The sequence below is a fragment of the Janthinobacterium lividum genome (genome assembly GCF_034424625.1).
Lineage (GTDB): Bacteria > Pseudomonadota > Gammaproteobacteria > Burkholderiales > Burkholderiaceae_D > Janthinobacterium > Janthinobacterium lividum.
This window is the reverse complement of sequence record NZ_CP139977.1, coordinates 346,030-403,700: the sequence shown is the minus strand read 5'-3', so window position 1 is coordinate 403,700 and position 57,671 is coordinate 346,030. Positions and strand designations below refer to the sequence as shown.

Sequence of the window (57,671 nt, the reverse complement as noted above, 5' to 3'; positions counted from 1 at the left end):
AGCGCGATTCATCGGTTTTTTGTCTTTCATGAGCTATGGATCAGGAGTGTCTATGCTTCATGTGGAGATTCAGTTTGATCTTGCCCCCGTACGCCGAGCCACGAAGTCTCGAAATCATGAAATACATCATCCACAAGAGGAATCCGCATGCGGAAGTCCTGAACTGGTTTTGCGCCTGCAGAGTTACCGGCTGAGGGGAAAATATCAGCACAGCCTTTGCCGATGGGCTACGGGACTACAGTCGTCCCAAATCTCTTGTGGCGATCTGCCACCGGTCATATGCAAAGAAGGAGTTCGGTGTAGGGAAGGGGCTGTCGATCTCAAAAATACAACCACTTTAGTAGAGGTGCTCAATTCTTGGCTCAGAAACTTAAAAAAATAGTTGACCTACGAGAATGATCGTTCTACTATATTGAGAACGATCATTCTACATCTTACGCCACATGGATACTTCCCAAGACTCGCCCCTTAACGCCCGCCTGTTGGCAAGCACGGAGAAGCTCATTTACTCCGGGGGCATTCACGCGACTGGCATGGACGCGATAGTCAGAGAGTCGGGTGTGGCTCGGCGCAGTATTTACAAGCTTTACCCAAACAAAGAGGAGCTGGTGGCAGCGGCCCTGCAGGGGAGGGACGAGCGGTGGATGTCGTGGTTTATTGAGGAAACTTCGCGGGCCAGTACGCCTATCGGGCGGCTGGAGTCGGTGTTTCTCGCTCTCCGGCAGTGGTTTGACGCTGCTGACTTCCACGGATGTGCCTTCATCAATGCGGCGGGTGAGTTGGGCGTTACGAACCCCGAAATTGGGGCCGTTTCTGCGCGGCATAAAGAGCGTCTGCTTTCCTACCTTCGTGAGCTGACCAATGAGTCAGGTCTGGCGAATCCTGATGAAGTCGCAACCTATTTTCTAATCCTAATCGACGGCGCGACAGCAGTTGCCATGGTCACTGGCGATGCTAGTGCCGCCGATAGTGCAGGCAGGGCGGCAGCCCTGCTTTTATCAACCCTGCCGCGACAGGCAGGATCTAGTTCACCTAACCGTTAAGGTCATATCATGTCATCCAGTACTGAAATTCGTCCGCCCCTTCCGCCATTCACCCGCGAGTCAGCGATTGAAAAGGTCCGCCTCGCTGAAGATGGATGGAACAGCCGCGATGCGGCAAAGGTTTCCCTGGCCTATAGCCTGGATACCAAGTGGCGCAATCGCGCTGAATTCGCCAATGGCCGCGACGAAGCGCGAGCCTTCCTTGATCGCAAGTGGTCCAAGGAATTGGAATATCGTCTCATCAAGGAGCTGTGGGCGTTTACAGGGAACCGCATTGGTGTGCGCTATGCCTATGAATGGTGCGATGACTCCGGCAACTGGTTCCGTTCCTATGGGAATGAGAATTGGGAATTCAATGAAGATGGGCTGATGGCCAACCGTTACGCCTGCGTCAACGATCTCCCCATTAAGGAATCCGAGCGCTTGTTCCACTGGCCGTTGGGACGCCGCCCCGACGATCATCCGAGCCTGTCCGACCTGGGTCTGTAACTAGACTTCGCGCGGGGCGGTCGCGGTTTGCGCCACGGCCGCCCGTTGCAGCGGCACGGATTATGTCACGCGAAGGCGGCTCGTCCGGACCATGCACGATCCGTTGCGCCTGTGTTCCCCTTTAAACTCCCCGTGTAATGCACGGTAACTAGACTGGGCTTGCCATCTGATCTGTGCCGGTGCCCTTTCTCCGCGTAGGCTGGTGGCGGTCAAGCGAATGCACCGCCTCCGCGAGCTTCACCTTCTTGCTAGATTCTTCTCCCGCCTTCGGCTCCGTCTTTGGCTACGGCGCGAGCTGGCTCTGCCGACCACCTTGGGTCGGGTCAGAATAATAGACAAGCTGTCTTAGGCGGTTGAGTACCCGGCAGCCGGAATAGTTTCGTAAGGGAACGGCGGCCAGCGGCCCGGCAAAGGTTTAGTTTATGTCGGGGATGGGGGGAGTGACGGCCGCGGATAGTTTCGGGCCGCCACGTCCATTCAGTTGGCGCGGTGTGTGCTGCGTTGAAGCGCCAGACGCATGGTTCGGTTTTCGCGTGCGGGGATTGCCATCGTCTCTTATCAAATGAACGCCGGTTCCGACCAGGATGGCGGGGCCATCAGCCAAAATGGCAGGGTGCCTGAGCAATTTATACAACAAGGGAAACAAATGATCAGTGCACATGAGAAACAAAAAACGCTCAGTGTCGCCGCCCGGCTTGGGCTGAGCTTTGCCCTGGTGCTGGCGATGATGCTGGTGCTGACGGTGGTGAGCATCCGTAAGGTAAATTCGATCGAAGGCAGCCTCACGACGGTGAGCGAGGACAATAACGTCAAGCAACGCTATGCCATCAACTTTCGTGGCAGCGTCCATGACCGCGCTATCGCCCTGCGCGACCTGACCCTGGTAGGCGATACCGAGGTCAAGGATGTCGTATTGCTGATCGACCGCCTCGACGCCGACTACCAGCAGTCGGCCAAGCCCCTCGATGAGATCTTCTCCGCCCATGGAGTACATGCACCCAATACGAAGGAGCGCGAGGCCCTGGCCCGGATCAAGGCGGTAGAAGCCCGCAGTGTGCCGCTGGCCGCGCGCATCATGGCTTTGCGCGCCAGCGGTGACGCCGATGGCGCGCGCCGGGTCATGCTGGCCGAGGCCAAGCCGGCCTTTATCGAATGGCTGGCGACGGTCAATGCGTTCATCGATCTGCAGGAAAGCATGAGTCAGGCCGAATCGGCCAAGGCACGTTCGACGGCACGCGGCTTCCAGACCTTCATGCTGGTGCTGCTGGCGATCGCCATGGTGGCCGGCGCGGTCCTGGCCATGCTGATCACCCGCAGCATCGGCCGCGCCCTGGGTGCCGAGCCTGACGAAGTCAAGCAGCTGGCATTGGCGGTCGATCGCGGCGAGCTGTATCACACCGTGACGCTGCGGCGGGTCGAGTCCGGCAAGCATCAGAGCATCATGGCCGCGCTCGCCGAGATGAGCGGCAATCTGCGCAGTACCGTGACCGAGGTACGGGATGCCGCCTCCGGTGTCGCCACCATCAGCGCCCAGATCGCCGCCGCCAATGGCGACCTGTCGGCCCGTACGGAAGACCAGGCCGCCTCCCTGGAAGAGACCGCCTCGGCCATGGAACAGCTGACCGCCACCGTCAAGCAGAATGACGGCCATGCACACGAGGCCAACCAACTGGCCCACAACGCCTCGGACATCGCCAAAGAAGGCGGTGCCATCGTGGACGAAGTGGTGCACACCATGGCAGCAATCAATACCTCCTCCCGCAAAATCGTCGACATCATCGGCGTGATCGACGGCATAGCCTTCCAGACCAACATCCTGGCCCTGAATGCCGCCGTGGAAGCGGCACGCGCCGGAGAGCAGGGGCGCGGCTTCGCGGTGGTGGCCACCGAGGTACGCAACCTGGCCCAGCGTAGCGCCGCAGCGGCCAAGGAGGTCAAACAGCTCATTGATGCCTCGGTGGACAACGTGGAGGCAGGCACGCGCCTGGTCGAACGCGCCGGCGAGACCATGGAGCAGATCGTGGCCAGCGTGCGGCAGGTCACCGATGTGATGGGCGAGATTTCCTCGGCCAGCCGTGAACAAAGCCTGGGTATCGAAGAGGTGCACAAGGCCATCGCGCTGATGGACCAGGTCACACAACAGAACGCCACCCTGGTGGAACAAGCCAGCGCCGCCGTGGGTAGTCTGCAAGACCAGGCCCGGCACCTGACGCACGCCGTAGGGGTGTTCCAGTTGGGCAGGCCCTCTCCGGCGGCACAGGTCATGGACCTTGCCCTCTCTCTCGAAGATGCCACTGTGCAAATCGCGGAACCGGCCTCGCCGCCCCCGCTGCGCCTGGTCAACGTCGGCAAGCGTGCCCGTGGCTAACGACAGGATGGCCCTGACGGCCCGGCCCGGCGATGAACCGCAGCGCCTGGCCGCGCTGCATGCCCTGCACTTGCTCGACACGGGCACCTCCGAAGACCTGGACAACATCACTCGCCTGTGCCACTCCCTGTTCGAGGTCAGCGGTGCCTACATCTCGCTCATCGACGCTCGGCAACAGTGGATCAAGTCGCAAAGTGGCCCTGATATGTGCGCGGCCTCGCGTGAGCTGTCCTTCTGCGACCATACCGTCAGCCAGCGCGCCCTGATGCTGGTTGAGGACGCTGCCGCCGATGCACGCTTCGCCGACAACCCGCTGGTCGCAGGCCCCCCGTACATCCGCTTCTACGCGGGGGCGCCGCTGCTCACGCCCGAAGGCCACGCCATCGGCGCCCTGTGCGTGACCGATACCCGGCGCCGAAGCTTTGACGCTGCCCAGCGCCGGCAACTGCAACAACTGGCCGCGTTGGCCATGTCGCCGCTGCTGCTGCGACGTGCCATCGGACGGGTCGATTCCCTGACCGCCATGCCCAACAAGTACCAGCTGCGCGAGGATCTGGCGTCGCTGGTGCCGGTCGATGCGTCGGCGCAGGGCGCGTCGACGAGCCTTCGCTCGCTCGCCTACATCGACATGCCCGACGCCACTACTTCCTTCGAGATCGCTAGCGTACTGGGCCCGCGCATCCACGACGAGTTGATCCGCAACGTCGGCCAACGCCTGCAGATTTTGCTCAGGGGCGAGGCCGACGTGTATCACATCAGTGATGGCCGCTTCGCGCTGCTCTCGCATGCAGGCAGGGGCGATACGCTGGGCCTGCATCTGCGCGGCCTGACGGCGGCACTGGAAGAGCCGGTGGAGAGTATGGCAGTTCCCCTGAACCTGCCCAGCTATGGTGGCATTGTCCGCGTGGAACCGACCCACGACAGCCTGCGCGATGCACCGCGCAAGGCAGTGGCTGCGCTGCACGAGGCGCTGGCACGGCGCCAGCGCTGGTCCGACTATGATGCCGAAGCCGATGTGCTGCACCAGCGGCGTTTCCGCTTGCTCAATGACATTCAGGATGCGCTGCTGCCTAATCAAGCGGACGGGCGCGGCCTGACATTGGACTTCCAGCCCAAACTGGACTTGCGCAGCAACCGCTATCACGGCGGAGAAGCGCTACTGCGCTGGCGGCATCACGAGCTGGGGCCGATTTCGCCGGCGGAATTCATCCCGCTGGTCGAGCGCACCGCCCTGATTCGGCCCGTGTCGGCATGGGTCGTCGCGGCGGCTCTGCGGCAGATGGCGGCATGGAAGGACGAGGGCTTGCCGGTCAAGCTCGCCATCAACCTGGCGGCGCCCAATTTCGAGGAGGCGGACCTGATCAAACGTCTTGAAGCGGCTTGCCGGGAAACCGGGATCGAGCCGTCCATGGTGGAGATCGAGTGCACCGAGGGCTTGTGGATGCATAGCCCGGCGGTGCTCAACTTGCTGCACGAGATCCGTGCGCTGGGCATGGGACTGGCCCTGGATGACTTCGGTACTGGCTACAGCAATTTCGCCTACCTGCAGCAAGTTCCGGCCTCGGTGGTGAAAATCGACCAGTCGCTGATCCGCCACCTCGACACCAGCCCGCGCGACCGGCGCATCGCACAGTCGCTGATTGCTCTAGCTAAGGAGCTGGAGTACCACATCGTAGCCGAAGGCGTCGAAACAGCGGAAACCTTGGCGCTGCTACGCGAGTGGGGCGTGGATGAAGCACAGGGTTACTACATGGCCAAGCCACTAACCGCCGAGGCCTTTGCAGTGCATCTACGGGCAACGTTCGATCACCTGTAGCTCTCGGGCGCAGACGAGGAGTGCGAAGATATTCTTAGAACGTGTTCACGATCTCCTGATCAGCATCGCCAGGAACGTCAAGTGGATGAACTGCAAGCGGGTGTTGAGCCATCGTTCGCAGTTTTTCCATAGTCGTCTGTTTTTCTCCAGCTAGGCAAAGCTGCGCTCTACCACCCAGCGCTTGGGGATCGACGAACAGCTCGTGCACGCGGCTACGCAATGCCATGCGCTCAACATCAATGTGCCGGGCGCGCTCCCGATACGCATACAGGCATAACCGCGCTGCGTCGAACACCGCGCAGATCAACTCGATTGATTCGTCACCACAAATCTGATCGATTACCTCGTACGTTCTATCCCTTCCGACATCAAGAGCGCGGTAGCCTTTTTTAAAATAGACTTCTCCCGCTCGAGACGCTCAATGCGTGCTTCGAGTTCCTGTATTCGCTGCTGATCAGGCGTCATTGCCTTACTCTGTGGCGTGATGCCATGCCGCTCTAACTGAAGCTGCTGCACCCAGCGGCGCAGCACTGATTCGCCGATGCCGACCGACCGGCTTGCCTCCACGTGGCTGTATCCTTGATCCAGCACCAAGCATGCTGCCTGCTGTTTGAATTCAGGGGGAAACGTACGTCTTTGCTTGCTCATCAAACACCTCTCTATGGCGAGCATTCTCGCCTAAATCAGTGTCCGGGTACATTAAACCACTACAGTCCGCTTCCGCCCCTTTGCGGACTGTCGGAGATCCGGGAAAACCCATCAACTTGTTTGCTCAACGGTGTGCGGAAGCGGGCACGGCCTGCTGTAGTTGGAGCTACTTCAAATTCCACCGCAGCTTACGCGGCTTGCGCTCCTAGATCCTTAGCCAACTTGTTCGCTTAGCCCAGTATCTATCTAAACCGCTAGATGATCCGCCCCATCTCCTTAAATCGATGTTTCAGGTTGGTCAAAACGTAATTTTCATCGGTCTTGAACCTTTCCAAAACACGATCGTATGCCTTTAGAAGTCTTTGGTCCTGGACGCCTGCAAGTGCCTGAAGTGCTGAGTGAACGACTTTTGCGGAAATATCATCCAATCCGAGAATGAAAAGATCAACCAAATTATTCTTGTTTCTCAGTTTCCCGAGTGAATAGAATGCGGTCACGCGAATGTTTTCATCCTCATGCGTGCAGAATGGCCTGAAGTCTTCGCTAAAATCCATGCTCGACTCCACCAGTAGATAAGATATCACTCGAAATGTCTCTGACGTATGGACTTTCGGTAGGCGACTTCTCAGCAAGGCGCTCCATTCATTCGCTTTATTCTTGGCATACCAATTAATGTTCTGGCAGGCCGCGAGGCAATCATAATCGTCACTAAGAATGTGCGCATGAAGGGATTGCCGGGCCATGAGGTACGAAAATTTAGTCAGCATCGCGAGCGCGAGGCGGCGAATCTCCGCGTCTTCTTCACCGCAAAGCTCAAGCAGTTTGCGGCAATTCTCGTCGGTCGCAGTAGCAAGCTTGGTGAGTCCCTTGAGGGCCTCAAGTTTCGTATCACGGTTATTCGCCTCAGCGTACGCATGCATTAGCTGATTGTCATCGCCTCTCATTGTGTAACCGAACCATGTCGGACCACCTTCCGTTAGATAACCGGCTATTACTTCGTCAAGCCAGCGCTCATACCAATCAAGGAAATTCATCTCGAACGCGAACTGCGGTCGATGTAAGTCGAGATCCAAGTTCACAACCCGACCAGCATGCGGGCCATTTAGAACGAGGGCGTGAATACACGTGCATCCCTGTGAGCCGATTGGCAATAGCCCTCCGTAGATTTTCTCTCGCTCCTTTTCATATTCCTCGTCCGAGATTTCGTCATCATCCTTGATACGCTCTATCAATCTTTCCCATTCCTCGTCTGTTATGGCGGGATTAATGATTGCAGGATTATTCAAATGTGATGCCGGTCTTTCGGCGAGTTCATCTACACCGTGACCAAGCGGATATATTCCATAAAATGGCCCTGCGGCTGATCCGCAAGTAGATTGTCCGCCGTTGCCCAGCGAAGTCAAAAAAGAACGATAACATTCTGGCAAAACCAGTGAGAAGCGTTTTTCGAAGGCACTGACTTCGCGTTCTGGCGCCGGCGGCTTGATTCTATATTGATGAGAATCCGCGCCAAAGACCTTGAGCTCCTTGTCTGCCTTCTGCGCGTTCGTTAGTTTCGTCTTGATACGTTGGATTTGTTTACTATGGCTATTTGTTGTCGGCTTAGGTTTCAAACTTCCCGACAGGCCATTAAGAAATTTTAAGAAAAGATTCGCCATGTAAGAAAAACTATAAGAGATGAAGTCGCTGTCAACGGCAGGTTTTGGCCGGTTGCCGTCGTTGCCAGGTCCCGCCCCGAAGCGGACGACTGTTACTTGTTAGCTTTCCGGTCCAAGACTTCACCCAGGGAAGTGTCCGGGAACTTACGCCAGTCTCGAGGTTCCGTACTCCGGACAAGATTTTCAACAGCAGCCATGGCGTCGCTGTTCTCAACACCAACTGCTGTCGCGAGAACGTGATTCTGCGCATGCCGCTCTGAACGGTTCGCTCGTGCTTTAGCTAGCGGGATGCCTTTGCGTGAGGCCTTGCTGTTTTCACCATACGTGTTGCGGCGGTCTTTCTCGTAGCTGAGGCACTTTTTCTCTTGAGGAGTTTTCGGTTGCACTGCCATCTATCTTTCCCTTTCACATCCATAACTGAAGGTCCGCTCTTGGCTGCGGACTCAATCGTTCAACGCAACACTTTAACTTAAATGCATCGTTGCAGAGCGGAAATGATGCGAGAGATAGATCGAATCGACTGCTCCGCGCACCGCGAAACCCAGGATTAACGTTGCAAGAGGTTTAGCCACGGAAGAGTTCATGGTGGAATCCACCAAAGCTCAAGCAGCTCTTGCTGGTGCGCGGCATGAGTCTCTGCAGGGCAGGAGATAGACAGGCCAGTCCCGATCTCGTCGTTGGATCAGGCAGCTACGAGATCGCACACCAGGTGCCTCGCAGGACGCCCAGGCCCTTAACACGATCAATCTGTTTTGCATCATCCAAGAACTATGGATCATTAGAGTCTAAGCTACTGGTGGCGATTCAGATGCTCAAGCCGGAACTCTTGGCACGTTAGCGTACATGCTCAGATTCGAACTGCTTACGACATACTGTATATTTACCACTGTGATAAGTTAGCTCAATATGAAGGTCTTCTCTGCCGACAATGAGTCCAACCTGCGACCTGCCATCAGCTCGCTTGGAGGCAGAGTTTCGCCATTCCCGCCTGTCCAAGCAGGAAGGTAACGGAACATTCTCGGGATGTGTGTGCCACTCCCCTAAATAACGAATCAGGCCCTGACTTTCATCCCATTGACGCCGAGCGATTTCCTGATGACCCTGTGGACGCCTTAGGAAGAAAAACATCCTTCGCTTGTCGGCCGAGGTTGGCTCTGTTGCTTCGATTATTTCCAGATGTTGGCCCCTTACGTACCCCAACAGTATCCCGCCACTCTCCGGCATGGTTGAGTCAACCTGGGCATACTTCTCAAACACTTTGATTACTTCTGGGCTGAGCAGCAGAAACCCGCCATCATCGACTTTCCACAAATCTAGGTAGTGCATGCAGGGCAGCCTTCGATAGGTTCAGGAGTTGCCAGCGCTGATGCAGAAGTGAATTCATTACTCAGAACTGACGTGCGAAGTGTCGGCTGGACCTTTCCAGCAACCCAATCCATAATCATTTCGGCACCTAAGCAAGCGGCCTTAATTGAAACCGTTGCCGGAAATGGCACATAGTCCTGTTCACACCCCTGTCCCTCAAATTTCGGCGGTATAAGCTCAACTGTCGTTCTATACTTGCCGTTACGATTGTGCGTAGTCAGACAATGTGAACAAGCATGTCCTTCTCCTGCTCGCAAAAATCCACCAACCGCCACACCAGCGCCCTCTATCCATACGGTGAGTGTGGCCTTTTTTTTGTATTTTTTGGCTAAGTAGCTCGCAACGGCACCTTCCGCTGTAGCATCGACAATCAAGTCCGCCTCCGTAAGGTTCATTTCTTTGACCATTACACCCATCGCTTTCACCGACGTATCCGGAAGGTTTACTGCTATATAGTGTGCCAAGGACTACCGCGGCTGCCTCAGTAGCATATGACATCCTTCGCCGTCCATTATGGCGAAGGAAATCCAGCTTTTACTTGAACGCGGCAGGACTCTCCACAGGGTACGGAGGATAGGCAGGTCAAGCCCGATCTCGTCGTTGGATCAGGCAGCTACGAGATCGCTCACCAGACACCTGGCAGGCCACCCAAGCCCGTAACACGATCCATCGATTTTTCATCCTTCAAGAACTATGGATCAGGTGCGTAGTGCGTATACTCTACTGGTGCAATACAATGCCAAAAATTTAAGCTGGCGCCTTCGTCTCCCGGATATCATCCTGCACAATTTCGCCCTGCTGTAGCACGACTACCCTTTGCGCCATGGCTATAGTTTCTGGACGATGCGCGACGATCACACGTGTCAATTGGATACTTTGTATTGCAGCATTCACCGCTTGTTCATTCCATACATCCAGATGGCTAGTGGCTTCGTCGAGTACCAGCAACTTCGGATTCTTATACAGGGCGCGCGCCAGCAAGATGCGCTGTTTCTGGCCGCCCGACAGGCCGCTGCCGATGTCGCCCACAAGGGTGTTGAAGCCCATCGGCATGGCGGCGATTTCCACATGCACGGCCGCAAGTTGCGCGCAAGCCTGCACCTGCTGGACATTGGGGGAGGGGGAAAAAAAGCTGATGTTGTCGGCGATGGAGCCGGCAAACAGGGAGTCTTCCTGCATCACCGTGCCCAGCAATTGCCGGTAGTTTGTCAAGCCCAGGCTGCCCAGCTTAATGCCGCCGATGAGAATTTCACCCTCGGTGGGCTCCAGCAAGCCCAGCAGCAACTTCATGAGGGTCGTCTTGCCGCAGCCGGACGGGCCGGTGACTGCGATGCACTGCCCGGCGGGAATGCTCAGATTGAGGCCGCTCAATACATAGGGTTCGCTGTCGGCGTAGCGGAAAGCCAAGTTGCGGATCTCGATCGACGGCGAGATATCGTCCATGTCCAGCTCGACGTCGCTGCCGTCTACTTCCGCGTCCGTCAGAACGATATCGGCCACGCGCTCGCCATGCAGGCGTAGCATGCGCAGCTCGAACAATTTGTCGATTAGGCTGGCCATGCGCTGGCTGAACTGGTCCTTGTAGCTGATGAAGGCGAACAGCATACCGACCGAAAAGCGGTTGTCCAGCACCGCCAGCGCCGCCATCCAGATGACGATCACCCGTTCGGCGCTGAAGAGCAAAGTATTAACCGTCTGGTAGGACACGGACAGCTTGGCGATGCGCAGATCGGCATTGAACTGGTCGGCCAGCGCGTTGGTCCAGCTGGCGCGGCGCTCAGCCGCGCGGTCGAACAGGCGGATGCTCTGGATGCCGCGTACGGATTCCAGGAAGTGCGTCTGCTGCCGGGCCGCGTGGATGATCTGTTCGGCCGTCGCCTCACGCATGTTCTTGAACAGGGCCCAGCGCAGCAAGACATACAACAGCACGGCGATGCAGGCCACGCCCGCCAGCAGCGGACTGTAGAACAGCATCATGCCCAGGGTAGCGAGCACCAGCACGCCATCGATAGCGCCTTCGACGAATTGTGTCGTCAGACTACTTTGCATGGTCTGGATGGAGTTGAAGCGCGAGACGATGTCACCTGTGTGGCGCTTCTCGAAATACGGCAACGGTAATTTTAAAAGGTGAGCAAAAGCGTTGCCCAGCCATTGCAAATTCAAATTGGTGGCCAGCACGGTAGTGATCCAGGAGCGCACGGCGCCGATTGCCGTTTGCACCAGCACCAGCAGCAGAAAACCGCAGCCAAGCACGGTGATCAGGTCGCGGTCGCCGGCCAGTAGCGCCTCGTCGACCAGCCATTGCATGTAGAACGGCGCCACCAGCGCGCACACCTGCAAGGCCAGGCCCAGCACCAGTAATTGCAGCAGGCCGCGTTTCAGGCCCACCACGCGCCCCATCAGCGACAGCAGGGAAAACTGCTGCTTTTCCTCGGCCTTTTTGAATTCGGCGGTGGGTATCAGTTCCAGCGCCACGCCCGTAAAGTGTTTCGCCACTTCCGCCAGCGGCAGGCGGCGCTCGCCCACGGCCGGGTCATGGATCACGGCATGGCTGCCGGAGACGGACTTGAGGACGACAAAATGGTTCAAGTCCCAATGCAAGATGGCGGGCAGCTTTAGCTCGGGCAGATGCTGCATGTCGAGTTTCAAGGGCCGCGTATGTAGGGCCAGCCCCTGCGCCATCGCCATCAGCCCTTTTAAAGTCACTCCTTTCAATGACACGGAAAAGCGCCGGCGCATGCTGGAAATGTCGGTCTGGTGGCCCCAGTAACTGGCCACCATCGATAAACAGGCCAGGCCGCATTCGGCCGCTTCCGTTTGCAGCAGGACGGGCAGGCGCTGGCTGCGCCAGAAGGACAGGTGGGCGAGATCAGGGAGGTGCATGCAGCGCAGACGTAAAGTATTGTGGAAAATCAATATGGGGGCTTACAGGCGCCCGGAAATGCTGAACAGGGGTTCGAGCACCCATTCATACAGGCGCCGCTGTTCCAGCAGCATGCTGGCGTCGACCAGCATGCCCGACTTCAGGGGCAGGGTTTCGCCATATGCCTGCACGCTTTGGCGCTGCAAGCTCAAACGGATGCGGTACAAGGGTTCGCCATTCGTGCCGCTGACGGCGCCCGGTACCGCCAGCTCTTCAGGCCGCAACGAGGTACTGGCCACTTCGCGCACCAGCGCCGGATACTGGCCGAATTTCTGGTACGGATACGCCTGATAGCGCAGCAGCACCGTCATGCCCGGCTTGATGAATCCGACCGAGCGCGACGGCGCGTAGATTTCCGCCTCCAGCTGGGCGCCTTGCGGCAATACCGAGGCAAGCACGGTGTTGGCCGCGACAGTCTGGCCCAGTTCTGTGGTGATGGCCGTGACCATGCCGTCCTGTGCCGCGCGGACGAGGATTTCGCGGCGCGCCTCGTTTTCCGTCAGGTCTTGCTCGATGGCGGACACATTGCGTTGCAAGCCTTCCGTGTCGCGCTGCGCCTGCACCTGCAAGTCGCGCACGTCCGCTTCCGTGGTGGCCAAGTCGCGCTGGCTGGCCGACTTGATGCGCTGCAGTTCCGCCAGGCGCTGGTGCTGGTCCAGCAGCTCGGCCTGCTTGTCCTGCAGTTGGGCGGATGAAATGTAATTGGTGGTATTCAGGTCGCTGTAGCGCTGGTAGGATTGTTCTGCTAGGGCAATGCGGCGCTGTTGTAGCGCGATCTGGTCATCCATGCGGCCGATTTCCGCCGCCAGGTCGCTGGCGCGGCGCTGGCCCGCCGCCATGCGCTGGCGCGATTGCAGGCGCGACTGCTGCAATTCCGCGTCATAGCTGTCGCGCCGGCTTTTCAGCAGGTTTGAGACGACCTGCTGGGGCGCGCCCGCATTGGCGCTGCTGCGCTCGCCCGACAGCACGAACAGCACCTCGCCCGCGCGCACGGCTTGCCCTTCCTTGACGCGCACTGCGGCAATGACGCCCGCCTGGCCCGGCATGACGCGGATCACGCCACTGGTCGGCAGCAGCACGCCTTGCGACTGTGCCTTGCGGGTGGTGCTGAAGAAGATGAAGAAAGCCACGATGGCCAGCGCGATGACGAGGAACAGCCAGGTCAGGAACAGGTGGCTGACGGGCCGCGCCAGTAAGACCGTACCGTACTGCTTGTTACCCAGATGCTCGATGGCTTGCTGGCGAAACAGGGGCTGGACGGGCGGGGCGGGGCTGGTGGTGGCGGGAACGCTGGCTTGGTCACGCAAAATAGTTTTCTTTTCGAATAGGAACCCAAGACATGGATTGACCTCGCCGGGATTTAAGCAATCTTGAATTTGATAGAGGAAATCGAGGATTTACCACTGCTTATGAAGCAAAATTTGCACGATTAAATATTGTTGTCTATTGTGTAATTATTTATACTTTTTAAAAAGAATTACAGCATATATTGCTGGTTAAGATTGATGCGAAAAAAACGAATCACCCAGCGCGCAATGGGAAAATTTATAATGAATTTCATCATTGAAGGAAAAACAATGTTGGGTGATGTCGGGATAAATGTGATGTTGTCACACTGCAGCGACTTGATGCTTGGAGCCACGCCTGATAAATCATGTACTATAATTTTCATGAAAATTATGTATTCATGGTAAAAATAATTCTAGAAATGTCAGTTTATTTTTTTTTGGATTTGTAAAAATAGAATAGAATAAATGTCAGTGAAATGAAAAATAAAGTTATTCCGCTTAAAATTAATGGATGTGCAATGGAGAACTCAATTAATTGATTGGCAGTTGATTGATTTTTGAAAATTGCGAAATATGAAAAGATGATTAATGCTGCGCTAATAAATGCAATAGGTAATATGCTTGTATGTAATTTTTTCATATGATGTTAACTTTTAATTAATTAAATTTAAATACTTTGATAATGCACATGGAAATTTTTTTTGTGACAAGTGTGCTTCCTGCGGAGATGGTTTGATTTTGCATGCTGCCAAAAAATTTCCGCAGGAAGTTATTATGATGGGATATTCATCCCGATTTCAATGAGTACGTGGATTTTAGGCCGCAGTTACTTTTTTGAAATAACCAATATCGCTCAATGCGCCTGCCGCCCACATGCCAGCAGAAACGAGGCCATATGCAGCACCAGCTGCAACTAATACCGGCGATGCAGCAGCCAGTCCAACAGCTCCAAAGGCAGCGGCGCCGACTGCAGCAATTCCCGCTCCAGCATTTAGAACTTGGCCACTTGTTACGCCGCCATTTACTTCATCAATTTCGCTAACGGTCATTTCTTGAATAGACATGGAATACATCCTTGCAAATGTTTACATCGATAGGAGTGTTGAAGTTTAACGAAAATAATTCGCTCATTCAAAAATATATTTTTAACAATTGAATTTATACTATGTGCCGCAAGGTGTGTCAACTTTTTTATTTATTGGCGGAGGATAGCTATTCATTCATTTATTAAAAAATTATCAACTAAGGTATCAAAGTGTAAAATATATATTCTGGCCGGGCACTCTTACATGGTGGTGCGCATGTAAATTATATTTTTATTTTTCCGGATTGTGGTTTATTTTATTTTGAATCGGCAGCCTCATTGAAAACGTTACAGCAATTAAATGATTGCAATCAAGATCATCTTGATCGGGTGCGTCGTGCAAGATTTTTTTAGGAAAGCAACTTCTTGTGTTTTATAAATTTTTATCCGCGGACTGTTTTTAAATAATTCTGTGACAAAGAGTGTTGCATGGGTAGGTGACTTGTCGGATCCGGCCATACGCATAGCCTCGAATCACAACGGGTTTGCTGGACACCGCAGATTGATTCAAGTTTCTTGCGGAGGGGAATGATAGGAGTGTCCAGTGATGATCGCTATGGGGAAAACAAAGTTTTAGCAGCCGAAAACGCTGCGCTATCATGCTGCTCTACTGCTATTGTCGCCCGTTATTTGCATTGGCCGCTAAGGCCCCTCGCTGTTTTCTTCGATGATATTGCGTACCTCCTCAATATGCCGCCATGCATGCATTGCGGCCCGCTTCGCGGCCTGCTTGCTCTTGTAAGTGTGATCCAGCATCTTGAGCATACCCGTGGCGCCGGCCTGCTCCTGCCCCGTCTTTTTCTTCTTCGCCGCCACGTCCTTCCACTTGGCTACCACGCCCGTGATACCTTCGTCCGGGTCTTTCTCTTCCTCGCGCTCGGCCTCGACCGCTTCCGTTTTCGTTTCAAACTCCACGCGCGTGGTAAAGCCGTTGCCGCCCAGGCTGTGCGTGACCTTGACCGATAGCCATTCGGTGGCGTCGATCTCGGGCTTGAAACCCTTCACCGTCACGGGCGATTGCGGGAACACGGCCGGGTTGCCAAGGGCCAGGCTCATTTCAACGGTGGCCAGGCCGCGCAAGATACGCTGCCATTCGGCCACGGCCGCCGCGCGCGCGTCCGTTTCGTTGGCAAAGGTGGTGCGCAGGCGCTTGCTGTTGACCTTGAAGGCGGGGATTGCGTATTCTCGTCAGATCAGCCACCAATTCTTGCTTCAGCATGGCCGCTGATTCCTGCGTCAAAGCGGCGAACCATTCTTGAGCATGCCGATGATCCTGGCATAAGCCACCGATTCCTATGCAAGCCGGAAATTCCTATCGTGAATGCCAAGAACACCGCTGGACTGGTCGTGGTCGCCAACCGAACTGGGTGAAAGAGCTGGTCGCCTGGAAGGACACCCAAACCCCGGACACGATCCATCGGTTTTTCATCGTCCGAGAACCATGGATCAGGAAAGTCTAAGCTATTGGTGGCGATTCAATTCGGAAAAAGCGGAAACTGCTCTTGAATATCGACTACCCAAAGGGCCCGCACTCAGCAAGCAGGTAGTGGAGACTAACCGGCGCCTGCGGCTGCTGCGAGCAAACGGTCGCGCAAAACGCCGCATCGCTGTGCGGCAGGTCGCGGCAGTAGTAGGGAACGGATGAGGGCATGCCGTCATGCCGCACCTGCCATATCCCGGTGTCCACGGGCGCAAAACTGACGAGGCGGAAATCAACGCTCAGTCCTGTGCCGAGTGCCTTCAGATACGCTTCCTTGCGTGTCCACAAGGGGTAAAACAGTTGCCTGCGCTGGTTCGGCGCCAGGGCCGCCATTGCCGTGCGCTCGTCGGCGTGGCACAACAGCTCGAGCAGAGGATCGAGATCGACTGGCGTTTCGGCACACTGTTCCACGTCCACGCCCACGCTGTGACGGGCAATGGCGAGCAGCATCGTGTTGCCGCTGTGGGACAGGTTGAACTGCAGTGCATGCCCGGCCAGTGTCGGCTTGCCGAAAGCGCCATGCTGGAAGGCGACGGCGGCGGGCGGCACGTCCAGGTAGCTTGACATGATCTGGCGCAAGGCGCCCTGCGAGCGCCGGTAGCGCGTTTGCAGCGCAAGGCTGTGGAAACGGCCTGCCTTGTCGCTCTCCATCGGATTCAGGCTAGCGGCAAGGGTATCGAGGTGGCTGGCGTCGAGGTCGATTTGCCATAGCGCGATTTCTTGCCCTTTGAGCATCTGCATCGCTTACGCCGGCACCAGGCTGGCGCGGATGCCCGTCATTAGAGCCTCGGCATGCGTGTCGATGAAAAAATGGCCGCCCTCATGCCAGGCGCTGTGGCTGTTGCCCGAGGTTTCTAGCGCCCAGGCCGCCACGCCGTCGGCGCTGACGCGCATGTCGGCGCGCCCCGCCAATACCGTCAGCGGCAGCGTGAGCTGCGGGCCGGGGTGGTAGCGATAAGTTTCAACCATGCAAAAATCAGCGCGCAGGACCGGTAGCAGCAGGGCCATCAGTTCGCGCTCGTCCAGCAGTTCCTGCGGCGTGCCTTCGTAGGTGCGCAATTCTTCCAGCAGGGCGTCATCGGGCAAGCGGTGCAGCATGCGCGATGGCGGGCGGCGCTGCGGCGCGTTCGCGCCGGACACCAGCAGCCGCAGCGGCGGCGGCACCTCCAGGCGCGCCAGGCCGCGCGCCACTTCGAACGCCAGCAGGGCACCCAGGCTGTGGCCGAACAGGGCATACGGCAGGGGCGTGGCGCGCAGTTCGCGGGCCAGCGCCTGCGTCAGCTCGCCTGCCAGCGGCAGCAGCTGGTCCTGCGGCGCTTCCGCCATGCGCCGTCCGTGGCCGGGCAACTCGATGGCGCACACTTCGATGGATGGCTCCAGCCTCGCCTGCCAAGTGCGGAAGGCGGCCGCGCTGGCGCCTGCATGGCCGAAGCAATACAGGCGCAGGGCACGCGCGGCGTGCGGCCTGCCGCGCACCAGCCAGCTGGCGCCCAGGCTGGCGCTCACGCTGCCCCGGTTTCCCGCGCGCCGGCGTCCATGGCCTGGCGCAAGCTGAGCGGACGCATGTCCGTCCAGACCTGCTCGATATGCGCGAGGCATTCATCCTTGCTGCCCCGCTTGCCGGCTTCGCGCCAGCCGGCCGGGATGGCCTTGTAGTCGGGCCAGATCGAGTATTGCTCTTCCTCGTTGACGACAACGTAAAAACGGGTATCGGGGTGATCCCAACTCATGCTGACTCCTTTGCTCGGTAAGGGCGCCCATGCGCGGTGAAATCATTCTAAATCTAAATGATTATGATTCCTATTTATATTTTATTGTTTTACTGATAAACTTTGAAAAAGTCGGTTCAGTTTGAATATTGTTGGAAAGATGACGCAATAGCGGTTTCTTACAGACACTCACAATCCCCGATCGCGACGATTGCTGGCGGATTCCAGGCGCACTCTACAAGAGACATCCCACCCAAGGCCTTGCGGACTTGACCGCTCGCCAGGACCTTACGCAATCTCAGATGAAGGAGTTGGCATGCACTCGGCAACAAGTACGGTATTCGATGGTCAGCTGGAGGTATCACCATTATTCCCTGGGGGCAGTCTTCCCATGCTGGTCACGCCGGGGCAGGGCGGGCAGTGGCCGGCTTCCATGCCGGCCATGCTGGCCGCGGCGCAAGCGCACCTGGACGTGGCGGGCGGCCTGTTGTTCCGCGGTTTCGGGCTGCACGGCGAGCAGCCGTTCCAGCAGTTTGCGCGCGCGTTCGGGCATGAGCTGCTGACCTATGAATTCGGCTCCACGCCCCGTTCCGCGCTGGGCAAGGGCGTGTACACCTCGACCGAATATCCGGCGCATCAGGTGATTCCCCTGCACTGCGAACAGTCCTACACGCGCCAGTGGCCGATGAAGATCTGGTTCCACTGCATCGTGGCCAGCGCGCAGGATGGCGAGACGCCGATCGCCGACAGCCGGCAGATCTTTGCGCGCATCGACCCGGTGCTGCGCCGGCGCTTCGAACAGAAACGCCTGATGTACGTGCGCAATTATGGCAACGGCCTGGACTTGCCATGGCAGGATGCGTTCAATACGGATGACCGGGCCGAGGCGGAGCGCTATTGCCGCGCCCAGGACATCGCCTTCGAGTGGAAGGACGATGGCGAACTGCGCACGCGGCAGGTATGCCAGGCGGTGGCGCGGCATCCGCGCACGGGGCAGGACGTGTGGTTCAACCAGGCGCATTTGTTCCATGTGTCGAACCTGGCGCCGGCCGTGCGCGAGTCGCTGCTGATGCTGGTCGACAGCGACCTCGATCTGCCGCGCAATGTGTATTACGGCGACGGTTCGCCGATCGAGGAATCGGCGCTGCAGGAAATCCGCGGCGTCCTCGATGCGTGCACGGTGATGTTCCCGTGGGTCGAGGGCGACGTGCTGATGCTCGACAATATGCTGGCCGCGCATGGCCGTTCGACCTTCAAGGGCGCCCGCAAGATCGTCGTGGCGATGGCGGAGGCGGCGCATGAATGACCTCGCCGCCGGCTGGCCTGCCGGATTCCCCGCTGCCGGACAGGCGCTGAGCCACGGCCAGCGCGCCCTGTGGACGTTCTACAAGATGGCGCCGGGCAGCCCCGCCTACAATATGGCGTTTGGCGCCGAACTGGCCGGCCCCGTCGACGCGGCGCTGCTGCGCCAGGCCTTCCTGCATGCGCAGCAAAGCTATGAAGTGCTGGGCTGCGTGTATGCGGAAGGCGAGGACGGGCCGCGCATGCTGCGCCGCGCGGCGCCGGGCGAGGACTTTGCCGTCGAGACCACGCAGGGCCTAGGCGAGGCCGGCGCGCGGGCCTTCCTGGCCCGCCAGGCCGACCTGCCATTTGTGCTCGAACACGATGCGCCCGTGCGTGCGCGGCTGTTAGTCGACCACGATGGCGGCGAACAGCGGTTTTATCTGATGGCGTCGATGCATCATATCGCGGCGGATTTCTCCAGCAGCTTCGTGTTCCTGGAAACGCTGTTCGAGGCCTATGAAACCCTGCGCGCGGGCCAGGCGCTGGTGCTGCGCCCCGATGCGCTGTACCGTGCATGGCTCGATGAGCACAGCGCCATGCTGGCGGGGCCGCGCGGCCAGCGGCTGGAGCAGTTCTGGCGCGAGCGCCTGGCGGGGGAGCCGGGGCCGCTGCAGCTGGCCACCGATTTCCCCCGCGCCGCATCGCCCGCCTTCGATGGCGCCGAAGTCGAATTCGCCATCGGCGCGGAAGAGGCGCAGCAGCTGCGCCAGCTGGCCGCGGACCAGGGCGTGTCGCTGTATGGCTTGCTGATGGCCGCCTACCTGGCTTTCATGCACCGCTACACGGGACAGCCGGAATTCCTCATCGGCACCCCGGTGGCGGGCCATAGCGGCGCGCGCTACCGGAATTTGCTGGGCTTTACGCTCAACGCGATACCGCTGCGCGCCGATTGCCGCGCCGATCCGGCCTTCCTCGATTTTCTCGCTGCGTGCTGGCTGCAATTGCGCGGCTCGCTGAAGCACCAGCAATATCCGTTGGCGCTGATGAGCGAGCATTGCGCGCCGCTGCAGGATGGCGCGCGCACGCCGCTGTTCCGCCACATGATGACCCTGGTGCCGCTGGGCGAGCGGCCCGCGCTGGGGCGCCACGTGGCGCGCGAACTGTTCGCCACCCAGCGTGGCGCGGCCAACGACATGAACCTGCGCTGGCAGGATTCGGGCGCCGGCTTGCTGGGGCAGTGGCGCTATGACACGGGCCTGTTCCGCGCCGCTAGCGTCGAGCGCATGGTGGCGCATTTCCGCGCGCTGCTGCGCGATATCGTGGCGCAGCCGCAAGCGCGCCTGAGCCAGTTGCAACTGGACCCGCGCCATCTGTCGCAGGCGCACGGCGATCCTTTGCCTGCCGATGCCGCGCCCACGGCGCTGCAGATGTTCCTGCGGCAGGTGCGGGAGCATCCGCAGCACATCGCGCTGGACGCGCCCGGCGGGCGCCTGAGCTATGCGCAGCTGGACCAGGCCGCGCTGCGCCTGGCCATGCGCCTGCAGGCCGCCGGCGTGGCTGCCGGCGACAGGGTCGCCCTGCTGCTGCCACGCGACGTGCCGCTGATCGTCGCCATGCTGGCCGCCTGGCGCGCGGGCGCCGCCTATCTTTGCCTGGACGGCGGCCTGCCGGCGCTGCGCCTGCGCCAGATGCTAGACGACGCCGGCATCGCGCTGACCGTCGGCAGCGGCGCGGCGCCCGCGCTGCTGGAAGGGCGCCGCTGGCTCGATGCCGATGCCGCCGCTAGCGATGCTGGCGCGGCATGGCGCGAGACCCTGTGCCATGCCGAACTGCCGGCCTATATCATCTATACCTCCGGTTCGACGGGCGCGCCCAAGGGGGTGTCGCTCAGCCAGGGCAACCTGGCCGCCTACGTGGCAGGCGTGATGCCGCGCCTGGCCTTGCCGCCGCAGGCCAGCATGAGCGCACTGTCGTCGCTGACGGCCGACCTGGGCTACACGGCGTGGTTCGGCGCGCTGCTCAGCGGGCGCACCTTGCGCCTGATCGGCGACGCGCACAGCGCCGATCCGGAAGTGCTGGCGCAGCTGCTGGAAGCGCAGCCCCTCGATTGCCTGAAGATCGTGCCGTCGCACCTGAAGGCGCTGCTGTCGGCCAGCCGCCCGGAGCGGCTGCTGCCCCTGCATTGCCTGGTACTGGGCGGCGAGGGGCTGGACCCGGCGCTGGTGCGCCGCGTGGGCGAATTGCGTCCCGGCTGCCGCGTGGTCAACCATTATGGTCCCACCGAAACGACGGTCGGTTGCCTGGCGCAGGAGGCGGCCACGGCGCCAACGGGCCTGTCCGCGTACGTGCCGGTGGGCGCGCCGCTGGCCGGGCGCGCCGCCTATGTGCTCGACGAGCGCGGCGGGCTGCTGCCGCTGGGCGCCATCGGAGAACTGTATCTGGGCGGCGCCGGCGTGGCGCACGGCTACCTGCGGCGCGCCGGCCTGAGCGCCGAACGCTTCATTCCCGATGCCTTCGGCCCGGCGCCAGGCGCGCGCCTGTACCGCAGCGGCGACCGCGTGCGCATGCTGGACGGGGGCGTGCTGGAGTTCTTCGGGCGCGGCGACGACCAGGTCAAGATCCGCGGCTTCCGCGTCGAACTGGGCGAAGTCGAGGCCTGGCTCAAGGCCCGCGTGGAACTGGCCGATGCGGCGGTGGTGGCGCGGCCGCTGCCGGGCGGCGACGGCTTGCGCTTGCTGGCCAGCGTGGTGGCGCGCGATGGCGCCGCCGCGCAGGCGGGCCTGATCGACATGCTGCGCGCGGCGATGGCGCAAGCCTTGCCGGAAGCGATGGTGCCGGCCCTGTGGCAGGTGCTCGCGCGCCTGCCGCTGCTGGCGAACGGCAAGGTCGACCGCAAAGGCTTGCCGGAACCTGCCCCGGCGGCACCTGCGCCGTCGGCCGCATCGGCCGCGCCGCGCAGCGCCCACGAGCATGTGCTGGCCGAAGTGTGGGCCGAAGTCCTCGGCGGCACGGCCGACGGCGTGTCGCTGCACGATAATTTTTTCGCCTGCGGCGGCGATTCCATACTCGGCCTGCAAATGATCGCCAGGGCGCGCAAGCGGGGCCTGAAGCTGACGCCGAAGAACCTGTTCGACCATCCCAGCATCGCCCAGCTGGTCACCTGCATCGCCGCGCCGGCGTCGGCGCCGTCCGCTCCCGCCGTGCAGGCCGTGGCGCCGGCCGCGCCGTTTGCGCTGGCCGGCCTCGACGCGGCGCAGCTGGCTGCCTTGCAGGCGGCGCGTCCGGGCTTGCAGGATGCCTATCCGCTGTCGCTGCTGCAAACGGGGCTGCTGTTCCACAGCCGCCTCGATGCGGAGGCGGGCGGCAGCGGCGTGTATTGCAATCAGCTGGTACTGGAAGTGAACGGACCGTTCGCGCCGGACTCCATGCGCGCGGCGTGGCAGCAAGCCATTGATGCGCATGCCATCCTGCGCACGGGATTTGCGTGGCAGGGGCTTGAACAGCCGCTGCAATGCGTGCAGGCCAGCGCCGCCCTCGACATGGTGCAGCCGGACTGGCAGGCGCTCGACGCGGCAGGGCAGGACGAGGCGCTGCAGGCATTCTGCAGCGCCGACCGCAAGCTCGGCCACGTGCTGGAGCGGGCGCCGTTGATGCGCGTGGTGCTGGTCCGCCTGGCCGCGCAGCGCTGGCTGCTGGTCTGGAGCCGCCATCACCTGATCGTCGATGGCTGGTGCTCGGTGATGCTGCTGGAGGAAGTGCTGGAACGCTACCGCGCAAGCCAGGCTGGCGACATCCCCGTGCTGCCGCAGCGGCCCGCCTACCGCAGCTATATCGAATGGCTGGGGCGGCGCGGCGGCGAGGCGGCGGGCAGTGCCTTCTGGCGCGCCCGCATGGCAGGCGTGGAAGGGGCCACGCCCTTGCCCGCGCTGCTGCCGGCGGCCAGGGCCAATGGCGTGCACCAGACCCTGGCGCTGCGCGTCGGCGCCGCGCAGGCGGAACAGCTGCGGCAGCTGGCGCGCAGCTGCCAGGTGACCCTGAACACCGTGATGCAAGCCGCGTGGGCCCTGCTGCTGGCGCGCTACAGCGGGCAGCAGGACGTGATCTTCGGCGTCACCTCGGCCGGCCGTCCCGCGGATTTGCCCGGCGCGCAGGACATGCTCGGCGTCTTCATCAACACCTTGCCGCTGCGCGTGCATCCACGCGGCGCGCTGGCGCTCGGTGAATTCCTGCGCGCCGTGCAGCAGGAAAATGTCGAAATCCGCGAATACGAACAAAGCCCGCTGGTCGAGATCCAGAAGCAGGCGGGCCATGGCGGGGCATTGTTCGATACCCTGATGGTCTTCCAGAACCTGCCGATGGCGCAGGGTCGGCGCTGGAGCTGCGCCACGCCGCAAGGCTCGCTGCAGCTGCATCAGCGCGACAACCACGAGCAAAGCAGCTATGGCCTGACCATCGAGGTGATGCCGGACCAGCATATCGACGTGCTGTTCAGCGCCGACGCGGGACGCTTGCCCGAAGCGCTGCTCAAGGCGCTGAAGCAGCACTACCAGCAACTGGTGGCCGCGCTGGCGCGGGCGGCGGACAGCGAAGTGCTGGCCGCGCTGCCCATGTTGTCCGCTGCGCAGGCGCACGACCTGCTGGACCAGGGACGCAACGAAGGCGGGACGTGGAACGACTTGCCCGTGCATGCGCAGTTCGAGCTGCAAGCCGTGCTGCAGCCGGACGCGCTTGCGCTGCTGCACGAAGACGAGGCGCTCAGCTACCGCGCCCTGAATCTGCGCGCCAACCGCCTTGCGCATGCGCTGCTGGCGCAGGGTGCGGGGCCGGAAGTGCGCGTCGGCATCGCCGTCGAGCGCTCGGTCGACATGCTGGCCGGCTTGCTGGCCATCCTCAAGACGGGCGCCGCCTACGTGCCACTCGATCCCGGCTATCCGGCCGAGCGCCTGGCCTACATGATCGCCGACAGCGGCATGGCGCTGCTGCTGACGCAGGCATCCGTGCTGCCGCGCCTGTCGCTGCCGGCGAACCTGCCGGTGCAGCTGGTGGAACAGCCGTCCGCGCTGGAGCACGATCCCGGCCACGCGCCGCTGCCGCAGCAGCTGGCCTACGTGATCTACACCTCCGGCTCGACGGGCAAGCCGAAGGGCGTGGGCATCGCGCACCAGGCCCTGAGCCGGCATGCGCAGGTATCCGTCGGCTTCTTCGGCCTGACGGCGCAGGACCGCGTGCTGCAGTTTTCGACCCTGAACTTCGACGGCTTCGTCGAGCAAGCCTGGCCGACCCTGTGCGTGGGCGCGGCGCTGGTCTTGCGGGGACCTGACTTGTGGGACAGCGAGACGTTTTACCAGGCGCTGCACCGCTACCGCATCAGCGTGGCGGACCTGACGACGGCGTACTGGTCGCTGCTGGCGCAGGATTTTGCGGCGCAGGGACCGCGCGACTACGGCGCGCTGCGCCAGGTGCACGCGGGCGGCGAAGCGATGCCGCCGGAAGCGCTGCAGGCGTGGCGCCAGGCGGGCATGCGCCACATCCGTTTGCTCAATACCTATGGCCCGACGGAAGCGGCAGTGACGGCGGCCACGCTCGATTGCGCGCCCTACCTCGATGGCGCGGCACCGGCGCAGATGCCGATCGGCCTGCCGCTGGCCGGGCGCGCGCTGCAGGTGCTGGACGGGGACCTGGCATTGGCGCCGCCCGGCGCGGCCGGTGAGCTGTGCATCGGCGGCGCCTTGCTGGCGCGCGGCTACCTGGGCCGCGCGGCGCTGACGGCCGAACGCTTCGTGCCGGACCCGCATGGCGCGCCCGGCGCGCGCCTGTACCGCACGGGCGACCTGGTGCGCTGGCGTGGCGGACAGCTCGACTACCTGGGCCGCATCGACCACCAGATCAAGATCCGCGGCTTCCGCTTGGAGCTGGGCGAGATCGAGGCGCAGCTGCTGGCGCAGCCGGGCGTGCGCGAAGCCGTGGTGGTGGCGCAGGATGGTCCGGCGGGTGCGCGCCTGGTGGCGTACGTGAGTCCGGCCAAGGTGGACGTGGGCGTTTTGCGCGCGGCCTTGGCGGCGGCGCTGCCCGACTACATGCTGCCGGCGGCCATCGTGGCCTTGGCGCGCCTGCCATTGAGCCCGGCGGGCAAGGTGGAGCGCAGCGCGCTGCCGGCGCCGCAGCTGGAAAGCGAGGCGTACGTGGCGCCGCAGGGCGAGCTGGAACAGGCGCTGGCGGCGATCTGGAGTGCGCTGTTGGGCGTGCCGCGCGTGGGGCGCGAAGACAACTTCTTTGCGCTGGGCGGGCATTCGCTGCTGGCCACGCGGCTGGTGTCGCGCCTGCGCGGCGCGCTGCGGTGCGAGCTGCCGCTGCGCGCCGTGTTTACCGCGCCCACGCTGGCGGCGCAGGCGGCAGCCATTGCCGTGCACCGCGCCGAGGCGCAGCCCGCCGAGGCCCTGCCTGCGCTGCTGCCCTTGCCGCGCAGCGGTGGGCCGATGGCGCTGTCGCTGGCGCAGCAGCGTTTGTGGCTGGTCGAACGCCTGGCCGCGACGGCGTCGGCCACCTACAACATGGGCGCCACGGTGCGCCTGGCCGGACCGCTGCAGGTGCAGGCCTTGCAGTCGGCGCTGAACGCCCTGGTGGCGCGCCATGAAAACCTGCGCAGCCGCTATCCGGAGCATGACGGCGATCCCCATGTGGCGATCGCCGCGCAGCTGCAGCTGGACTTGCCCGTCACCGATCTGCGCCACTTGCCGCTGGCCGTCCGCGAGGAAGCCGCCGCCGAAGCGGTCCGCGCCGACGCGCGCCTGCCTTTCGACCTGGTGCATGGCCCCGTGCTGCGCGCCAGCCTGCTGCGCCTGGAGGACGAGCTGTATTGGCTGCTGTTCTCCATGCATCACATGGTGGCCGACGGCTGGTCGGTCGGCATCCTGGCCGGCGAACTTGCCCATGGCTATGCCGCGTATTGCCAGGACGAGGCGCCGCAGCTGCCTTCGCTGCCGCTGCAATATGCCGATTACGCGGCCTGGCAGCGGGCCGTGCTCGATGGCCCGGCGGGCTGCGGGCAGGCGGCATTCTGGCGCGAGTCGCTGGCCGGCGCACCCGTGATGCTGCCCTTGCCGCTGGACTTCCCGCGCGCGCCGGTGGCCAGTCACGCGGGCGCCGAGCTGCGCTTCGTCGTGCCCGCCGCGCTGGTGGCCAGGGTCGGGGCGCTGGCCAGGCAGCAGCAGGCGACGCCCTTCATGGTCTTGCTGGCCAGCTTCCAGTGGCTGCTACACCGCCTGACCCTGGCCGACGACATCGTCATCGGCACGGACGTGGCGGGGCGGCGCCACAGCGACCTGGAAGGCTTGATCGGCTTCTTCGTCAACGTGCTGCCGCTGCGTTCGCGCATCGCGGCCGGCGACGATTTCAACGCGCTGCTGGCGCAAGCCCGGCGCACCACGCTGGAGGCCTTCGAACACCAGGATTTGCCGTTCGACCGCATCGTCGAGGCGGCAGGCACGCCGCGCGACCGGCGCTGGAACCCGCTGGTGCAGCTGCTGTTCGTGCTGCAGAACACGCCAACGGGCCAGCTGGCCATGTCCGGCATCGACGCTGCCATCCTTCCCCCGCTTGAGCGCTCGTCGAAGTTCGACATGGCGCTGTTCCTGGAACCGCGCGCCGACGGCGCGCTGGCGGCGGAATGGGTGTATGCCAGCGGATTGTTCCGGCCCGAGACGGTGGCGCGCCTGGCAGACGCCTGGCTGGACCTGCTCGACCGGGCGCTCGCCGCGCCTGCCACCCCTTTGATCCACTTCAGCGTACCCGTACACAAGGACATCATGGATAGCATACCCGTAACGCCATTCGCGGCCGGCAAGCTCGACGGCCTGAAAAAGAAGATGCCGCTGGCCGGCGCCAGGCCCGCGCCGCGCGCCGCCATCCGCCAGGGGCCGTTGCAGGCCGGCCGCGATTTTCCGCAGCTGATCGAGCCGGCCAGCGATGACCTCGATCCCGTCGCCTGGGCGCGAGGCCAGCGCGAGTTCATCGACGCCACCTTGCGCCAGCACGGCGGCATTGTCTTCCGTGGCTTCGGCTTGCGCACGGCGCAGGAATTCGAGTCGTTTGCCGAAGCCATCGACGCGCAGCTGTACGGCGAATATGCGGACTTGCCGAAAAAGGAGGGCGGCAAGAAGACCTACCGCTCGACGCCGTATCCGGAACAGCAGATGATACTGTTCCATAACGAGAGCGCCCACCTGGACCGCTGGCCGCGCAAGCAGTGGTTCTTTTGCGAGCTGCCGTCGCCCGTGGGCGGCGCCACGCCCATCGTCGATTGCCGCGAAATGCTGCGCCGCCTGCCGGCCGAGGTGGCCGAGACGTTCGAGCGCAAGCAGCTGATGTACGTGCGCACGTTTACCGACAAGTTCGACGTGTCGTGGCGCGATTTCTACCGCACCGACGACCGCGCGGAAGTCGAGGCGCGCTGCGCCGCCGCCGGCATCGAGTGCCGCTGGCTGGAAAACGACACGCTGCAGACGCGCACCGTCTGCCCGGCCGTGATCCGCCACCCGATGACGGGCGAACGCAGTTTCTTCAATCAGGTGCAGCTGCACCATATCTATTTCCTCGAGCCCGAAGTGCGCGAGGACTTGCTGGCGATGGTGGGCATCGAGCGCATGCCGCGGCATGTGTATTACGGCGATGGCACGCCGATCGAGGACGACGTGATGCGCCTGGTGGGCGAATTGTACGAAGCGTGCGCCGTGCGCTTCGCGTGGCAGCAGGGCGACGTCGTCATGCTCGACAATATGTTGGCGGCGCATGCGCGCGATCCGTTCCAGGGCCCGCGCAAGATCGTCGTGGCGATGAGCGAACTGCTGGGCCGCGCGCAGCTGGCGCAAGGCGGTGCGGCATGAGCGCGCCGGACGCCTTCGCGCTGAGCGCCGAGCAGCGCGCCGTGCCGCCCGATGCGGGCATGCTGCAATTGACGGTGGACATTGCCGGCCAGCCCGACATGGCGCGCCTGCGCGCAGCGGTGGACATGCTGGCGGTGCGCCACACGCAGCTGCGCGCCCGGTTTGGCGCCGTCGACGGCTACCGCGGCCTGCGCCAGTGGATCGCGCCGCTGGAGGAGGTTGGCGAGACGCTGTCGATCCACGAGACGCCGGCAGGCTGCCAGCTGGTGCTGCGCCTGCCGGCCCTGGTGGCGGACCGGCGCAGCCTGGAAATCCTGTACCGCGACCTCGTGCGCCTGTATGGCGGCGCGGTGCTGGAGGAACCATTGCAGTACGCCGAATTCGTGGAATGGCGGCGCGACATCGAGCAAAACGAGGAGGCCCAGGCCGGGCGCGCCTACTGGGCCGGCGTGGGCCGGCAGCCGGCGGTGCGGCTCGCCTATCGCGACGGCGCGGCGGCGGGAACGGGGCGGGCGGCGCAATCGCGCGAGCTGTCCGCGCCGGTGGCGGCCAGCGTGGGCCGGCTGGCCGAAGCCTTCGGCGTGCCGCTGGTGGCGCTGCTGCAGGCGGCGTGGTGGGCGCTGCTGGCGCGCATCCAGGGACACGGGACGTTCAGCGCCGGCTGGCAGCATGACTGCCGCCGCGACTATGCGGTGATGGACGACGCCGTCGGCGTCTTTGAAAAGATCCTGCCGCTCGATATCGGCCTGTCGCTCGACGAGCCGTTCGGCGACTGGCTGTCGCGCTGCGCCGCCATGCTGGAGCAGCACGTGGAGGCGCAGGAATTCGCGCCCGTGGCGGCCCCGCATGGCGATGCGCATTTCAGCACGGGCTTCGCCGTGGGCGAGCTGCCGGCCGGCGCGCAGGCCGGCGGCGCATCATTTGCATGCGGCCCGCTGCCGTCCAGCGCGGACGTCTTTGAACTGGCGCTGATGGTGGAGCTGGACCAGGCCGGCGCGGCGCGGCGCCTGAGCGTGCGCCACGCACCGTGCTATGGCGCGGCGGCGGCCAGCCGGCTGCTGGAACAGCTGGCCACCTTGCTGGCGGGACTGGAGGTAGGTGCCGCGCAAGCCATTTCCGCCTTGTCGCTGGTGGGCTGTGACGAACGGGAGGCGCTGCTGGCCCTGAACGGCCCGGCCGTACGCTATGGCGCGCGGACCTTGCCAGAGCGCATAGGCGATTGGGCGCGCCTGACGCCCGGGGCACCGGCATTGCAGGCGCACGGCATGCAGCTCGACTATGCGCAGCTGGACGAACGCGTCAACCGTCTCGCGCACTGGCTGCGTGCGCAGGGCGTGGGCAGCGAAAGCATCGTGGCGCTGGCCCTGCCGCGCAGCGGCGAACTGGTGGTGGCGCTGCTGGCCGTGATGCGCGCCGGCGGCGCCTACCTGCCGCTGGAACCGGAATGGCCCGCCGCGCGCACCGAGGCGATCCTCGGCGACGCCCGGCCGGTGCTGCTGCTGACGCCGGGGGAGGAGGGGCGGCGCGGCGGCGTGCGCTGCGTGTCCCTGGCCGCTATCGCGCCGCAGCTGCAAGCCTGGCCGGCGACGGCGCCGGAACAGTTGCCCGACGCGGCGCAGGCGGCGTACGTGCTGTACACCTCCGGCTCGACGGGGACGCCGAAAGGGGTGGTGGTGGAACACCGCCACCTGCTCAATTATGTGCTGGCGGCCAGCGAGCAGCTGGGCCTGGACGGCGCGCGGCGCTTTGCGCTCAGTTCCGCGCTGGCGGCGGACCTGGGCAACACGGCGCTGTTCGGCGCGCTGCTGCATGGCGCCTGCCTGGTCGTGGCCGATGCGCAGGACATGCAGTCGCCGGCCGCGTTTGCCCGCTTCATCCGCGATGGCCGCATCGATTGCCTGAAGATCGTGCCTTCGCACCTGGACGCGCTGCTCGACGAGCAGGATGCGGCGCTGCCGGCCACGCTCGTGCTGGGCGGCGAGGCGGCGCCACGCCGGCTGCTGCAGCGCATCCATGCGCTGGCGCCGGCCAGCCGCGTCTTCAACCATTACGGTCCCACGGAAACCACCATCGGCGTCATGACGCACGCGCCGGACCTCGCCGCGCCGCTGCCGGCGGTGCTGCCGCTGACGCGGGTGCTGGCCAATTGCCGCGTGCTGGTGCTCGACAGCCACGGCGCGCTGGCCGCCACCGGCTCGCTGGGCGAGCTGCACGTGGGCGGCGCGCAGCTGTGCCGCAGCTACCTGAACCGGCCTGGCGCGCTGTTCATCGACGACCCGCTGCTGGCGGGCGAAAAGCTCTACCGCACCGGCGACCTGGCGCGCTATCTGCCCGACGGGGGCCTGGAACTGGCGGGGCGCGCCGACCATCAGGTCAAGCTGCGCGGCTTTCGCGTCGAGCCGGGCGAAGTCGAGGCGGCGCTGCTGGCGCTGCCCGGCGTGCGCCAGGCCGTGGTCGCGCCGCGCGGCGAGGATGGCGGGCGCCACCTGGTGGCATGGGTGGTGGCGCACGAGGGGCAGCAGGGGCAGGAAGAAGCCTGGCAGGCCGCCCTGCGCGCCTGCCTGCCCGAGGTGATGCTGCCGGCGGCCATCGTGGTGCTGCCGCAGTTGCCGCGCCTGGGCAACGGCAAGGTCGACCTGCGCGCGCTGCCCGCGCCGCGCCCACGGCAGGCGGCGGAGGGCGCGCGCGCCGAACCCGCCACCGCGCTCGAGTGGCTGCTGGCGCATCTGATGGGCGAAGTGCTGGAGCGCGATGCGCCGGGCGTGGACGATGATTTCTTTGCGCTAGGCGGGCATTCGCTGCTGGTGATCAAGCTGGTGGGCCGCATCCGCAAGGCGCTGCAGCTAGAGTTCGCGCCGGGCCTGGTGTTCGACCATGCCACGCCGGCGGCGCTGGCGCGCGCCTTGTCGGCGCTCGGGGACGAGGCGGGCCGCCTGGAACAGGTGGCGGGGCTGCGGCGCCAGCTGGCCGGCATGTCGCCGGAGGCGCGCGCGGCGCTGCGCCAGGGAGCGCCGGCCTAGGTTTCTAGGCGAGCTTGCGTTGCGCCGCCTGGCGCTGCCGGCAGTCGAGCGGGCAGTCGGCGCAAAAATCGAGCTGCAGCCGGTAGCGCAGGCAGCATAGCTGGCGCTGGCGCACATTTTCGACCAGGCGCGTGGGCTGGTGCATGGGGTTGGCCAGCTGGTCCGGCCACTGCGCCGTGGCGCACAGGAAGTCCAGGTCGGCGGCGATGCGCGGCTGCGATCCCATCAGCAACCGGCATTGCAGCAGCGTTTCTTCTGCGATCACGGCGGCATTGTTCCAGAGCAGGCGCGGCGCCAAGCGGCATTGCCTGGCCAGCGCGTCGACCACCGGCGCCATGTGGCCGCGCACCAGCGGCTGCAGGCGCGCGGCGCTGTCCAGGCCAGGCCGTGCCGCGCCTTCGTCTTCCAGCAGGAAGCGCAACGGCGCGCCATCGGCGCCGGCCAGGAAACGCACGCGCCCGGGGGCGAGGGGGAAGCACCAGCCGCAGGCGGCCGATGCCGCCAGCACGGGCACGAGCAGGGCGTTGAAGTACAGCTTGGACCAGGTCGACGCCAGCGCCTTGGGATGGGCGCCGGGAAAACGCAGGGCAAACAGGGCCAGCGCCGCCTGCAGCTGCGGGCCGTCGAGGAAGGCATCGAGCGAGGTGCCCGCGGGGATGACGGCGTCGGCGACGGCCAGCGCCGCGCCGTACGCGGCCAGCTCGCCCTGGAACAGTTGGGGCAGGGGGCCGATCAGGCAATGGTGCGGGCCAGGGGCTTGCAGGGGCAGGGACATGGTCATCGATTCTTCGTGGCATGCGCATATAAATAAATACATGCTTTGGTTGCGGTAATAACAATTCTCATCTATTATCAATTAAATGTAAATGTGAAGCATTCTCATTCGCATTCTTATTCTCATTCTTATTCTCATCAATATCAACTGCAACTGATTCAGCACTACTTCTCTCACTGATGTCCTTCTGATTTCGAGGCTGTTTGCATGAACGTTTTTCTGTCCCTGATCCGGCGCTTCCGCGTGTTGCTGGTGCTCACTTCCGTGGCCAGTGTGTGCAGCGCGCTCGCTGGCATAGGCCTGATCAGTGCGATCAACCAGCGCATCGCCGCGCCGGCGGTGCCTGGCGCGCACTGGGCCCTGGTCTTTGCCGCCTTGCTGCTGGTGCTGTTCGTGTGCGGTTTCGCTTCCCAGGCCCTGCTGACGGCACTCGGCCACCGGGTGGTGTATGAAATGCGCCTGGTCATGCTCAAGCGCGTGCTCGACACGGGCATCGAGCGCCTCGAGCAGATCGGCGCGGCGGCCCTGTATGCGGCGCTGACCAAGGACGTGGCGGCCATCGGCATGGCCTTCAACCGCCTGCCCTTCGTGCTGTACAACGGCGTGCTGGTGCTGGGCGGCTTCGCCTACCTGGCGTGGCTGTCGTGGCAGCTGTTCCTGCTGACGATACTCGCCGTGGGCGGAGGTGCCCTGTTTGCGCAAGTCATGATGCTGCGCATGCGCGCGCTGATGAAGCAGGTGCGCGAGACGGACGACGCGATCTTTGCCGGCTACGAAGGCGCCATCGAAGGGCGCTGCGAGCTGGCCCTGAACGCCACCCGCAAGCAGCTGTTTTTCGAACAGGACTTCACGCCGGCGGCCGAACGCGCGCGCCAGCTGGAAGTGCGCGCCGACCGCTACTGGATTTTCAGCCTGAACTGGGGCGCCGTGCTGATTCTCGGCCTGGCCGGGCTGATGTTCGTCGCCGGCGATTATTTCGCCGTGCCGGCGCAGGCCGTGGTGGCCTTCGTGCTGGTGCTGATGTTCCTGCGCATGCCGTTGAACGACCTGGTCGAAGGCTTGCCCATGCTGTTGTCCGGCAGCGTGGCGCTGGAAAAGATCGACAGCCTGGCGCTCGAGGCGCACCGGGCAGGCTTCGACGTGCAGCCTGCCGCCGCGCCCGTGGCGCCCGGCCTGCCGCTGCTGCTGTTGCAGGACGTGCAATACGAATATCCGCATGCGAGCGATGAATACGGCTTCCGCCTGGGGCCCGTCAACCTGCAGCTGACGTCGGGAGAAATCCTCTTCATCGTCGGCGGCAACGGCAGCGGAAAATCGACCCTGGCGCGCATCCTCACGGGCTTGTACCAGCCGTCCGCAGGACGCATCGAGCTGCTGGGCACACCGGCCGGCACCGGCAACAGTGCCTGGTACCGCAGCCACTTTTCCACCGTTTTTTCCAATTTCCACCTGTTCCAGGGGCTGGTCGGGCCGCTGGGCACTTTCGACCCGGTGCTGGCGCAGGCCTTTTTGCAGCGCTTGCGCCTGGAGCGCAAGGTGACGCTGCACGATGGCCGCCTGTCCACCGTGCGCCTGTCGCAGGGACAGCGCAAGCGCCTGGCGCTGCTGATGGCGCACGTGGAGCAGCGCCCCATCCTGCTGCTCGACGAATGGGCGGCGGACCAGGACCCGCCTTTCCGCGACTTCTTTTACCGCGAGCTGCTGCCGGAGCTGCGCCGCGGCGGCAAGACCGTCATCGCCATCAGCCATGACGACCGCTACTTCGGCGTGGCCGACCGCGTGCTGCGCTGCGACGGCGGCGTGCTGCAGCCGCTGGCCGTGGCGCGCGGCGTGCGCGACATCGCGGCTGACCTGAGCGCGGCCTGATGCGGTCCTTGTCTATTACCGATTACCTGTTAGCTGCACCCCCATTCGCGATTCAGAACGAGGATATCAACATGGCCGAGACCGCACAGCATCACCCGAGGGAGTTCGTCACGCAGCGCGCCGGAGCGGCGGCCCTGCATACCGCCGTCGATGGCGCGCAATTGATCGTCATGCTGGACGGCGTCGCCGTGCAGCGCTGGCGGATGGCCGGTGCCGCGTCGGGGCTGCAGCTCGCCCTGCAGTCCGGCGGCGAAGGCGCGCTGGCGCGCGACGCGGCATTGGCCGCCTGTGAGACGGCATTCGCGCTGTATCCGGGCGAAGCCGGCCTGCAGCTGGCGGGTGCGCCTGCGGCGCTGGCCGCCCAGCTGCTGCAGGGTGCGGCGCTGGACGACGGCGCCGGCCTGCTGCAACTGCCGGTCCAGCGGTTCTGGCAAGAGTCGGGCGTCTGGCTGACGCGGCCAGGTGCCGGCGCCTATCCGCTGCAATATGTGATGAGCAATGGCCAGCGCCATCCGCTGCGCGCGCCCAAGCCGTCCGGCCAGGTGTATGCGCGCCACATTCCCTGGCTAAACCAGGTGCTGTCGCTGCGCACCGTCGATATCGGCAACGACCTGGCCACCTTCCACCGCTGGATGAACGATCCGCGCGTAGCGCAGTTCTGGCAGGAGGAGGGCGACCTGGCCAGGCACCGCACCTATCTGGAGCAATTGCAGGCGGACCCGCACATGCTGCCGCTGATCGGCTGCGCGGGCGGCAGGCCGTTCGGCTATTTCGAGGTCTACTGGGCCAAGGAAAACCGCATCGGCCCGTATTGCGAGGCGGCGGACTTCGACCGTGGCTGGCATGTGCTGATCGGCGAGGAAGACGTGCGCGGCCGTCCCTGGGTGACGGCCTGGCTGCCGTCGCTGATGCACTACATCTTCCTCGACGACGTGCGCACCCAGCGCATCGTCGGCGAGCCGCGCGCCGATCACCAGCAGCAGATCAACAACCTGGACCGCAACGGCTTTGCCAAGATCAAGGAATTCGACTTCCCGCACAAGCGGGCCATGCTGGTGACCCTGCTGCGCGAGCGCTTCTTCGGCGAGCGGCGCCTGGTGCCGCCCGGCGTGGGGGAGCATGATCTGTCCTATTTCAACCACCTTGCCACGCGAAGCGAGTGACCATGCAAGCCAATTACCTCGTGCATGACCTGATCGGCATCGGCTTCGGCCCGTCCAACCTGGCACTGGCCATCGCCCTGCGCGAGGCGGCCCCCGCCGATGGCGCGCTCGATGCCTGTTTCATCGAGCAGAAGCCCGACTTCGTCTGGCACGGCGACATGCTGCTCGACGACAGCCGCATGCAGATCTCGTTCCTGAAGGACCTGGTCACCCTGCGCAATCCGGCCAGCCCCTACACCTTCATCAATTACCTGCAGCAGCACGGGCGCCTGCAGGATTTCATCAACCTGAAGACGTTTTATCCGAGCCGCCACGAATTCAACGACTACCTGCGCTGGGCGGCGGGGCGTTTCGCGGCCGATTGCCATTACGGCGAAGAAGTGGTGGCGGTCGAGCCGGTGCTGCGCGATGGCGTGCTCGATCATCTGTGCGTGCGCTCGCGCCAGCATGGCGGCGCCGAGCGCCTGCGCCATGCGCGCAACGTGGTGCTCAGCGTGGGCGGTGCGCCGCACATCCCGCCGTTGTTCGGCGCCTGGCGCGACGACGCGCGCGTGTTTCATTCCTCGCGCTACCTGGCCGGGCTGGCCGCCTTGCCGGCGCCGCGCCGCGTGGCCGTGGTCGGCGCGGGACAGAGCGCGGCCGAGATTTTTCTCGACCTGACCGCGCGCGGCCCCGGCATGCAGGTCGATCTGATCGCGCGCAACGCCGTGCTGCGCCCGGCCGACGACAGCGCCTTCGTCAACCAGATCTTCAATCCCGAATATACGGATTATGTGTACCAGCGCAGTTCCGACGCGCGGCGCAGCCTGATCGATGACCTCAGCAACACCAATTACGCGGTGGTCGACACGGGTCTCATCGAGCGCATCTACGACTTGCTGTACCAGCAGAAGGTGCGCGGCAGCGAACGCCACCGCGTGCTGTTCGAGCATGAAGTGGCCAGCCTGCGCGGCGCCGACGACGGCGCTTTGCTGGCGGAGCTGCGCCATGGCGATGGCGGCCCCTCCATCGCAACGGGCCTTTGCCGCTACGACGCCGTGGTGCTGGCCACCGGCTACCAGCGCCAGACGCACCGGCGTTTGCTGGCGCCGCTGGCACAGTGGTTCGACGCCGGCGACGTGGCGCGCGACTACCGGCTGCGCGGACCGCAGGACTGCGCGGCGGGCATCTTCCTGCAGGGCTGCTGCGAAGACACGCATGGCCTGAGCGATACCCTGCTGTCGGTGCTGGCGATCCGCTCGCAGGAGATCGCCGAGGCCATGCTGGAGCAGCGCCGCCAATGGGGCCATCCCGTCGCCGGGGCTGGCGCCCGCGCCAGCAGGGAAAGCGCGCACGCCTGTTGAAATCCGATTTTTCATGCACGATTCGAGGAGATGTTGATGTCCGCAGTAAAAAATAGAGGCGCCCGGCGCATGGCGCTGCTGTCCGCATTCTCGGCCTTCTCGGCCGCTGGGGCCGCCTGGGCGCAGCAGGACGAGGTGACCCTGAAGGAAGTGGTGGTCAGCGGCAGCGCCGACGAATCAAGCGGCAATCCGCGCGTGCGCGTCGGCTCCAAGCTGCCGCTGGCGATGCGCGAAATCGCGCAATCGGTCAGCGTGGTCACGCGCGATCAGATCGAGCAGCAGAACCTCGGCACCCTGTCCGACGCCTTGCGCCACACGCCGGGCGTGACGGTGGAGAACAAGGATGCCAACCGGGCCATCTTTTATTCGCGCGGCTATGAAATCAATTCGGTGCAGCTCGACGGCGTGCCCACGACCTACGATTTCCGCGTCAGCGCCTCGTCCGACCTGGCCCTGTTCGAGCGCGTCGAAGTGCTCAAGGGGCCAGCCGCGCTGTATGCGGGCACCAGCGGCACGGGCGGCAGCATCAACCTGGTGCGCAAGCGCCCGACCGACGAGCTGCGCGCCACGGCCGAGCTGAGCCTGGGATCCTGGAACAAGCGCCGCGCGGAATTCGACGTGGGTTCGGCCCTGAATGCCGAGGGCACCTTGCGCGGCCGCGTGGTCGGCGTGCTGCAGGACAAGGACTTTTTCTATGATGATGCGCATGAGCGCAGCCACACGCTGTATGGCGTGGCCGACTACACATTCAGTCCGGCCACGCGCCTGACCGTGGGCGCCAGCACGCAATACGTGCGCGCCGCCGAACAGCCGTGGAATTATCCCGCCATGCTCGACCTGTCGAGCGGCAAGCCGGTGCTGTCGCTGCCCAACATACCGCGCAAGACGAATATCGGCGCCAATTTCAACCTGGACCAGTACCGCACCACCAACGCCTTCGCTGAACTCGAGCACAAGATGGCCAATGGCTGGAGCGGACGCCTGTCCGCCAATTGGCAGGAAATCGGCCTCGATCGCATCCAGGCCTATCCGTGGAACCCGATCGACCCGGCTGACAATCTGGTGCAGCTGTACGTGGGCGGCGGCAAGGACCGCCAGCGCCAGTATGGCGTCGACCTGAACGCCGGCGGGCCGTTCGCGCTGTTCGGCCGCCGCCACCAGCTGCTGGTGGGCGCCAACTACAACAGCATGCGCTTCGCCTCGCCGTACTACCGGGGCGAATTCGATGAGAAGGTCGATATCTTCCAGCCGCGCCACGACTTCCCCCGCCCCGACTTCCTGCCGCTGGGGGAAGGGCAGAACCTGCGCTCAGAACAGTATGGCGTCTACACGAATGCGCGTTTCAGTATTACCGATCCGCTGACCCTGGTGCTGGGCGCGCGCGCGTCGTGGTGGAAGGGCCGCACGCAGGACTATACGCGGGACAGCTCCGTGGAGAGCCGCAACGAGGCGACCGGCAAAATCTCGCCGCAAGTGGGCCTGATCTATGACCTGAGCCGCGACTACTCGCTGTACGCCAGCTATGTCGACGTGTTCCAGCCGCAGGCATTCGCCGGGCGCGACGGCACGCCGCTCAATCCCCTGAAGGGCAAGCAGTACGAGCTCGGTGTCAAGGGCGAAAGCGTTGACCGCGCGCTGAGCGGCTCGCTGGCGCTGTTCCGCGTCAGCGAAAACGGCCGCGCCCAGTCCGTGCTGGTGCCGGACGGCGTCGATTACTACATCGCCCGCGGCAAGACGCGCAACCAGGGAGTGGAAGCCCAGGTCAACGGACGCCCGCTGCCAGGCTGGGATGTGTATGGCGGCTATACCTACATCAATTCGCATGAGCTGGAAAGCCTGGACGGACTCGATTCCAGCGCCTTTTCAGCCATCGCGCCGCGGCACATGCTGCGCTTTGGCAGCAACTACGCGTTTGCCGGCGACTGGAACCGCTTCAGCGTCGGCGGCGGCGTGACGGCCGTCAGCCGCTTCTACAACAGCTTCGCGGTGCTGGGCGGCGCCCAGCTGGCGCAGGGCGGCTATGCCACCGTCGATGCGCATGCCGCCTGGGCCATCAGCGCGCGCGCCACCCTGGCGCTCAATGTCAGCAACCTGTTCGACCGCCATTACTACCAGCGCATCAATACGCCGCAGAACGGCAACGTGATCGGTGAACCGCGCGCCCTGGCGGTGACCTTGCGCCTGAAGCTGTAAGCCCAGACGGCCGCTGCCCGGTCCAGGCCGGGCGGCTTATCCCATCGTACTCCGACGCCTCCATGATCACCAACCAAGACCAATTGCTTGCCCTGATGCTCGACGATGAAACCGATGGCGTCGATGCGATCCTGCCGCGCGCCGTCCACGGCGATGGCGCCGCGCCCCTGTCTTTCCAGCAGCAGCGCCTGTGGTTCCTGCAGCGCTACGAGTCCCGCTCGACCGCGTACAACCTGTGCCGCGCGTTTCGCCTGGACGGGCCCTGCGACGGCGCGGCGCTGCAGGCGGCGCTGCGCGCGCTGGTGCAGCGCCATGCCGTGCTGCGCACCCGCTTCGAGGAACGCGACGGCTTGCCGCTGCAGATCGTCGAGGCGCACGCCAGCCTGGCGCTGGGGCGCGAGACGGCGCCTGCGGGGGATGCCGCCGCCTGGCTTGCCGCGCGCCTGCGGCGCGAAGCGGACACGCCGTTCGACCTGGGCGCCGCGCCGCTGCTGCGCGCCACCCTGATCGATTGCGGCCGCGAGCACGCCGTACTCATGCTGAGCATGCACCACATCGTCTCGGATGCCTGGTCCAATCCCGTGCTGATCCGTGACCTGGCGCAAGCCTACCGCGCCGCGCAGGCGGGCACGCCGGGGCTGCCTGCGCTGCCGCTGCAATATGCCGACTATGCGGCCTGGCAGCGCGCCATGCTGCAGGGCCCGCACCTAGATGCGGAACTGGCCTACTGGACGGCCTACCTGGGGCAGGACGTGCCGGCGCTGAATTTGCCCGTGCTGGCCGACGGCCCCGCGTCCGCGCAGGCGTCCGGCAGCCACGCGTTTGCGCTGCCGCCGGCGCTGGCCCGCGCGGCGCTGGCGTTTTGCCGCGCCGAACAGTGCACGCCGTTCGTCATCCTGATGGCGGCCTGGCAGCTGGTGCTCGGTGGCCTGAGCGGCCAACGCGACTTTGCCATCGGCGTGCCGAACGCGGGCCGCAATCGCCACGAAGTGCATGAGTTGATCGGTTTTTTCGTCAATACCCAGGTCTACCGCGCGCGCCTGGCGCCCGGCCTGACGCCGCGCACCCTGTGCCGCCGCCTGCGCGGCGAGGCGCTGGCCGCGCTGAACCACGCCGAGCTGCCATTCGAGCTGCTGCTCGATGCGATGCGCATCGAGCGCGACCTGTCGCGCAATCCGCTGTTCCAGGTCCTGTTCAACCTGCGCCATGAAGGCGCGGCCGCTTCCGCCGTGCCCGTGCTCGACGGCTTGTCCGTCAGCCTGCTGTCGGAAGCGCAGGTCGAGGCCAAGTTCGACCTCTCGCTCGATGTCGCCATCGGCGCCGATGGCGTGACGGCCAGCCTGGAATACCGCACAGCCCTGTTTGACGGGACAGGCATCGCGGCGCTGGCCAGCTATTTCGTCAATGTGCTGGCGGCCATGCTGGAGCGGCCGGACGCCGTGCTCGATGGCATGGGCCTGTTGTCGGCCGCGCAGGCCGATGCCTTGCTGCGCCAGGGCCGCAACGATGGTCCCGCGTGGAACGACTTGCCCGTGCACGCGCAATTCGAGCTGCAAGCCATGCTGCATCCGGACGCGCTGGCCTTGCTGTACGAGGACGAGGCGCTCACTTACCGCATGCTGAACGTGCGCGCCAACCGCCTTGCGCATGCGCTGCTGGCGCAGGGTGCGGGGCCGGAAGTGCGCGTCGGCATCGCCGTCGAGCGCTCGGTCGACATGCTGGCCGGCTTGCTGGCCATTCTTAAGACGGGGGCGGCCTACGTGCCGCTGGACCCCGGCTATCCGGCCGAACGCCTGGCCTACATGATCGCCGACAGCGGCATGGCGCTGCTGCTGACGCAGGCGTCGGTGCTGCCGCGCCTGGCCTTGCCGGCGAACTTGCCGGTGCAGCTGGTGGAGCAGCCGTCCGCGCTGGAACACGATCCCGGCCATGCGCCGCTGCCGCAGCAGCTGGCCTACGTGATCTACACCTCCGGCTCGACGGGCAAGCCGAAGGGCGTGGGCATCGCGCACCAGGCCCTGAGCCGGCATGCGCAGGTATCCGTCGGCTTCTTCGGCCTGACGGCGCAGGACCGCGTGCTGCAGTTTTCGACCCTGAACTTCGACGGCTTCGTCGAGCAAGCCTGGCCGACCCTGTGCGTGGGCGCGGCGCTGGTCTTGCGGGGACCTGACTTGTGGGACAGCGAGACGTTTTACCAGGCGCTGCACCGCTACCGCATCAGCGTGGCGGACCTGACGACGGCGTACTGGTCGCTGCTGGCGCAGGATTTTGCGGCCCAGGGAGCACGCGACTACGGCGCGCTGCGCCAGGTGCACGCGGGCGGCGAGGCGATGCCGCCGGAAGCGCTGCAGGCGTGGCGCCAGGCGGGCATGCGGCACATCCGTTTGCTCAATACCTATGGCCCGACGGAAGCGGCGGTGACGGCGGCCACGCTCGATTGCGCGCCCTACCTCGATGGCGCGGCGCCGGCGCAGATGCCGATCGGCCTGCCGCTGGCCGGGCGCGCGCTGCAGGTGCTGGACGGGGACATGGCATTGGCGCCGCCCGGTGCCGCCGGCGAACTGTGCATCGGCGGGGCCTTGCTGGCGCGCGGCTACCTGGGCCGCGCGGCGCTGACGGCCGAACGCTTCGTGCCGGACCCGCATGGCGCGCCCGGCGCGCGCCTGTACCGCACGGGCGACCTGGTGCGCTGGCGTGGCGGACAGCTCGACTACCTGGGCCGCATCGACCACCAGATCAAGATCCGCGGCTTCCGCGTGGAGCTGGGCGAGATCGAGGCGCAGCTGCTGGCGCAGCCGGGCGTGCGCGAAGCCGTGGTGGTGGCGCAGGATGGTCCGGCGGGTACGCGCCTGGTGGCGTACGTGAGTCCGCAACAGGTCTCGGTGGAAGCGTTGCGCGCGGCCTTGGCGGCGGCGCTGCCCGACTACATGCTGCCGGCGGCCATCGTGGCCTTGGCGCGCCTGCCATTGAGCCCGGCGGGCAAGGTGGAGCGCAGCGCGCTGCCGGCGCCGCAGCTGGAAAGCGAAGCATATGCAGCGCCGCAGGGCGAGCTGGAACAGGCGCTGGCGGCCATCTGGAGTGCGCTGTTGGGCGTGCCGCGCGTGGGGCGCGACGACAACTTCTTTGCGCTGGGCGGGCATTCGCTGCTGGCCGTGCAGCTGGTGTCGCGCCTGAACCTGGCGCTGGCCGTGTCGCTGCCGCTGCGCGCCGTATTTGAAACCAAATCCTTGTCCCTGTTGGCCGCCGAAGTCGCCACCTTGCAGCAACAAGCTTCACAACAATCGAAGATGGATGATCTCGCGTCATTCCTCGATGCCTTGGAGTCGACCTGATCATGCAAACCGATATCGCACTGCAGTTGGCCGAACGTTTCAGCGCCCTGACGCCGGAACAGCGGCGCGCTTTTCACAAGAAAATGACCGAGCAGGGCATCACGCAGGCGCAGCTGCCCATCCCGCCGCGCCGCCATGCGCTTACGCGCGCGCCCCTGTCCTTCGCCCAGCAGCGCCAGTGGTTCCTGTGGCAGCTCGATCCGGCCAGCAGCGCCTACCATATCGCGGGCGGTCTGCGCTTGCGCGGCCGCCTGCAGGCAGGGGCCGTGCAGGGGGCTTTCGACGCCCTGATCGCGCGCCATGAATCGCTGCGCACGTATTTTGTGGCCGATGCGGATGGCCTGGCCGAGCAGTGCATCGCGCCCCCGATGGCGCTGCGGCTGGCGCACGCGGACTTGCGCGGCATCGACGATGGCGAAGCGCAGCTGGCGCGCATCGCCGACGATTTCAACCAGGCCCCGTTCGACCTTGCCAGCGCGCCCCTGCTGCGCGCGATGCTGGTGCGGCTGGCCGACGACGAACACGTGCTGCTGGTGGTCATGCATCACATCGTGTCGGATGGCTGGTCGATCCAGCTGGTGATCGAGGAATTCGGCGCGTTGTACCAGGCGGCGCAAGATGCCAGCGCCGCGGCGCTGGCGCCTTTGCCCATCCAATATGCCGACCACGCCGCCTGGCAGCGCCACTGGCTCGATGCGGGTGAGCGCGATGCGCAGCTGGCCTACTGGACGGCGCGCCTGGGCGACGAGCATCCGGTACTGCAGCCGCCGGCCGACCATGCCCGCCAGGCGCAGCCGGACTACCATGCCGCGCGCTTCGATTTCGCGCTGCCGCCCGAGCTGGGCGCGCAGCTGCACCGCAGCGCGCGGCGCCATGGCGCCACCGTCTTCATGCTGCTGCTCACCGCCTTCAAGGCGCTGCTGTACCGCCACACGGGCCAGCAGGCGCTGCGCATCGGCGTGCCGATGGCCAACCGCAACCGCGTCGAGACCGAGGGCGTGATCGGCTTTTTCGTCAATACCCTGATCATCGATACGCGCCTCGATGGACGCACGTCGCTGCAGCAGTTGCTGCTGCAGGTGCGCGACGCCGCGCTGGGCGCGCAGGCGCACCAGGACTTGCCGTTCGACGTGCTGGTCGATGCCTTGCAGCCGGAACGCAGCCTGAGCCACCCAGCCCTGTTCCAGGTGCTGTTCAATCACCAGCACCTGCAGCCGCGCGGCGAGGTCCGGCTGGCGGGGCTGTCGGCGGCGCCGTATGAATTGGGCCGCCAGGCGGCCAAGTTCGAGCTCACGCTCGACACCCAGGAGCGGGCCGATGGCAACCTGTCGGCCAGTTTTGCCTATGCCGTGGAGCTGTTCGAACCGGCCAGCATCGCGCGCCTGTCGCGCCATTACCTGGCGCTGCTGCAGGCGCTGGCCGACACGCCGCAGTGCGCGCTCGGCGATGTGCCGCTGCAGGAAGCGGCCGAACGGACGGCGCTGCTGGCCTGGAGCCGCTGCGACCAGCCGTACGCGCTGCCCGAGGCGGTGCACTTGCTGATCGAGCGCCAGGCCGCGGCCACGCCGCAGGCGGATGCGCTGCTGTTTGGCGACGAAGTGCTCAGTTATGCAGCCTTGAACGGGCGCGCCAATGCCCTGGCGCGGCGGCTGGCCGCCCTCGGCGTGGGGCCGGAAGTGCGCGTCGGCCTGGCGCTGCTGCGCTCCGTCGAGATGGTGGTGGGCTTGCTGGCCGTGATGAAAGCGGGCGGCGCCTACGTGCCGATCGACCCCGAATATCCGGCCGAACGCATCGCCTACATGCTGGACGACAGCGCGGTCAGCCTGCTGCTCACGCATGCGCCCGTGCTGGACGCCTTGCCGGCGCACCTGCCGCCCGTGCTGATGCTGGACGAGGAAGCGGTGTATGCGGACGGCGGGCAGGATAATCCGCGCGTGGCGCTGCACGGGGAAAATCTCGCCTATGTGATCTACACCTCGGGTTCCACGGGACGCCCGAAGGGCGCGGCCAACCGCCATTGTGCGCTGTATAACCGCCTGGTATGGATGCAGCAGACGTATGGGCTGGGTGCGGGCGACACGGTGCTGCAGAAAACGCCGTTCAGCTTTGACGTCTCGGTATGGGAATTTTTCTGGCCGCTGATGTACGGCGCGCGGCTGGCCGTGGCCGCGCCGGGCGAGCACCGCGATCCGGCGCTGCTGGCGGCGCTGATCGAGCGCCATGGCGTCACCACCGTGCATTTCGTGCCGTCGATGCTGCAGGCGTTTGCCGCCAACCTGGCGCCGGGCGCCTGCGCCAGCTTGCGCACGGTGATCTGCAGCGGCGAGGCGCTGCCGGCCGATTTGCAGGACCGGACTCTGGCCGCCTTGTCGCAGGCGCAGCTGCATAATCTGTATGGTCCTACCGAGGCGGCCATCGATGTCACGTGGTGGCAGTGCCGCGCGGGCGACGCCGTGGTGCCCATCGGGCGTCCCATCGCCAACCTGCGCAGCTATGTGCTGGACGACAGCCTGAACCTGGCGCCGGCCGGCGTGGCGGGCGAGTTGTACCTGGGCGGCGTGGGCCTGGCGCGCGGCTACCTGCACCGTCCCGGCCTGAGCGCCGAGCGCTTCGTGCCCGATCCGTTCGACGGCGAAGGTGCGCGCCTGTACCGGACCGGCGACCTGGTGCGCTGGCGTACCGACGGCGCGCTGGAATACCTGGGCCGCATCGATCACCAGATCAAGATACGCGGCCTGCGCGTGGAGCTGGGCGAGATCGAGTCCCAATTACTGCAGCAGCCCGGCGTGACCGAGGCGGTGGTGGTGGCGCAGGCGTCCGGCCAGGGTCTGCGCCTGGTGGCCTATGTCACGCCCGCAATGCTGGACACGGCGGCGCTGCGCGCTGCGCTGGTCGTGCGCGTGCCCGACTACATGGTGCCGTCGGCGCTTGTCGCGCTGCCGCGCCTGCCCCTGAATGGCAACGGCAAGCTCGATCGCAAGGCGCTGCCGGCCGCGCAGTTTGGCGCCGGCGCGGAGCATGCGCCGGCCGAGGGCGAGGTGGAAACCATGCTGGCGCGCCTGTGGTGCGAGGTGCTGGGCCTGGAACGGGTGGGGCGCGAGGATAACTTCTTTGAACTGGGCGGCGACTCCATCCTCAGCCTGCAGATTGTCGCGCGCGCGCGCCAGGCGGGCTGGAAGCTGACGCCGAAGCAGTTGTTCGAACGCCAGAGCATCGCCGCCCTGGCGCTGGTGGCGCAACCGCTGCAGTCCGCGCCGGCGGTGCCTGAAGACGCGCAGGGCGAGGTGCCGCTGCTGCCGATCCAGCTCGATTTCTTTGCCGCCGCCATCCCGCAGCGCCACCACTGGAACCAGTCGCTGCTGATGCGGGCGAACGGCGCGCTCGACGCGGGCGCGCTGGAACGCGCGCTGCAGGTGCTCGCCGCGCATCACCAGTCGTTGAGCCTGCGCTTCCGGCAGGCGGATTCGGGCGCCTGGCGCCAGAGTTACGGCCCCGTGCCGGCCCAGCTGCTGTGGCAATGCGAAGCGCAGGACGGCGCCGCCATCGAGGCGACCTGCCGCGAGGCGCAGCGCAGCCTGGACTTGGAGCAGGGCAGGCTGCTGCGCGCGCAGCTGATACATGTGGCCGATGGCAGCACGCGGCTGTTCCTCGCCGTACACCATCTGGCCGTCGACGGCGTCTCGTGGCGGGTGCTGCTGGAAGATCTGGAAACGGCGTACCGGGCCGCCCTGGCCGGCACCGCCGCGACGCTGCCGCCGCGCGGCAGCAGTTTGCAGGCGTGGTCGCTGCGCCTGTGCCAGCACGCGCACACGCCGGCCGTGCGCGCCGAGCTGCCCTACTGGCTGTCGGTAGGGGGGACGCCGGCCGCCTTGCCCTGCTCCCGTCCGGATGGCGCCAATACCACGCGCCACGCGCGCGACCTGGGCCTGGCGCTGGACCGCGAGACCACGCGCCGGCTGCTGAAAGAGGCGCCGGCCGCCTACCGCACCCAGGTCAACGACCTGCTGCTGACGGCGCTGGGCCGCGCCCTGTGCCGCTACACGGGCCGGGCGCAGGTGCTGATCGAGGTGGAAGGCCATGGCCGTGAAGACCTGTTCGACGACCTTGACGCCAGCCGCACGGTGGGCTGGTACACCAGCATTTATCCGGTGCGTCTGGCGCCATTGGGCGAGGCGGGGGCCGCCATCCGGCGCGTCAAGCAGGATTTGCGCGACGTGCCGGCCAGGGGCATCGGCTACGGCCTGCTGCGCCATTTGGGCGACGATGCGGCGCGCGCCGCGCTGGCCGCCTTGCCGCGGCCGCAGCTGATTTTCAATTACCTGGGCCAGTTCGACGGCAGTTTCGAGCCGCAGGGATTGTGGGCGCCGGCTGCCGAATCGGGCGGCGAGACGCAGGACAGCGATGCGCCGCTGGGGCATGAACTGGCGCTCAACGGGCAAGTGCTGGACGGCGTGCTGAAACTCACGCTCAGTTTCAGCGCGGCGCGCCATGACGAAGGCGCGCTGGCGGCGCTGATGGACGACTATCGCCAGGAACTGGTGGCGCTGGTGGCGCATTGCTGCTCCGGCGCGCAGGGCGTGACGCCATCCGATTTCCCCCTGGTCCGGCTGGACCAGGCCAGCCTCGATGAGCTCAACTTACCGGTGGCGAGCCTGGCCGACCTGTATCCGCTGTCGCCGATGCAAGCCGGCATGCTGTTCCACAGCGTGTACGCGCCGCACGATGGCGCCTACCTGAACCAGCTGCGCGTCGATATCGATGGCCTGGACGCCGGGCGTTTCGCGGCCGCGTGGCAGGCGGTGATCGCGCGCCACGATATCCTGCGCACGGCCTTCTTGCCGCAGGCCGCGCCGCCGCTGCAATGGGTCAGCCGCGATACGGGTCCCGCGCTGCAAGAACTGGACTGGCGCGGCCACGACGACATCCAGGCCGACCTCGACGCGCTGGCGCGGCGCGACCTGGCGCAAGGCTTCGTGTTGGAACAGGCACCGCTGCAGCGCCTGCACCTGGTGCGCACCTCGGCCTCACGCCACCATTTCATCTGGACCAACCACCATCTGCTGCTCGATGGCTGGAGCAGTTCGCGCCTGATGGGCGAGCTGTTGCGCCACTATGCGGGCCAGCCGCTGGCCACGCACGGCGGACGCTACCGCGACTACATCGCCTGGCTGCAGCGGCAGGACGCGGCCGGCAGCGAAAGCTACTGGCGCGCGCTGGTGGCGCCGCTGGCCGCGCCCACGCGCCTGGCCGGGTTGCTGCCGTGCGAGGCGCGGCAGGGCGGGCATGCGGAAATCGGCACGGCGCTGGAGCGCCAGGAAAGCGTGCAGCTGGCCGCCTTTGCGCGGCGCCACCATGTGACGGTCAACACCGTCGTGCAGGCGGCGTGGGCGATCCTGCTGCAGCGCCATACGGGCCAGCGCACGGTGGCCTTTGGCGCCACGGTGGCCGGGCGGCCCGGCGACCTGGCCGGCGCGCAGCAGTTGCTGGGACTGTTCATCAACACGCTGCCCGTGATCGCCACGCCGCGCCATGCGCAGACGGTGGCCGGCTGGCTGGCCGAGGTGCAGGCGCAAAGCCTGGCCTCGCGCGAACATGAGCACACGCCGCTGGTCGACATCCAGCGCTGGGCCGAGCAGGGTGCGGGCGGCCTGTTCGACACCCTGGTGGTGTTTGAAAACTATCCGGTCGACGAAGCCCTGACCGGGGCGGCGCCCGATGGTCTGGTATTTACCGCCATCGAGCGGCGCGAGCAGACCAGTTATCCGCTGACCCTGGCCGTCATGCAGAACGCGACGCTGGCCCTGCATTACGGCTACGACCAGGCGCAGTTCGATGCCGCCGGCGTGGCCGCGATCGGCGCCAGTTTGCTGGCGCTGCTGCGGGTGATGATCGCCGATGCGCAGCAGCCACTGGGCAGCCTGGCCTTGCCCGATGCGCGCGCACGGCAGCAGCTGCGCGCGCTGGCGCACAGCGGCGCGCCAGCCGTGCCGTATGTGGCGGTGCACGAGCGCATCGTCCGGCATGCGGCGCTGCATCCCGATGCGCCGGCCGTCGTGATCGGCGGCGAGCAGATCAGCCATGCGCAGCTGGAGCGGCGCGCCAGCGCGCTGGCAAGGCGTCTGCGCGCGCGCGGCATCGGCGCCGAAATGCGCGTGGGCGTGGCGCTGGAGCGCTCGATCGACATGATCGTCGCCCTGCTGGCCGTGCTGAAGGCCGGCGCCGCGTATGTGCCGCTGGACCCCGATTACCCGGCCGGGAGGCTAGCTTACATGATGGACGACAGCGGCATCTGCCTGCTGATCGCGCAGCAGCAGGTGCTGGACCGGGTGGCGGCGCCCGCAGGCGTGCCGCTGCTGCTGATGCCGCCGGCCGGTGCCCACGACGCCGCCGACGCCGACGGCGACGCTGCACCATGGCCGGCGCCGCACCGGCACAACCTGGCCTACCTGATTTATACCTCCGGCTCGACCGGCAAGCCGAAAGGCGTGGCGGTGACGCATGGCCCGCTGGCCATGCATTGCGCCGTCACGGCGGAGCTGTATGAAATGGGGCCGCAGTCGCGCGAACTGCATTTCCTGTCGTTCGCCTTCGATGGCGCCCACGAGCGCTGGCTGACCACCCTGTGCGCCGGCGGCGCGCTGGTGCTGCGCGACGCCAGCCTGTGGACGCCCGAGCAAACCTATGCGGCCTTGCGCGCGCAACGCATCACGAATGCGGGCTTTCCACCGGCTTACCTGAAACAGCTGGCCGAATGGGCTGAACACAGCGGCAACCCGCCGCCCGTGGAACTATATTCGTTTGGCGGCGAGGCGATGCCGCAGGCGGCCTTCGAGCAGGTCTGCCGTGCCCTGAAACCGCGCTTCCTGATCAACGGTTATGGACCCACGGAAGCGGTGGTCACGCCGATGGTGTGGAAGGTCGGCGTGGATGCGGGCTGCCGCAGCGCGTATGCGCCCATCGGCCGTCCGGTGGGCGCGCGCAGCGCGTGGGTGCTCGATGACGCCTTGAGCCTGGCGCCGCCGGGCGTGCCCGGGGAACTGTACCTGGGCGGCGAGGGCCTGGCGCGCGGCTATCTGGGGCGTCCGGGCATGACGGCCGACCGCTTCATTCCCGACCCCTTCGATGGCGCCGGCGGACGCTTGTACCGCACGGGCGACCTGGTGCGCTGGCAGGCCGACGGCCAGCTGGAATACCTGGGACGCATCGACCACCAGGTCAAGATCCGCGGTTTCCGCATCGAGCTGGGCGAAGTCGAGGCGCAATTGCTGGCGCAGCCGGGCGTGCTGGCCGCGGTCGCCATGGCCCAGCCTGGCGTCCACGGCAACCTGCGCCTGGTGGCCTACGTGGCGCCCGCCAGCCTGCAGCCGGCCGGGCTGAAACTGGCGCTGGCGCGCCAGCTGCCCGACTACATGGTGCCGTCCGTGATCGTGGCGCTCGACAGCCTGCCGCTGAATGCGAACGGCAAGGTGGACCGCAACGCGCTGCCGGCCCCGCAGGCGCTGCAGCAGGGCGGCAGCGTGGCGCCGCAGGGCCCCGCCGAGCAATTGCTGGCCCAGGTGTGGCGCGGCGTGCTGGGACTGGAGCAGCTGGGACGCGACGACAATTTCTTTGAACTGGGCGGCGACTCGATCCTGAGCCTGCAGATCGTGGCGCGCTTGCGCCAGGCCGGCTGGATCGTCACGCCGAAACAGCTGTTCGAGCGCCAGAGCGTCGCCGCGCTGGCACCGCTGATGCAGGCCGTGGCGGCCAGCGCTGGCGGCAGCGCCGAGGTGCCGGGGCAAGAGGTGCCGCTATTGCCGATCCAGTCGGCCTTCTTTGCCGCGCAACTGGCGCGGCTCGACCATTTCAACCAGTCGGTGCTGCTGCAGGCGTCGGCGGCCGGCGCCGGCGACGTCATCGCGGCGGCGCTGGACGTGCTGCTGCAGACGCATGCCGCGCTGCGCCTGCGCTTTACCCACGGCCCGGATGGCTGGTCGCAGCAATATGGGGCAGCGCCGGACGCGCCGCTGCTGTGGCGCCGCGAGGCGCGCGACGCGGCCGACGTGGAGCGCCATTGCCAGCTGGCCCAGCGCAGCCTGGACCTGCGCCAGGGGCAACTGCTGCGCGCCGTGCTCATTGCCATGGCGGACGGCAGCGTGCGCCTGCTGCTGGTCGTGCATCACCTGGCGGTCGATGGCGTGTCGTGGCGCATCCTGCTGCAAGACCTCGATACCTTGTGCCGCCAGGGCGCCGCCGGCCAGCCTTTGCGCCTGGCGGCGGCCAGCGCGCCGTTGCAAGCCTGGGCGCGGCGCCTGCAGGAACATGCGGCCAGCGATGCCGTGTGCGCGCAACTGCCGTATTGGCAGGCGCTGGCGGATACGCCCTCGCGCCTGCCGCTGGCGGACAGCCGCGGCGCCAGCAGCAGCGAGCTGGTCGCCGGCGCCGTGCTGCAACTGGACCGCGACACCACGCGGCGCCTGCTGAAAGAGGCGCCGGCCGCCTACCGCACCCAGGTCAACGACCTGCTGCTGACGGCGCTGGGGCGCGCGCTGTGCCGCCATGCGGGCGAGGAAAGCTTCCTCGTCGACCTGGAAGGCCATGGCCGCGAAGACTTGTTCGAGGAGCTCGATATCAGCCGCACTGTGGGCTGGTTCACCAGCGCCTATCCCGTGCGCCTGGCGCCGCTGGGGGCGCCCGATGTCGCCCTGAAGCGCATCAAGCAGGATTTGCGGGCGATTCCCGACAAGGGCATCGGCTACGGCCTGCTGAAATACATGGGCTGCGACGCGGACCGGCAGGCGCTGGCCGCGCTGGCGCCGGCGCAGGTGCTGTTCAATTACCTGGGCCAGTTTGACGGCAGTTTCGAGGCCGATGCAGCCTGGCGTCCGGCGGCCGAACCGAGCGGCGACGCACAGGACCCGGACGCGCCTCTCGGCCATGAACTGGTGATCAATGGCCAGGTCTTCGACGGCATGCTGAAAATGACGTTCAGCTACAGCGCGGCGCGCCACGACGGCGCGGCGATCAGGGCGCTGGCCGACGATTTCGGGCGCGAACTGCAGGCGCTGGTCGCGCATTGCTGTTCCGGCGCGCTGGGCGTAACGCCGTCGGACTTTCCGCTGGCGCCGCTGGACCAGGCCAGGCTCGATGCGCTGGACTTGCCCCTGAACGAGCTGGCCGACCTGTATCCGCTCTCGCCGATGCAGGCGGGCATGCTGTTCCACTGCCTGCAGGCGCCGCAAGGCAGCGCCTATGTCAACCAGTTGTGCGTGGACGTGGAAGGCCTCGACGCGCAACGCTTCGCGGCCTCCTGGCGCGCGGTGGCGGCGCGCCATGACATCCTGCGCACCCGCTTCGTGCAGGACGGTGGCGAGGCGCTGCAATGGGTCAGCCGCGCCGGCGCGGGCGAGGTGGCATTGCTCGACTGGCGCGGCCAGGACGCCGGTGCCGCCGCGCTCGACGCCTACGCCCGGGCGGACCTGGCGCGCGGCTTCGACCTGGCGCGCGAACCGCTGCAGCGGCTGTCCCTGATCCGCCGCGACGCTACGCGGCAGCGCCTGGTCTGGACCAGCCACCATCTGCTGCTCGATGGCTGGAGCACCTCGCAGCTGATGGGAGAGATACTGCGCCACTACCACGGCGAACCGCATGTGCCGGTGCCGGGCCGCTACCGCGACTACATCGCCTGGCTGCAGCGGCAGGATGGCGCCGCCAGCGAAGCGTTCTGGCGCGCGCAACTGGCGCCGCTGGCATCGCCCACGCGCCTGGCGCTGGCGCTGCCGGTGCCAGCGGGTGCCGCGGGTGCTGCCGGCCAGGACAGCGTCAGCCTGCGCCTGGAACCGGCGGCGATGGCCGGCCTGGCCGCCTTCGCGCGGCAGGCGCGCATCACCGTCAACACCGTGGTGCAGGGCGCCTGGCTGCTGCTGTTGCAGCGCTATACGGGGCAATCTTGCGTGGCCTTTGGCGCCACCGTGGCCGGCCGTCCGGCGACCCTGCCGGGCGCCGACCGCCTGCTCGGCATGTTCATCAATACCTTGCCCGTGATCACCGCTCCCCAGGCGGGCGCACCCGTGGGCGAGTGGCTGCGCCAGCTGCAGGCGCAAAACCTGGCAGGGCGCGAATTCGAGCATACGCCGCTGTACGAGGTGCAGCGCTGGGCGGGGCAGGGCGGCGTCGCCCTGTTCGACAGCATCATCGTGTTCGAGAATTACCCCGTCGATGCCGCCTTGCGTGCCGCCGAAGAGGCAGAACTGCGCTTCAGCATGGCCAGCAAGCGCGAGGAGACCAATTATCCCTGGACCCTGGCCGTGATGCAGGATAGCGGACTGACCCTGCATGCCGACTATGCGCGCGCCAGCTTTGACGCCGCCAGCGCGCGCCTGATACTGGAACAGCTGGGCGCCTTGATGCAGGCGATGGCGCGCGCCGCCGACGCGCCGCTGGGCGCCTTGCCGCTGCTGTCGGCGCCGCAGGGCGCGGCCTTGCTGCGCCAGGGCCGCAACGAGGGCGGGCCGTGGAACGACTTGCCCGTGCATGCGCAGTTCGAGCTGCAAGCCGTGCTGCAGCCGGATGCGCTGGCGCTGCTGCACGAGGACGAGGCGCTCACTTACCGCGCCCTGAATCTGCGCGCCAACCGCCTTGCGCATGCGCTGCTGGCGCAGGGTGCGGGGCCGGAAGTGCGCGTCGGCATCGCCGTCGAGCGCTCGGTCGACATGCTGGCCGGCTTGCTGGCCATTCTTAAGACGGGGGCGGCCTACGTGCCGCTGGACCCCGGCTATCCGGCCGAACGCCTGGCCTACATGATCGCCGACAGCGGCATGGCGCTGCTGCTGACGCAGGCGTCGGTGCTGCCGCGCCTGGCCTTGCCGGCGAACTTGCCGGTGCAGCTGGTGGAGCAGCCGTCCGCGCTGGAACACGATCCCGGCCATGCGCCGCTGCCGCAGCAGCTGGCCTACGTGATCTACACCTCCGGCTCGACGGGCAAGCCGAAGGGCGTGGGCATCGCGCACCAGGCCCTGAGCCGGCATGCGCAGGTATCCGTCGGCTTCTTCGGCCTGACGGCGCAGGACCGCGTGCTGCAGTTTTCGACCCTGAACTTCGACGGCTTCGTCGAGCAAGCCTGGCCGACCCTGTGCGTGGGCGCGGCGCTGGTCTTGCGGGGACCTGACTTGTGGGACAGCGAGACGTTTTACCAGGCGCTGCACCGCTACCGCATCAGCGTGGCGGACCTGACGACGGCGTACTGGTCGCTGCTGGCGCAGGATTTTGCGGCCCAGGGAGCACGCGACTACGGCGCGCTGCGCCAGGTGCACGCGGGCGGCGAGGCGATGCCGCCGGAAGCGCTGCAGGCGTGGCGCCAGGCGGGCATGCGGCACATCCGTTTGCTCAATACCTATGGCCCGACGGAAGCGGCGGTGACGGCGGCCACGCTCGATTGCGCGCCCTACCTCGATGGCGCGGCGCCGGCGCAGATGCCGATCGGCCTGCCGCTGGCCGGGCGCGCGCTGCAGGTGCTGGACGGGGACATGGCATTGGCGCCGCCCGGTGCCGCCGGCGAACTGTGCATCGGCGGGGCCTTGCTGGCGCGCGGCTACCTGGGCCGCGCGGCGCTGACGGCCGAACGCTTCGTGCCGGACCCGCATGGCGCGCCCGGCGCGCGCCTGTACCGCACGGGCGACCTGGTGCGCTGGCGTGGCGGACAGCTCGACTACCTGGGCCGCATCGACCACCAGATCAAGATCCGCGGCTTCCGCGTGGAGCTGGGCGAGATCGAGGCGCAGCTGCTGGCGCAGCCGGGCGTGCGCGAAGCCGTGGTGGTGGCGCAGGATGGTCCGGCGGGTACGCGCCTGGTGGCGTACGTGAGTCCGCAACAGGTCTCGGTGGAAGCGTTGCGCGCGGCCTTGGCGGCGGCGCTGCCCGACTACATGCTGCCGGCGGCCATCGTGGCCTTGGCGCGCCTGCCATTGAGCCCGGCGGGCAAGGTGGAGCGCAGCGCGCTGCCGGCGCCGCAGCTGGAAAGCGAAGCATATGCAGCGCCGCAGGGCGAGCTGGAACAGGCGCTGGCGGCCATCTGGAGCGCCTTGCTGGGCGTGCCGCGCGTGGGGCGCGAGGACAACTTCTTTGCGCTGGGCGGGCATTCGCTGCTGGCCGTGCGCTGCATCACGCAGGTGAACCAGATGCTGCGCAGCCTGTACACGCAGGACACGCATGCGCTGTCGCTGGCAGACCTGTTCGGCAATCCGACCCTGGCCGCCTTGGCCGCCCGCTTTGGCGCCAGCGCGGCCGGTGCGCGCGTGGGCGAAAGCTGGCACAGCCTGCGCGCGACAGGTGACTTGCCGCCGCTGTTCTGTTGTCCCGGCCTGCTGGTGAACACCTTCGAATTCCAGGGGCTGGCGCAGGCACTGGGGCCGCGCCAGCCCGTGCATGGCTTTGTCAGCCATGCGCTGGGGCGCGAGCGCTGGGCCGACATCGGCGTGACGGAACTGGCTGCCCGCTATGCGGACATCATCGTGGCCAACAGTCCCGGCGGCGAGTGCTCGCTGGCCGGCTGGTCGCTGGGCGCCGTGCTGGCGCAGGAAACGGCGCGCCAGCTGGAGGGCCGCGTCGCCGTGCGCCTGGTCGGCATGATCGATCCCGTGCTGGGCCAGTTCGATGATGGCGGCGCCGTGGCGCCGGCGCTGGACCCGCAGCGCGAGCGGGCGCTGCGCGAGCAGTGGTTGACCCGCTCCAGCATGCGCGGGCGCTGGGAGCAGCTGTTCGAGCGCATGAGCGAGGATGAATGGGCGTGGTTCGTGCACCTGCAGGGGCGCGACATCGGGGCGCTGCCGCTCGATGGCGAGGCCGTGCATTGCAAGGAATACCTGGCCTGGAGCATCGCCAGCCATGCGCTGATGCTGCGCCGTCACCGTCCGCAGCGGGCCGGCGCCAGCGCCCGCGTGTGGATCGCCGAACGCACGCGCGCCGCCGGCGTGGCGCTGTTCGACAGCCGGGCGCACTTCGCGCAGGTGCTGGGCGAGGACGACGTGGCCGGGGCAGGCCACATCGACATCATCCACGCGCCCGCGCTGTGGCAAGGCTTGGGCGCCAGCCTGCCCAGGGACGCGGCATGAGCCGGCACGCCGTGGCGCGCGTTGCGCTGGGCGTGGCGGGCGCGTATCTGTTCGCCTGGAGCGTGGCCGGCGCCGGCGCGGCGCTGCTGTTCCGCCTCGGCGTGGTGCGCAGCGAAGCCGTGCTGCTCGCGTCGATGGCGGCCTTCCTCGTCTATCTGGGCGCCGCCCTGTGGGCGTTCGTGGCGCGCCGTTTGTGGCCGGTGGCGCTGTTATTGCTCGGCGCCTGGCTGCTGTACTGCGGCGCCGCCTATCTTTTCGAATGGAGTTGAGCCGCATGGCCTTACGAGAATTGCGGCAATCGATGCTGCTCGTGCATACCTGGACCGGGGTCGTGATGGCCAGCGTGCTGATCGTCGTGTTCTGGATGGGCAGCCTGTCCGTGTTCGACCGCGAAATTGACCGCTGGATGATGCCGGAGACGCGCATTGCGCCCGCGCCCGGCCCCGTGTCGGTGGAGCGGCAAGTCTTGCCCGCCTTGGCGGCGCTGGCGCACGGCAAGGCGCTGGCGGAATGGTCGGTATTCCTGCAGGGGCCGCGCAGTCCCGTGGCGCGGCTGCAGGTCGAGGCGCTCGATGGCGAGGAATTGTCGCGCCAGGTCGATCCGCGCAGCGCCACCTTGCTGCCCGAAGCAGGCTCCTATGGCGCCACCTCGTTTTTCTTTCCCATGCATTACCGCCTGCACCTGTCGTTTGCCGGCATCGGCTACTGGGTCGTGGGCCTGGCCAGCATGGCGATGCTGGCGGCGCTGGTGTCGGGCGTGGTCATCCACGCGCGCATTTTCAAGGATTTTTTCGTCTTCCGCCCGCGCAAGGCCCTGCAGCGCAGCGCGCTGGACCTGCATAACGTCAGCGGCGTGCTGGCCTTGCCCTTCCATTTCATGATCGTGCTGTCGGGACTGGTGATCCTGTTTTCGATTTACTTTCCGGCGGGCATGCACGCGCTGTACCCGGGCGACCGGCAAGGTTTCCTCAACGAGGCCTTGTCGCTATACGAGCGCGAACGCTCGCCCGAGCCCGGCGTCGTGGCCATGGCGCCCATCGACGCCATGCTCGACACGGCGCGCCGGGCCTGGGGGCAGGGCGAGCCCAGCTATGTGCGCGTGCGCCATCCGGGCAACCGCAACAGCTATGTGGAAGTGAGCCGGGCCACGGCCGACCGGGTCAGTCTGGACGAGCAAACCATCTATTTCGACGGCGCCAGCGGGCAGGTGCTGAAATATGTACCGCTCAAGCCGGCCGCGGCGCTGCAGCGCTACCTGTCCGGCATGCATTTCGCCCTGTTCGAGCACTGGCCCTTGCGCTGGCTGTATTGCGCGGCCGGGCTGGGCGGTTGCGTCATGCTGGCATCGGGGTTGATACTCTGGAGCGGCAAGCGCGCGGCGCGCCATGCCAAGGCGGGCCAGCGCGGCGCGCGGCTGGTGTTGGCCGTGGCCTGCTTCAGCACGACGGGGCTGCTGATCGCGACCCTGGCCATGCTGGTGGCTAACCGCTTGCTGCCGGCCGGGCTGCCGGACAAGGCGCTGTTCGAGGTGCTGCTGTTCTTGCTGGCCTGGGCCGGCAGCGGCATCTGGGCCGGCGTCACCCTGTTCTGGCGCCGGCGGCCTGATGCGCCGTGGCTGCCGCAAGCCTGGTGCATCGCCATGCTGGCCTTTGCCGCGCCGCCGCTCAACTGGCTGGGCACGGGCGATTTCCCCTGGCATGCCGTGCTGCGCGGCCAGCCTGCTGTGGCCGTGTTTGACCTGGCCTTGTGGCTGACGGCCGCGCTGGCGGCTTGGGCGGCGCTGCGCCTGCGCCAGCATCAGCGGCAAACCCGGCGAACAGGGGGAGCGCATGCCTGAACTGCTTGCTTGGATGCTGCTGTTTGCCGGCAGCCATGTCTGTTTTGCCTTGCTGGCGCTGTCGCAGGAGCGGCACTGGAAGGCTGTCAGCACGGCCGCCATGCCGGCCCATGCGGCCAGCCGGGGCCGCATGGGCGGCTACGCGGGCCTGGCTCTGCTGTATGGTCTGGCAGTGGCACGCGAGGGCGCCGGTTTTGGCAGCATCAGCTGGTGCATGCTGCTGTTTTTCAGCGCATTGACGGTGGCGCTGACTCTCAGCTGGGCGCCGCCACGGCTGCGCTGGGCCGCGTGGCTGCTGCGCTAGCGCAGCAGTGTACCTGCCTACTCGTCGTCGGAGGCACAATGGCACATTTTGCCATCCTTCGATAATTGTAAATAGACGGATTTCTCAGGATGTTATTGACTGTTTTATTGACAAAAAATAGTTGCGAAGCCTTTGTTTGCCACGTTTTAACAACACCGTGGTACATCCACCATGCTCTCGGTTGACTTTCAGGTTGCCCTCAGCTGCACTTATAACGATGGGTGCGCTGTGGCGCGCTCTAACGAAGTCAAAGCACTGGGCGTGAAGATGGGTACGCCGTGGCACCAGATGCAGGACCTGGCCCGCCAGCATGGGATTTTGGGATTGAGCAGTAATTACGTGTTGTACGGTGACTTTAGCAACCGCATCATGACGATCCTGCGGACCTACAGCCCACATCTGGAGTCTTACAGTATCGATGAGGCTTTCTTGAACTTGAACGGCATGGGCGGCCTGTTGGAGTCGCCTACGGCCATGGGCCAGCATATGCGCGCCAAGATTTTGCAATGGGTAAATTTGCCCGTATGCGTGGGCGTGGGCGCCTCAAAAACTCTGGCGAAGCTCGCCAACCACATAGCAAAGAAATTCCCGCTGTTCGATAGTGTATGCGATCTTTCCACGATGTCGGCCGCCCGTATGCACTGGCTCTTTTCTCGCATCGACGTTGGCGAGGTATGGGGTGTGGGCCGGCGCATCGGCGATAAACTGCGCG

General features: G+C 65.5%; 31 protein-coding genes and 1 pseudogene (1 of these 32 running past the window's edge). 18 read left to right on the top strand and 14 right to left on the bottom strand.

Features of this window, described 5'->3' with window-relative positions:
• The first annotated feature begins 443 nt into the window (after positions 1-443).
• From U0004_RS29930 to U0004_RS29915, 4 genes are all read left to right on the top strand, one after another.
• On the top strand, positions 444-1,043 hold the full coding sequence (locus U0004_RS29930; RefSeq protein WP_070259986.1) for a TetR/AcrR family transcriptional regulator: 600 nt from the start codon (positions 444-446) through the stop codon (positions 1,041-1,043).
• 9 nt (positions 1,044-1,052) lie between these two features.
• Positions 1,053-1,532 (top strand): nuclear transport factor 2 family protein, encoded by a 480-nt coding sequence (locus tag U0004_RS29925; RefSeq protein ID WP_070259985.1) that lies wholly within the window; start codon positions 1,053-1,055, stop codon positions 1,530-1,532.
• 646 nt (positions 1,533-2,178) lie between these two features.
• The gene (locus tag U0004_RS29920; RefSeq protein WP_070260012.1) at positions 2,179-3,900 is read left to right on the top strand and encodes a methyl-accepting chemotaxis protein; all 1,722 of its coding nucleotides are present in this window, start codon (positions 2,179-2,181) and stop codon (positions 3,898-3,900) included.
• Between the two features lie 7 nt (positions 3,901-3,907).
• Positions 3,908-5,716 carry a sensor domain-containing phosphodiesterase gene (locus U0004_RS29915; RefSeq protein WP_070259983.1) on the top strand — a complete coding sequence of 603 codons (1,809 nt, stop codon included), beginning with the start codon at positions 3,908-3,910 and terminating at the stop codon, positions 5,714-5,716.
• A gap of 45 nt (positions 5,717-5,761) precedes the next feature.
• Here U0004_RS29915 and U0004_RS29910 read toward each other — a convergent pair.
• The 10 genes and pseudogenes from U0004_RS29910 to U0004_RS29865 all read right to left on the bottom strand — a co-directional run.
• Positions 5,762-5,905 (bottom strand): annotated as a pseudogene (locus tag U0004_RS29910) (transposase); the annotation flags it as partial.
• 150 nt (positions 5,906-6,055) lie between these two features.
• Positions 6,056-6,364, bottom strand: a complete 309-nt coding sequence (locus tag U0004_RS29905) for a transposase (RefSeq protein ID WP_070260010.1) — start codon at positions 6,362-6,364, stop codon at positions 6,056-6,058.
• A gap of 254 nt (positions 6,365-6,618) precedes the next feature.
• Positions 6,619-8,022: an SMI1/KNR4 family protein gene (locus U0004_RS29900; protein ID WP_081345892.1), complete on the bottom strand. Its 1,404-nt coding sequence runs from the start codon at positions 8,020-8,022 to the stop codon at positions 6,619-6,621.
• Positions 8,023-8,114: 92 nt separating this feature from the next.
• Positions 8,115-8,414 carry a hypothetical protein gene (locus U0004_RS29895; RefSeq protein ID WP_139144280.1) on the bottom strand — a complete coding sequence of 100 codons (300 nt, stop codon included), beginning with the start codon at positions 8,412-8,414 and terminating at the stop codon, positions 8,115-8,117.
• 442 nt (positions 8,415-8,856) lie between these two features.
• Positions 8,857-9,246 carry a Mov34/MPN/PAD-1 family protein gene (locus tag U0004_RS29890; protein ID WP_327076268.1) on the bottom strand — a complete coding sequence of 130 codons (390 nt, stop codon included), beginning with the start codon at positions 9,244-9,246 and terminating at the stop codon, positions 8,857-8,859.
• 89 nt (positions 9,247-9,335) lie between these two features.
• On the bottom strand, positions 9,336-9,812 hold the full coding sequence (locus U0004_RS29885; RefSeq protein ID WP_139144279.1) for a hypothetical protein: 477 nt from the start codon (positions 9,810-9,812) through the stop codon (positions 9,336-9,338).
• 322 nt (positions 9,813-10,134) lie between these two features.
• The gene (locus U0004_RS29880) at positions 10,135-12,270 is read right to left on the bottom strand and encodes a peptidase domain-containing ABC transporter (RefSeq protein WP_070259978.1); all 2,136 of its coding nucleotides are present in this window, start codon (positions 12,268-12,270) and stop codon (positions 10,135-10,137) included.
• A 42-nt stretch (positions 12,271-12,312) separates the two neighbouring features.
• On the bottom strand, positions 12,313-13,617 hold the full coding sequence (locus U0004_RS29875) for an HlyD family secretion protein (RefSeq protein WP_231958632.1): 1,305 nt from the start codon (positions 13,615-13,617) through the stop codon (positions 12,313-12,315).
• Positions 13,618-14,414: 797 nt separating this feature from the next.
• Entirely contained in the window at positions 14,415-14,663 is a 249-nt protein-coding gene (locus U0004_RS29870; protein ID WP_139144278.1) for a hypothetical protein, read from the bottom strand.
• A 662-nt stretch (positions 14,664-15,325) separates the two neighbouring features.
• Positions 15,326-15,784 (bottom strand): hypothetical protein, encoded by a 459-nt coding sequence (locus U0004_RS29865; protein WP_070259974.1) that lies wholly within the window; start codon positions 15,782-15,784, stop codon positions 15,326-15,328.
• Between the two features lie 194 nt (positions 15,785-15,978).
• Here U0004_RS29865 and U0004_RS30165 point away from each other — a divergent pair, with 194 nt between their 5' ends.
• Positions 15,979-16,143, top strand: a complete 165-nt coding sequence (locus tag U0004_RS30165; protein WP_115057672.1) for an H-NS family nucleoid-associated regulatory protein — start codon at positions 15,979-15,981, stop codon at positions 16,141-16,143.
• Positions 16,144-16,196: 53 nt separating this feature from the next.
• Here U0004_RS30165 and U0004_RS29860 read toward each other — a convergent pair whose 3' ends face one another.
• The 3 genes from U0004_RS29860 to U0004_RS29850 are packed head-to-tail and all read right to left on the bottom strand — an operon-like array spanning position 16,197 to position 17,893.
• Positions 16,197-16,904, bottom strand: coding sequence for a 4'-phosphopantetheinyl transferase family protein (locus tag U0004_RS29860; RefSeq protein ID WP_115057671.1), 708 nt, complete (start codon positions 16,902-16,904; stop codon positions 16,197-16,199).
• A gap of 3 nt (positions 16,905-16,907) precedes the next feature.
• Positions 16,908-17,669 (bottom strand): thioesterase II family protein, encoded by a 762-nt coding sequence (locus U0004_RS29855; RefSeq protein WP_167468739.1) that lies wholly within the window; start codon positions 17,667-17,669, stop codon positions 16,908-16,910.
• Positions 17,666-17,893, bottom strand: coding sequence for an MbtH family protein (locus U0004_RS29850; RefSeq protein ID WP_115057669.1), 228 nt, complete (start codon positions 17,891-17,893; stop codon positions 17,666-17,668). The genes U0004_RS29855 and U0004_RS29850 overlap by 4 nt, the downstream gene beginning before the upstream one ends.
• A 295-nt stretch (positions 17,894-18,188) precedes the next feature.
• Here U0004_RS29850 and U0004_RS29845 point away from each other — a divergent pair, with 295 nt between their 5' ends.
• From U0004_RS29845 to U0004_RS29835, 3 genes are read left to right on the top strand one after another with little or no spacing between them, the layout of a single operon-like run.
• Positions 18,189-19,178: a TauD/TfdA family dioxygenase gene (locus U0004_RS29845; protein ID WP_070253739.1), complete on the top strand. Its 990-nt coding sequence runs from the start codon at positions 18,189-18,191 to the stop codon at positions 19,176-19,178.
• Positions 19,171-28,038, top strand: coding sequence for a non-ribosomal peptide synthetase (locus U0004_RS29840; protein ID WP_167468738.1), 8,868 nt, complete (start codon positions 19,171-19,173; stop codon positions 28,036-28,038). Before U0004_RS29845 ends, U0004_RS29840 begins: the two co-directional genes overlap by 8 nt.
• On the top strand, positions 28,035-31,058 hold the full coding sequence (locus U0004_RS29835; protein WP_115057666.1) for a non-ribosomal peptide synthetase: 3,024 nt from the start codon (positions 28,035-28,037) through the stop codon (positions 31,056-31,058). Before U0004_RS29840 ends, U0004_RS29835 begins: the two co-directional genes overlap by 4 nt.
• 4 nt (positions 31,059-31,062) lie before the next feature.
• Here the strand turns inward: U0004_RS29835 and fhuF are convergent, their stop codons facing one another.
• On the bottom strand, positions 31,063-31,839 hold the full coding sequence (gene fhuF / locus U0004_RS29830; RefSeq protein ID WP_167468737.1) for a siderophore-iron reductase FhuF: 777 nt from the start codon (positions 31,837-31,839) through the stop codon (positions 31,063-31,065).
• A 201-nt stretch (positions 31,840-32,040) separates the two neighbouring features.
• Here fhuF and U0004_RS29825 point away from each other — a divergent pair, with 201 nt between their 5' ends.
• From U0004_RS29825 to U0004_RS29780, 10 genes are all read left to right on the top strand, one after another.
• Positions 32,041-33,699, top strand: coding sequence for a cyclic peptide export ABC transporter (locus tag U0004_RS29825; protein ID WP_070254484.1), 1,659 nt, complete (start codon positions 32,041-32,043; stop codon positions 33,697-33,699).
• Positions 33,700-33,770: 71 nt separating this feature from the next.
• Complete coding sequence (locus U0004_RS29820; RefSeq protein WP_070254483.1) at positions 33,771-34,862, top strand: GNAT family N-acetyltransferase; 1,092 nt, start codon at positions 33,771-33,773, stop codon at positions 34,860-34,862.
• A 2-nt stretch (positions 34,863-34,864) separates the two neighbouring features.
• Positions 34,865-36,205: a lysine N(6)-hydroxylase/L-ornithine N(5)-oxygenase family protein gene (locus U0004_RS29815; RefSeq protein ID WP_070254482.1), complete on the top strand. Its 1,341-nt coding sequence runs from the start codon at positions 34,865-34,867 to the stop codon at positions 36,203-36,205.
• 36 nt (positions 36,206-36,241) lie between these two features.
• Positions 36,242-38,398 (top strand): TonB-dependent siderophore receptor, encoded by a 2,157-nt coding sequence (locus U0004_RS29810; RefSeq protein ID WP_167468736.1) that lies wholly within the window; start codon positions 36,242-36,244, stop codon positions 38,396-38,398.
• Between the two features lie 62 nt (positions 38,399-38,460).
• Positions 38,461-41,730 (top strand): non-ribosomal peptide synthetase, encoded by a 3,270-nt coding sequence (locus U0004_RS29805; protein WP_115057664.1) that lies wholly within the window; start codon positions 38,461-38,463, stop codon positions 41,728-41,730.
• Between the two features lie 2 nt (positions 41,731-41,732).
• Positions 41,733-54,818: a non-ribosomal peptide synthase/polyketide synthase gene (locus tag U0004_RS29800; protein WP_115057663.1), complete on the top strand. Its 13,086-nt coding sequence runs from the start codon at positions 41,733-41,735 to the stop codon at positions 54,816-54,818.
• Positions 54,815-55,087: a hypothetical protein gene (locus tag U0004_RS29795; protein ID WP_070257927.1), complete on the top strand. Its 273-nt coding sequence runs from the start codon at positions 54,815-54,817 to the stop codon at positions 55,085-55,087. Before U0004_RS29800 ends, U0004_RS29795 begins: the two co-directional genes overlap by 4 nt.
• Before the next feature lie 5 nt (positions 55,088-55,092).
• Positions 55,093-56,655 (top strand): PepSY-associated TM helix domain-containing protein, encoded by a 1,563-nt coding sequence (locus U0004_RS29790; RefSeq protein WP_081345747.1) that lies wholly within the window; start codon positions 55,093-55,095, stop codon positions 56,653-56,655.
• Positions 56,648-56,959, top strand: a complete 312-nt coding sequence (locus U0004_RS29785; protein WP_070257929.1) for a DUF3325 domain-containing protein — start codon at positions 56,648-56,650, stop codon at positions 56,957-56,959. The genes U0004_RS29790 and U0004_RS29785 overlap by 8 nt, the downstream gene beginning before the upstream one ends.
• A 171-nt stretch (positions 56,960-57,130) precedes the next feature.
• Positions 57,131-57,671, top strand: partial view of a Y-family DNA polymerase gene (locus tag U0004_RS29780; protein WP_070257930.1) — the 5' portion only. Its footprint extends 32 nt past the window's final position; only the first 541 of its 573 coding nucleotides appear in the window; it begins with the start codon at positions 57,131-57,133; the stop codon falls past the right edge of the window.

What these genes read in the sequence shown, in the direction of transcription:
- U0004_RS29930 (WP_070259986.1), top strand. Translation starts at nt 444, where the DNA reads ATGGATACTTCCCAAGACTCGCCCCTTAACGCCCGCCTGTTGGCAAGC.
- U0004_RS29925 (WP_070259985.1), top strand. Translation starts at nt 1,053, where the DNA reads ATGTCATCCAGTACTGAAATTCGTCCGCCCCTTCCGCCATTCACCCGC.
- U0004_RS29920 (WP_070260012.1), top strand. Translation starts at nt 2,179, where the DNA reads ATGATCAGTGCACATGAGAAACAAAAAACGCTCAGTGTCGCCGCCCGG.
- U0004_RS29915 (WP_070259983.1), top strand. Translation starts at nt 3,908, where the DNA reads ATGGCCCTGACGGCCCGGCCCGGCGATGAACCGCAGCGCCTGGCCGCG.
- U0004_RS29905 (WP_070260010.1), bottom strand. Translation starts at nt 6,364, where the DNA reads ATGAGCAAGCAAAGACGTACGTTTCCCCCTGAATTCAAACAGCAGGCA.
- U0004_RS29900 (WP_081345892.1), bottom strand. Translation starts at nt 8,022, where the DNA reads ATGGCGAATCTTTTCTTAAAATTTCTTAATGGCCTGTCGGGAAGTTTG.
- U0004_RS29895 (WP_139144280.1), bottom strand. Translation starts at nt 8,414, where the DNA reads ATGGCAGTGCAACCGAAAACTCCTCAAGAGAAAAAGTGCCTCAGCTAC.
- U0004_RS29890 (WP_327076268.1), bottom strand. Translation starts at nt 9,246, where the DNA reads ATGCCGGAGAGTGGCGGGATACTGTTGGGGTACGTAAGGGGCCAACAT.
- U0004_RS29880 (WP_070259978.1), bottom strand. Translation starts at nt 12,270, where the DNA reads ATGCACCTCCCTGATCTCGCCCACCTGTCCTTCTGGCGCAGCCAGCGC.
- U0004_RS29870 (WP_139144278.1), bottom strand. Translation starts at nt 14,663, where the DNA reads ATGTCTATTCAAGAAATGACCGTTAGCGAAATTGATGAAGTAAATGGC.
- U0004_RS30165 (WP_115057672.1), top strand. Translation starts at nt 15,979, where the DNA reads ATGCAAGCCGGAAATTCCTATCGTGAATGCCAAGAACACCGCTGGACT.
- U0004_RS29860 (WP_115057671.1), bottom strand. Translation starts at nt 16,904, where the DNA reads ATGCAGATGCTCAAAGGGCAAGAAATCGCGCTATGGCAAATCGACCTC.
- U0004_RS29850 (WP_115057669.1), bottom strand. Translation starts at nt 17,893, where the DNA reads ATGAGTTGGGATCACCCCGATACCCGTTTTTACGTTGTCGTCAACGAG.
- U0004_RS29845 (WP_070253739.1), top strand. Translation starts at nt 18,189, where the DNA reads ATGCACTCGGCAACAAGTACGGTATTCGATGGTCAGCTGGAGGTATCA.
- U0004_RS29840 (WP_167468738.1), top strand. Translation starts at nt 19,171, where the DNA reads ATGAATGACCTCGCCGCCGGCTGGCCTGCCGGATTCCCCGCTGCCGGA.
- U0004_RS29835 (WP_115057666.1), top strand. Translation starts at nt 28,035, where the DNA reads ATGAGCGCGCCGGACGCCTTCGCGCTGAGCGCCGAGCAGCGCGCCGTG.
- fhuF (WP_167468737.1), bottom strand. Translation starts at nt 31,839, where the DNA reads ATGACCATGTCCCTGCCCCTGCAAGCCCCTGGCCCGCACCATTGCCTG.
- U0004_RS29825 (WP_070254484.1), top strand. Translation starts at nt 32,041, where the DNA reads ATGAACGTTTTTCTGTCCCTGATCCGGCGCTTCCGCGTGTTGCTGGTG.
- U0004_RS29820 (WP_070254483.1), top strand. Translation starts at nt 33,771, where the DNA reads ATGGCCGAGACCGCACAGCATCACCCGAGGGAGTTCGTCACGCAGCGC.
- U0004_RS29815 (WP_070254482.1), top strand. Translation starts at nt 34,865, where the DNA reads ATGCAAGCCAATTACCTCGTGCATGACCTGATCGGCATCGGCTTCGGC.
- U0004_RS29810 (WP_167468736.1), top strand. Translation starts at nt 36,242, where the DNA reads ATGTCCGCAGTAAAAAATAGAGGCGCCCGGCGCATGGCGCTGCTGTCC.
- U0004_RS29805 (WP_115057664.1), top strand. Translation starts at nt 38,461, where the DNA reads ATGATCACCAACCAAGACCAATTGCTTGCCCTGATGCTCGACGATGAA.
- U0004_RS29800 (WP_115057663.1), top strand. Translation starts at nt 41,733, where the DNA reads ATGCAAACCGATATCGCACTGCAGTTGGCCGAACGTTTCAGCGCCCTG.
- U0004_RS29795 (WP_070257927.1), top strand. Translation starts at nt 54,815, where the DNA reads ATGAGCCGGCACGCCGTGGCGCGCGTTGCGCTGGGCGTGGCGGGCGCG.
- U0004_RS29790 (WP_081345747.1), top strand. Translation starts at nt 55,093, where the DNA reads ATGGCCTTACGAGAATTGCGGCAATCGATGCTGCTCGTGCATACCTGG.
- U0004_RS29785 (WP_070257929.1), top strand. Translation starts at nt 56,648, where the DNA reads ATGCCTGAACTGCTTGCTTGGATGCTGCTGTTTGCCGGCAGCCATGTC.